Annotated in this window: 51 protein-coding genes and 1 pseudogene (1 of these 52 only partly in view); 19 read left to right on the top strand and 33 right to left on the bottom strand. The window is 64.6% G+C overall.

All coding sequences use genetic code 11. The annotated features are described in order from the left end of the window. A protein-coding gene (locus EJI01_RS15930; RefSeq protein WP_126838119.1) for a carboxyl transferase domain-containing protein crosses the window boundary here: on the bottom strand, positions 1 to 3,224 show its 5' portion. Its footprint begins 109 nt before the window's first position; only the first 3,224 of its 3,333 coding nucleotides appear in the window; its start codon is at positions 3,222 to 3,224; its stop codon lies beyond the left edge, outside the window. Between the two features lie 5 nt (positions 3,225 to 3,229). Then, entirely contained in the window at positions 3,230 to 4,849 is a 1,620-nt protein-coding gene (locus EJI01_RS15925) for an AMP-binding protein (RefSeq protein WP_126838118.1), read from the bottom strand. A gap of 75 nt (positions 4,850 to 4,924) precedes the next feature. On the opposite strand from EJI01_RS15925, the gene EJI01_RS15920 reads away from it, so the two are divergent. From EJI01_RS15920 to EJI01_RS15910, 3 genes are all read left to right on the top strand, one after another. Then, positions 4,925 to 5,581, top strand: a complete 657-nt coding sequence (locus EJI01_RS15920) for a TetR/AcrR family transcriptional regulator (protein ID WP_126838117.1) — start codon at positions 4,925 to 4,927, stop codon at positions 5,579 to 5,581. Between the two features lie 29 nt (positions 5,582 to 5,610). After that, entirely contained in the window at positions 5,611 to 6,861 is a 1,251-nt protein-coding gene (locus EJI01_RS15915) for a branched-chain amino acid ABC transporter substrate-binding protein (protein ID WP_126838116.1), read from the top strand. A 95-nt stretch (positions 6,862 to 6,956) separates the two neighbouring features. Continuing rightward, a complete protein-coding gene (locus EJI01_RS15910) occupies positions 6,957 to 10,175 on the top strand; it encodes a bifunctional cytochrome P450/NADPH--P450 reductase (RefSeq protein ID WP_126838115.1) in 3,219 nt (1,072 codons plus the stop codon). Between the two features lie 12 nt (positions 10,176 to 10,187). Here EJI01_RS15910 and EJI01_RS15905 read toward each other — a convergent pair whose 3' ends face one another. From EJI01_RS15905 to EJI01_RS15885, 5 genes are all read right to left on the bottom strand, one after another. Then, the gene (locus EJI01_RS15905) at positions 10,188 to 10,580 is read right to left on the bottom strand and encodes an iron chaperone (RefSeq protein ID WP_126838114.1); all 393 of its coding nucleotides are present in this window, start codon (positions 10,578 to 10,580) and stop codon (positions 10,188 to 10,190) included. Positions 10,581 to 10,596: 16 nt separating this feature from the next. Then, entirely contained in the window at positions 10,597 to 11,370 is a 774-nt protein-coding gene (locus EJI01_RS15900) for an esterase/lipase family protein (RefSeq protein ID WP_221885681.1), read from the bottom strand. Positions 11,371 to 11,442: 72 nt separating this feature from the next. Further along, on the bottom strand, positions 11,443 to 12,078 hold the full coding sequence (locus EJI01_RS15895; RefSeq protein ID WP_126838113.1) for a TetR/AcrR family transcriptional regulator: 636 nt from the start codon (positions 12,076 to 12,078) through the stop codon (positions 11,443 to 11,445). 27 nt (positions 12,079 to 12,105) lie between these two features. Continuing rightward, a complete protein-coding gene (locus EJI01_RS15890) occupies positions 12,106 to 12,567 on the bottom strand; it encodes a phasin family protein (RefSeq protein ID WP_126838112.1) in 462 nt (153 codons plus the stop codon). A 47-nt stretch (positions 12,568 to 12,614) separates the two neighbouring features. Beyond that, positions 12,615 to 13,163, bottom strand: a complete 549-nt coding sequence (locus EJI01_RS15885) for a hypothetical protein (RefSeq protein WP_126838111.1) — start codon at positions 13,161 to 13,163, stop codon at positions 12,615 to 12,617. Between the two features lie 205 nt (positions 13,164 to 13,368). On the opposite strand from EJI01_RS15885, the gene EJI01_RS15880 reads away from it, so the two are divergent. Further along, positions 13,369 to 14,943: a WS/DGAT/MGAT family O-acyltransferase gene (locus EJI01_RS15880; RefSeq protein ID WP_126838110.1), complete on the top strand. Its 1,575-nt coding sequence runs from the start codon at positions 13,369 to 13,371 to the stop codon at positions 14,941 to 14,943. Here EJI01_RS15880 and selD read toward each other — a convergent pair. Continuing rightward, positions 14,933 to 15,994, bottom strand: coding sequence for a selenide, water dikinase SelD (selD, locus tag EJI01_RS15875; protein ID WP_126838109.1), 1,062 nt, complete (start codon positions 15,992 to 15,994; stop codon positions 14,933 to 14,935). The two genes, EJI01_RS15880 and selD, sit on opposite strands and share 11 nt — an antisense overlap. A 24-nt stretch (positions 15,995 to 16,018) precedes the next feature. After that, positions 16,019 to 16,978, bottom strand: a complete 960-nt coding sequence (gene senB, locus EJI01_RS15870; protein WP_126838108.1) for a selenoneine biosynthesis selenosugar synthase SenB — start codon at positions 16,976 to 16,978, stop codon at positions 16,019 to 16,021. 37 nt (positions 16,979 to 17,015) lie between these two features. Here senB and senA point away from each other — a divergent pair, with 37 nt between their 5' ends. From senA to EJI01_RS15835, 7 genes are all read left to right on the top strand, one after another. Beyond that, entirely contained in the window at positions 17,016 to 18,194 is a 1,179-nt protein-coding gene (gene senA / locus EJI01_RS15865) for a selenoneine synthase SenA (protein ID WP_126838107.1), read from the top strand. A gap of 32 nt (positions 18,195 to 18,226) precedes the next feature. Further along, positions 18,227 to 19,093 (top strand): putative selenate ABC transporter substrate-binding protein, encoded by an 867-nt coding sequence (locus EJI01_RS15860; RefSeq protein ID WP_126838106.1) that lies wholly within the window; start codon positions 18,227 to 18,229, stop codon positions 19,091 to 19,093. An 18-nt stretch (positions 19,094 to 19,111) separates the two neighbouring features. Then, entirely contained in the window at positions 19,112 to 19,954 is an 843-nt protein-coding gene (locus tag EJI01_RS15855) for a phosphonate ABC transporter ATP-binding protein (protein WP_126838105.1), read from the top strand. A 20-nt stretch (positions 19,955 to 19,974) separates the two neighbouring features. Further along, positions 19,975 to 20,784 (top strand): PhnE/PtxC family ABC transporter permease, encoded by an 810-nt coding sequence (locus EJI01_RS15850; protein WP_409513958.1) that lies wholly within the window; start codon positions 19,975 to 19,977, stop codon positions 20,782 to 20,784. Between the two features lie 141 nt (positions 20,785 to 20,925). Beyond that, on the top strand, positions 20,926 to 21,735 hold the full coding sequence (phnE, locus tag EJI01_RS15845; protein WP_126838103.1) for a phosphonate ABC transporter, permease protein PhnE: 810 nt from the start codon (positions 20,926 to 20,928) through the stop codon (positions 21,733 to 21,735). Positions 21,736 to 21,755: 20 nt separating this feature from the next. Then, positions 21,756 to 22,670, top strand: a complete 915-nt coding sequence (gene rocF, locus EJI01_RS15840; RefSeq protein ID WP_126838102.1) for an arginase — start codon at positions 21,756 to 21,758, stop codon at positions 22,668 to 22,670. Between the two features lie 99 nt (positions 22,671 to 22,769). Continuing rightward, positions 22,770 to 22,997, top strand: a complete 228-nt coding sequence (locus EJI01_RS15835) for a hypothetical protein (protein ID WP_093105107.1) — start codon at positions 22,770 to 22,772, stop codon at positions 22,995 to 22,997. A gap of 85 nt (positions 22,998 to 23,082) precedes the next feature. Here the strand turns inward: EJI01_RS15835 and EJI01_RS15830 are convergent, their stop codons facing one another. The 3 genes from EJI01_RS15830 to EJI01_RS15820 form a co-directional block, all read right to left on the bottom strand. Next, positions 23,083 to 23,700: a nucleoside/nucleotide kinase family protein gene (locus EJI01_RS15830; protein WP_126838101.1), complete on the bottom strand. Its 618-nt coding sequence runs from the start codon at positions 23,698 to 23,700 to the stop codon at positions 23,083 to 23,085. Continuing rightward, positions 23,697 to 24,968, bottom strand: coding sequence for a Glu/Leu/Phe/Val family dehydrogenase (locus tag EJI01_RS15825; RefSeq protein ID WP_126838100.1), 1,272 nt, complete (start codon positions 24,966 to 24,968; stop codon positions 23,697 to 23,699). Before EJI01_RS15825 ends, EJI01_RS15830 begins: the two co-directional genes overlap by 4 nt. Before the next feature lie 85 nt (positions 24,969 to 25,053). Beyond that, the gene (locus EJI01_RS15820) at positions 25,054 to 28,098 is read right to left on the bottom strand and encodes an L-glutamate gamma-semialdehyde dehydrogenase (protein ID WP_126838099.1); all 3,045 of its coding nucleotides are present in this window, start codon (positions 28,096 to 28,098) and stop codon (positions 25,054 to 25,056) included. A 92-nt stretch (positions 28,099 to 28,190) separates the two neighbouring features. On the opposite strand from EJI01_RS15820, the gene EJI01_RS15815 reads away from it, so the two are divergent. Beyond that, on the top strand, positions 28,191 to 28,670 hold the full coding sequence (locus EJI01_RS15815; RefSeq protein WP_126838098.1) for an Lrp/AsnC ligand binding domain-containing protein: 480 nt from the start codon (positions 28,191 to 28,193) through the stop codon (positions 28,668 to 28,670). On the opposite strand, the gene EJI01_RS15810 is transcribed toward EJI01_RS15815, so the two are convergent. After that, positions 28,667 to 29,353: a YggS family pyridoxal phosphate-dependent enzyme gene (locus EJI01_RS15810; protein ID WP_126838097.1), complete on the bottom strand. Its 687-nt coding sequence runs from the start codon at positions 29,351 to 29,353 to the stop codon at positions 28,667 to 28,669. The genes EJI01_RS15815 and EJI01_RS15810 overlap by 4 nt on opposite strands. Before the next feature lie 39 nt (positions 29,354 to 29,392). On the opposite strand from EJI01_RS15810, the gene EJI01_RS15805 reads away from it, so the two are divergent. The 3 genes from EJI01_RS15805 to EJI01_RS15795 all read left to right on the top strand — a co-directional run bounded on the left by EJI01_RS15805 (position 29,393) and on the right by EJI01_RS15795 (position 32,802). After that, positions 29,393 to 30,436, top strand: coding sequence for a type IV pilus twitching motility protein PilT (locus tag EJI01_RS15805; RefSeq protein ID WP_126838096.1), 1,044 nt, complete (start codon positions 29,393 to 29,395; stop codon positions 30,434 to 30,436). Positions 30,437 to 30,608: 172 nt separating this feature from the next. Continuing rightward, the gene (locus tag EJI01_RS15800; protein WP_126838095.1) at positions 30,609 to 31,745 is read left to right on the top strand and encodes a PilT/PilU family type 4a pilus ATPase; all 1,137 of its coding nucleotides are present in this window, start codon (positions 30,609 to 30,611) and stop codon (positions 31,743 to 31,745) included. A gap of 136 nt (positions 31,746 to 31,881) precedes the next feature. Continuing rightward, positions 31,882 to 32,802: an NAD(P)-dependent oxidoreductase gene (locus EJI01_RS15795; protein WP_126838094.1), complete on the top strand. Its 921-nt coding sequence runs from the start codon at positions 31,882 to 31,884 to the stop codon at positions 32,800 to 32,802. A gap of 3 nt (positions 32,803 to 32,805) precedes the next feature. Here EJI01_RS15795 and EJI01_RS15790 read toward each other — a convergent pair whose 3' ends face one another. The 3 genes and pseudogenes from EJI01_RS15790 to EJI01_RS15780 all read right to left on the bottom strand — a co-directional run bounded on the left by EJI01_RS15790 (position 32,806) and on the right by EJI01_RS15780 (position 34,677). Then, positions 32,806 to 33,543, bottom strand: a complete 738-nt coding sequence (locus EJI01_RS15790) for a BON domain-containing protein (RefSeq protein WP_126838093.1) — start codon at positions 33,541 to 33,543, stop codon at positions 32,806 to 32,808. After that, a complete protein-coding gene (locus EJI01_RS15785; RefSeq protein WP_126838215.1) occupies positions 33,540 to 34,166 on the bottom strand; it encodes an SIS domain-containing protein in 627 nt (208 codons plus the stop codon). The genes EJI01_RS15790 and EJI01_RS15785 overlap by 4 nt, the downstream gene beginning before the upstream one ends. A gap of 113 nt (positions 34,167 to 34,279) precedes the next feature. After that, positions 34,280 to 34,677 (bottom strand): annotated as a pseudogene (locus tag EJI01_RS15780) (YraN family protein). Between EJI01_RS15780 and rsmI the strand changes: the two are divergent. Beyond that, entirely contained in the window at positions 34,677 to 35,615 is a 939-nt protein-coding gene (gene rsmI, locus EJI01_RS15775; protein ID WP_126838091.1) for a 16S rRNA (cytidine(1402)-2'-O)-methyltransferase, read from the top strand. The pseudogene EJI01_RS15780 and the gene rsmI overlap by 1 nt on opposite strands. On the opposite strand, the gene EJI01_RS15770 is transcribed toward rsmI, so the two are convergent. From EJI01_RS15770 to EJI01_RS15725, 10 genes are all read right to left on the bottom strand, one after another. Then, on the bottom strand, positions 35,612 to 36,340 hold the full coding sequence (locus tag EJI01_RS15770) for a glutathione S-transferase (protein ID WP_126838090.1): 729 nt from the start codon (positions 36,338 to 36,340) through the stop codon (positions 35,612 to 35,614). The genes rsmI and EJI01_RS15770 overlap by 4 nt on opposite strands. Before the next feature lie 281 nt (positions 36,341 to 36,621). Continuing rightward, entirely contained in the window at positions 36,622 to 37,128 is a 507-nt protein-coding gene (locus EJI01_RS29685) for a DUF72 domain-containing protein (protein WP_126838214.1), read from the bottom strand. Positions 37,129 to 37,531: 403 nt separating this feature from the next. Then, positions 37,532 to 38,131: a FimV family protein gene (locus EJI01_RS15760; RefSeq protein WP_126838089.1), complete on the bottom strand. Its 600-nt coding sequence runs from the start codon at positions 38,129 to 38,131 to the stop codon at positions 37,532 to 37,534. 19 nt (positions 38,132 to 38,150) lie between these two features. Beyond that, complete coding sequence (locus tag EJI01_RS15755) at positions 38,151 to 38,528, bottom strand: hypothetical protein (RefSeq protein ID WP_126838088.1); 378 nt, start codon at positions 38,526 to 38,528, stop codon at positions 38,151 to 38,153. Next, entirely contained in the window at positions 38,494 to 38,964 is a 471-nt protein-coding gene (locus EJI01_RS15750; RefSeq protein WP_126838087.1) for a MerR family transcriptional regulator, read from the bottom strand. The genes EJI01_RS15755 and EJI01_RS15750 overlap by 35 nt, the downstream gene beginning before the upstream one ends. Positions 38,965 to 39,751: 787 nt before the next feature. Beyond that, positions 39,752 to 40,891 (bottom strand): hypothetical protein, encoded by a 1,140-nt coding sequence (locus tag EJI01_RS15745; protein ID WP_185878935.1) that lies wholly within the window; start codon positions 40,889 to 40,891, stop codon positions 39,752 to 39,754. 8 nt (positions 40,892 to 40,899) lie between these two features. After that, positions 40,900 to 42,177 carry a YcaO-like family protein gene (locus tag EJI01_RS15740; protein ID WP_126838085.1) on the bottom strand — a complete coding sequence of 426 codons (1,278 nt, stop codon included), beginning with the start codon at positions 42,175 to 42,177 and terminating at the stop codon, positions 40,900 to 40,902. 965 nt (positions 42,178 to 43,142) lie between these two features. Further along, positions 43,143 to 44,480, bottom strand: a complete 1,338-nt coding sequence (gene hemW / locus EJI01_RS15735) for a radical SAM family heme chaperone HemW (RefSeq protein WP_126838084.1) — start codon at positions 44,478 to 44,480, stop codon at positions 43,143 to 43,145. Between the two features lie 15 nt (positions 44,481 to 44,495). Continuing rightward, positions 44,496 to 45,143, bottom strand: coding sequence for a SagB/ThcOx family dehydrogenase (locus tag EJI01_RS29680; protein ID WP_126838083.1), 648 nt, complete (start codon positions 45,141 to 45,143; stop codon positions 44,496 to 44,498). Between the two features lie 171 nt (positions 45,144 to 45,314). Then, positions 45,315 to 45,572 carry a hypothetical protein gene (locus EJI01_RS15725; RefSeq protein WP_126838082.1) on the bottom strand — a complete coding sequence of 86 codons (258 nt, stop codon included), beginning with the start codon at positions 45,570 to 45,572 and terminating at the stop codon, positions 45,315 to 45,317. Between the two features lie 867 nt (positions 45,573 to 46,439). Here EJI01_RS15725 and EJI01_RS15720 point away from each other — a divergent pair. Next, on the top strand, positions 46,440 to 47,555 hold the full coding sequence (locus tag EJI01_RS15720) for a beta-eliminating lyase-related protein (protein WP_126838081.1): 1,116 nt from the start codon (positions 46,440 to 46,442) through the stop codon (positions 47,553 to 47,555). Between the two features lie 934 nt (positions 47,556 to 48,489). Here EJI01_RS15720 and EJI01_RS15715 read toward each other — a convergent pair. From EJI01_RS15715 to EJI01_RS15685, 7 genes are all read right to left on the bottom strand, one after another. Further along, positions 48,490 to 49,806 carry a DNA-processing protein DprA gene (locus EJI01_RS15715; protein WP_221885680.1) on the bottom strand — a complete coding sequence of 439 codons (1,317 nt, stop codon included), beginning with the start codon at positions 49,804 to 49,806 and terminating at the stop codon, positions 48,490 to 48,492. A gap of 237 nt (positions 49,807 to 50,043) precedes the next feature. Next, entirely contained in the window at positions 50,044 to 50,241 is a 198-nt protein-coding gene (locus tag EJI01_RS15710) for a hypothetical protein (RefSeq protein ID WP_126838079.1), read from the bottom strand. Between the two features lie 108 nt (positions 50,242 to 50,349). Further along, positions 50,350 to 51,603 carry an HAD-IA family hydrolase gene (locus EJI01_RS15705; protein ID WP_126838078.1) on the bottom strand — a complete coding sequence of 418 codons (1,254 nt, stop codon included), beginning with the start codon at positions 51,601 to 51,603 and terminating at the stop codon, positions 50,350 to 50,352. A 157-nt stretch (positions 51,604 to 51,760) separates the two neighbouring features. Continuing rightward, positions 51,761 to 51,988, bottom strand: coding sequence for a hypothetical protein (locus tag EJI01_RS15700; RefSeq protein WP_260602477.1), 228 nt, complete (start codon positions 51,986 to 51,988; stop codon positions 51,761 to 51,763). 89 nt (positions 51,989 to 52,077) lie between these two features. Next, positions 52,078 to 52,218 (bottom strand): hypothetical protein, encoded by a 141-nt coding sequence (locus EJI01_RS28790; protein WP_221885679.1) that lies wholly within the window; start codon positions 52,216 to 52,218, stop codon positions 52,078 to 52,080. 242 nt (positions 52,219 to 52,460) lie between these two features. Further along, complete coding sequence (locus EJI01_RS15690) at positions 52,461 to 53,147, bottom strand: hypothetical protein (RefSeq protein WP_221885678.1); 687 nt, start codon at positions 53,145 to 53,147, stop codon at positions 52,461 to 52,463. Positions 53,148 to 53,151: 4 nt separating this feature from the next. Then, entirely contained in the window at positions 53,152 to 54,234 is a 1,083-nt protein-coding gene (locus EJI01_RS15685; RefSeq protein ID WP_126838076.1) for a hypothetical protein, read from the bottom strand. Between the two features lie 330 nt (positions 54,235 to 54,564). Here EJI01_RS15685 and EJI01_RS15680 point away from each other — a divergent pair. Together EJI01_RS15680 and EJI01_RS15675 are read left to right on the top strand one after the other, a co-directional pair. Further along, a protein-coding gene (locus EJI01_RS15680) for an IS3 family transposase (protein ID WP_409513957.1) occupies positions 54,565 to 55,700 on the top strand; the annotation gives its coding sequence in 2 pieces (ribosomal slippage) (positions 54,565 to 54,814 and positions 54,814 to 55,700; 1,137 coding nt in all). Between the two features lie 467 nt (positions 55,701 to 56,167). After that, positions 56,168 to 56,488, top strand: a complete 321-nt coding sequence (locus tag EJI01_RS15675) for a helix-turn-helix transcriptional regulator (protein WP_260602476.1) — start codon at positions 56,168 to 56,170, stop codon at positions 56,486 to 56,488. The last annotated feature ends 99 nt before the right edge of the window (positions 56,489 to 56,587 follow it).

Here is a 56,587-nt window from a genome sequence, read left to right as displayed (position 1 = left end):
TCCAGCGTCCGCGCCATGTGGATCGCCTCTCCGTTCGCATACTGCTGGGCCACCAGCTTCTTGAACAAGGCATCGCGTTCCTCGCCTTCGGCCGCGGCCTCTAGCTCCTTGCGGAAGCCGAGTCGCACCGCGCCTTCGAGTCCCATGGCGCCGAACTCCCCCGTGGGCCAGGCGACGGTGAAGACCGGCGCGTCGAAGCCGCCGGCCGTCATCGCTTGCGCGCCGAGGCCATAGCCTTTGCGCAGCACCACGGCGAAGTACGGCACGCGCAGGTGAGAGGCCACGACGAACATGCGGCACACGTGGCGCACCTGCGCCTGCGCTTCGATCTCGGGACCGACCATGAAGCCCGGCGTGTCGCACAGCGCGACCAGCGGCAGGCCATGCGCATTGCACAGCTGCATGAAGCGCGCGGCCTTGTCGGCAGCTTCGACGTCGATCGCGCCGCCCAGATGGTGCGGGTTGTTCGCGAGCAGGCCCACCGGCTTGCCCTCGATGCGCGCCAGCGCCGTGACGATGCCGGCGCCGAAGCCGGCGCGCAGCTCCAGCAGCGAGCCGGTGTCGGCCACGCCGCGCATCGCGGCGCGCACGTCGTACACGCGCAGCCGGTTCTCCGGCACCGCGTGGCGCAGCACGCGCGGATCGGCGCATTGCCAGTCGCTCGTGGCGCCCTGGAAGTAGGAGAGATATTGCTTCGCCGCGGCCACCGCATGCGCTTCGTCCTTCACCAGGATGTCGATCACGCCGTTGCGCGACTGCACGCCGCTCGGGCCGATCTGCTCCGGCGCAAAGGTGCCGAGGCCACCGCCTTCGATCATCGCGGGCCCGCTCATGCCGATGTTGCTGGCCTCGGTGGCGATGATCACGTCGGCGCAGCCGACCAGCGCCGCGTTGCCCGCGAAGCAGCGGCCATGCACGATGCCCACCACCGGCACCTTGCCCGACAGCGCCGCGAACCGGCTGAAGGTGTGGTTGTTGAGGCCGGCGACGATGGGCATGTCGGTATCGCCCGGCCGCCCGCCGCCGCCTTCGGCGAACAGCACCACCGGCAACTTCAGCTGGTGCGCGATGCCCAGCATGCGGTCGGTCTTGTGGTGGTTGCGCACGCCCTGCGTGCCGGCCAGCACCGTGTAGTCGTAAGCCAGCACCACGCAGCGCGACTTCTCGGGGCCGAACTGCTTTGCGTTGATGCTGCCGATGCCGGTCACCATGCCGTCGGCCGGGGTGTTGGCGATCAGGTCTTCGAGCGAGCGGCGGCGCGTCTGCGCGGCGATGGCCAGCGCGCCGTACTCGGTGAAGTTGCCGGGGTCCTCGGCCAGCTCGCACAGGTCCGCGATATTGGCGCGCGCGGTGCGGCCGCCTTGCGCATGGCGCTTTGCGACCGCGGCGGCGCGGTTGGCGTCGAGCGTCGGCGCATGGCGGTCGATCACCTTTTGCAGATCGGGCCGGATCGCGGCCAGATCGTGCTCGGCGCGCGCCTCGGCTTCCACGGCCTGCGCATCCACCGCTTCGAGCCGAACCAGCGACTGGCCCTCGACCAGGTAGTCGCCGGGCGCGGCCAGCAGCGCAAGCACGCGGCCGGCCGCAGGCGCGTGCAGCAGGTGCTCCATCTTCATGGCCTCCAGCACGCCGAGCTGTGCGCCGGCCGGCAGCACATCGCCGACCTCGACCTCGAACTGCACCAGCCGCGCAGGCATGGGCGCCTTGATCACGAGGCCGTTCTCTTCATCCAGCTGCGGCGCGGCGGCGGCGTTCGTGCCGCCGACGGGCCGTGTCGATTTCGCCGCCTTCGCGTCGATATGCGCGGCCGCGGCGAGCAGATCGGCCAGGTGTTCCTCCACGAAGCGCGTGTGCACCTTCTGCGTCGCGAACTCGGGCCGCCCGGCGATCGCGCGCAGCAGCGCCAGGTTGGTCGCGATGCCGTCGATGCGGAATTCCTCGAGCGCACGCAGGGATCGCCGCAGCGCATCGTCGAAACGCGGCGATGACGAATGCACGATCAGCTTGGCGAGCAGCGTGTCGTAGTGGGGCGAAGGCGCGAGGCCGGCGTAGCCGTGCGTGTCGACGCGCACGCCGGGTCCTGCGGGCAGCTCGAAGCGCGCGAGCGTGCCGCCCGAAGGCCGCGCATGGCCATGTGCATCGAGCGCCTCCGCATTGATGCGCCACTGAACCGCGAAGCCTCGCTGCAGCACCGTCCGCTCGGCATCGATGCCGAGCTGAGCCAGCGCTTGCCCGGACGCGACCGCGAGCTGCAACTGGACCAGGTCGAGCCCGGTGACGGCCTCGGTCACCGTGTGCTCGACCTGCAGCCGCGGATTGGCCTCGATGAAGACGAAGGGCAGCTGGGTCGAGCGCTCGGCGACCAGGAATTCGAAGGTGCCCAGCCCCTCGTAGCCCACAGCCTGCGCCATGCGCAGCGCCGCCTGCGTGATGCGCTCGCGCAGCGCCGCCGAAAGCGAAGGGCTCGGCGCGATCTCGACCAGCTTCTGGAAGCGCCGCTGCAGGGTGCACTCGCGTTCGCCCAGGCTGGCGACCGCTTTTCCATCGCCCAGCACCTGCACCTCGATATGGCGCGCATTGCGCATCAGCCGCTCGACATAGACGCCCTCGACACCGAAGGCTGCCTTGGCCTCGGACATGCAGCGTGCATGCGCGCCGGGCAGATCCGCCGCGTCCAGCACGGCGCGCATGCCACGGCCGCCACCGCCGCCGATGGCCTTCACCATGACGCCGGGTCCGGCCTCATTCCTGTTTTCGCCGGCGCCTTCCTCGGCCTGCTGCGCGGCAAAGAAGGCCTGCGCCTCGGACAGCGTCGCTGCGCCGGCGCTGCCCGGCATCACCGGCACGCCGCACTGCTGCGCCAACGCGCGCGCACGCGCCTTGTCGCCGAAGAGCGCAAGCTGTTCGGGCGTCGGGCCGATGAAGCGCAGCCCGGCATCCGCACAGGCCTGCGCGAAGTCCGCGCGCTCGCTGAGAAAGCCGTAGCCGGGATGCACCGCATCGCAGCCCTGCACGCGTGCGATTGCGATCAGCGCAGCGATGTCGAGATAGGCCGAGGGGCCCGCGGCATCGAGCGCGATGGCCGTGTCGGCCAGCTGCACGTGCAGCGCATTCGCATCGTCCTTCGCATGGACGGCGACGCTGGCGACGCCCAGGTCGCGCAGCGCGCGCACCAGCCGCACCGCGATCTCGCCACGATTGGCAATCAGGATTCTCTGGAACATCCGGGTCAGTCTTTCAGCAAGCGGCGCAGCACCTTGCCGGCACCCGTGGTGGGCAAGGCATCGATGAAGCGCACCGCGCGCGGCGCCTTGTAGCTGGCCATGTTCTCGCGCGACCAGGCGATCAGCGCATCGGCGTCGACGGCTGCGCCCGGCTTCTTCACGACGAAGGCCTTGACCACCTCGCCCTTCTCCGCATCGGGTTGCGCGACGACCGCGGCCTGCGCCACGCCGGGGTGCTTGATGAGAATGGTCTCGACCTCTTCCGGAAACACGCTGTAGCCCGAGACCTTGATCATCTCCTTGAAGCGGCCGATGAAGGTGAGGTAGCCGTCGGCATCGAGCTTGCCCATGTCGCCGGTGTGCACCCAGCCCTTGCGCAGGGTCGCGGCCGTTGCCTCGGGCTTGTTCCAGTAGCCCTTGAAGGTGCCGGGGCTCGTGAGCACGATCTCGCCGACCTCGCCCACCGGCTTGTCTTCGCCGGTGTCGGCATCGGCGATGCGGATCGCGACGCCCGGCACCGCGACGCCCTGCGTGCCCCAGCGAGGCGCATGGTGTGGTGTGTAGGTGTCACAGGTATGGGTTTCGGAGAGGCCGTAGGCCGCTTCGAAGGAGGTGCAGTTGTTCGCGAAGCCGCGCCACTGCGCAGCCAGCGGCTCGGTGAAGGTGATGCCGAAGCTCGTCACCGGGTTCATGCGCAGGCTCGACAGGTCGAAGCGCGCGATGTCTTCCAGCTGCATGCAGGCCACGTTCATCGGCGCGATGCTGTACCACCAGCTGACGCGATAGCGCTCGATCGCCTGCAGCACCGCGCGCGGCTCGAAGCGGTGCAGCAGCACCGATGTGGCGCCGGTCAGCACCGGCACATTGACGCCCATCAGCATGCCGGCGATGTGATAGAGCGGCGCGATCGACAGCAGCACGTCGCTCGCGGCCACGCCATTGCAGTCGGCCGCGGCGCGCGTCTTGAAGAGCGCATTGCCGTAGCTCAGCATCGCGCCCTTGGGCAGGCCGGTAGTGCCGGAGGTGTAGGTCATGAGCGCGACGTCGTCCATGGACAGCGCGACCGTCGAAGGGCGCGCGCCGCTTTGCATCACGGCGAGGAAGTCTTCGCAGCCGGCCGGTATGCTGCGCGGCTCGCGCTGTGCCGCGGCAAGATCGGCCGGAAGGTCGAGCGTCACCTTGTCCTTGTCCGGCAGCAGGTCGGCGTAGTGCACCACGAACACGTGTTCCAGCGCGCTCGCCGGCTTCACCTTGTCGACCACCGGCAAGAGCGACGAGGCAGCGACGATCACGCGCGCCTTCAGGTCTCCGACCTGGTAGGCCAGCTCGTGCTCCTTGTTGAGCGGCCCGCTAGGGCACACGATGGCGCCGATCTTCTGGATGCCGAAGTGAGCCACCAGGTACTGCGGGCAGTTGTTGAGGAAGAGCACCACCGGATCGCCCTTCTTCACGCCGATGGCCTGCAGCCGCGCGGCGAAGGCATCGCTCGCCGCATCGAGCTCGGCATAGCTCATCGTGTGGCCGTACCAGATGCATGCGGCGTGGTCGCCTCGCTCGCGCGCATGCGTTCGCAGATATTCGTGCAGGGGTTGCTGCGGGCGGTCGGGGAGCTGGGTTGTCTCCATGGCGTCAATCTCACAGGGTTATCGATAGGCCGGCTCGCTTGCCAAGCGCCGCATGGTGCTCCAACAATCCTACCCATGGGTATAACTTCGGCGACACCGCACAAACCCCACCTGCCGCAGGGCACCGGCCGCCAGCGCGCCGCGACGCAATCGACCGACGCGCAGCGCGAGCGCATCCTCCAGGCTGCGACCGGTCTCTTCGCCCGGCAGGGCTACGCGAACACCACGATGGCGCAGATCGTGCGCGCGCTCGGCGTGACCAAGCCCTTCGTCTACTACTACTTCCGCGACAAGCAGGAGATCTTCGAAACGCTCTCGTGGCGGCCGACGGTCGACTGCTTCACCTCGCTGGACTTCGTCGACACCGACGAGCGCCCTGCGGTCGAAAAGGTCAAGGAAGGCATCGAGCGGCTGATCCGCGCCACCGTCGCGCACCATCCCTGCGCCTTCTTTCCGTATCGCGAGCCGCAGGTCTACCGTCCCGAGTACATCGCTGCGCAGAAGAAGCTCGCACACCATTTCTACGACCGGCTCTTCCCGCTGCTCGAGGAAGCGCGCAGCGACGGCGACCTGGATTTCCAGGACACCCGCATCACGGCCTTTGCGGCGCTGAGCCTGCCGGGCTTTCTCTACAGCTGGTACCGGCCCGACGGCCGCCTCTCGCCCGACGAGGTCATTGCCGAGCTGTCGAAGCTCGCATGGCGCGTGCTGGGCCTGCGCAACGCCCGCTGATCCTCACCGAAAACCCAAGGAGACAACGCATGAATTCCCTTCGCCTTGCGCACGTCGCGCTGGCAGCGCTGGCCGCATCGGGCCTCGCATCGGCCCAGCAGACCTACAAGATCGCCTACATCGATCCGCTCTCGGGCCCGTTCGCGAACGTGGGCGAGCTGATGCTCACGCACATCCAGTATGCGGTGGAGGACATCAATGCCAAGGGCGGCGTGCTCGGCGGCACGAAGCTGCAGCTGCTGCAGTTCGACAGCAAGCTCTCGGCGCAGGAAAGCCAGAGCGCGCTGCAGGCCGCCATCGACCAGGGCGCGCAGGCCATCGTCACCGGCGGCTCGGGCTCGTCGGTGGTGACGGCGCTGGTGCAGTCGGTCAACCGCTGGAACCAGCGCAACCCGGGCAAGGAGCTGCTGGTGCTCAACCACTCCTCGATCGATCCCGAGATGACCGGCAAGGCCTGTAGCTTCTGGCACTTCCAGACCGAGGCCAACACCGCGATGAAGATGAAGGCGCTGGCCAACTACATCAAGAAGACGCCGGATATCAAGAAGGTCTACCTGCTCAACCAGGACTACGCGCACGGCAAGCAGTGGGCGAGCTACGGCCGCCAGCTGGTCGGCCTGGCGCGGCCCGACATCCAGTTCGTCGGCGAGGCGCTGCATCCCATCGGGCGCGTGAAGGACTTCTCGCCCTACCTCGCGAACGTGCGGCAGGCCGGCGCCGACACGGTGATCAGCGGCAACTGGGGCCAGGACATGACGCTTCTGCTCAAGGCCGCGGGCGACGCCGGCTACAACCTGCGCTACTTCAACCACAGCGCAGGCTCGGTGCCGGGCACCGTGCTCGCGGTATCGCAGGCCAAGCTGGGCCAGCTGACCTGGGTGGCCGAATGGCATCCGGGCCAGGCCGACACGCCCAAGGCCGATGCGCTGGCCAGGGCCTACAAGGCCAAGACCGGCAAGGACTTCCTCGCGCCGCGCATCGAGTTCACGCCGCGCCTGTTGGCCGCCGCGATCGACAAGGCCGGCGGCACCGACACCGTGAAGGTCGCGCGCGCGCTCGAACACCTCCGCTTCGACTCGGTGGTCGGCCCGGTGCGCATGCGCGCCGAGGACCATCAGCTGCTGCTGCCGCAGGTGGTCAACACCATCGCGCCGGTGGACGGCAAGACGGTCAAGGCCGGCTGGGAAGGCACGAACTATGGTTTTCGCACCGATGCCGCCTATACCGGCAACGAGCTGGCGCAAGGCACGGAATGCAGGATGGCGCGGCCCGGCGCTTGATGCCTTTGCGCTAAGGGATAGCCCTGCCTGCCGGCTGTTGCGGCATCGAGATACTGCGATGTCGCCCGCGAGGGGCTGACCGGAGACTGAAGAACATGGCAGGCAAGAACGCGCTCTATCCGATCCCGCATCCGGCGAAGAAGCCCTTCGTCGGCAACATCCTGTCGATCGGCTCCGACTCGCCGGTGCTCGACATGTGGAAGATCGCGCAGGAGCTGGGCGCCATCTACTGGCTCGACATGCCGGGCATGCCGGTGATCGTGGTGTCCTCGGCCGCGCTGGTCGACGAGCTGTGCGACGAGCAGCGCTTCGACAAGAGCACCAAGGGCACGCTGCGCCGCCTGCGCGCGCTCTCGCACGGCCTCTTCACCTCCGACACGCACGAGGCGACCTGGTCGAAGCCGCACAACATCCTCTTGGCCAACTTCAGCCAGCGCGCGATGCAGGCCTACCACCCGATGATGCTGGACATCGCCGAGCAGCTCGTCACCAAGTGGGAGCGCCTCAACTTCGACGAGGAAGTGGACGTGGTGCGCGACATGACCGCGCTCACGCTCGACACCATCGGCCTGTGCGGCTTCGGCTACCGCTTCAACTCCTTCTATCGCGAGGGCTTCCACCCTTTCGTCGACGCGATGGTGCGCACGCTCGAGACGGTGCAGAACCGGCGCGGCATCCCGCTCGAGGAGCTGATGCTGAAGAAGGAGCTGGCGCAGCAGCGCAAGGACATCCGCTTCATGCACAAGATGGTGGAAGACATCATCGCCGAGCGGCGCGAGAGCGGCGCCGACATCGCGACCAAGCCCGATCTCCTGAGCTACATGATCGCCGGCGTCGACAAGAAGACCGGGGAGCGGCTGGACGACCGGCAGATCCGCGACGAGTGCATCGAGTTCCTGATCGCCGGCCACGAGACCACCAGCGGCCTGCTGTCCTTCGCGATCTATTTCCTTCTGAACAACCCCGAGGCGATGGCCAAGGCCCAGGCCGAGGTCGACAGCGTGTTCGGCCCCGACCTCTCGGTGAAGCCCAGCTATGCGCAGGTGAACCGGCTGGTCTACGTGCTGCAGGTGCTCAAGGAATCGCTGCGCATGTTCCCGACCGCGCCGGCGATCGCGATGGCGGCGAAGGAAGACACCACCATCGGCGGCCAATACACGATCAAGAAGCGCAACATGGTGATCCTGCACGCGCTCGCGCTGCACCGCGACAAGACGGTGTGGGGCGAGGATGCCGACCGGTTCAACCCCGACCACTTCAGCCGCGAGGCCGAGCGCGAGCGGCCGGTCAATGCCTTCAAGCCATTCGGCAACGGGCAGCGCGCCTGCATCGGGCGGCAGTTCGCGCTGCAGGAGGCGGTGCTCACGCTGGGCATGATCCTGCAGCGCTTCACGCTGGTCGATCACACGGGCTACAAGCTCAAGGTCAAGGAGGCGCTCACGATCAAGCCCGAGGGCTTCAGGATCAAGGCGCTGCTGCGCGACCCGGCGACCCGGCCGCGCGGCGAGATCTCCGCCCAGCCGGTGCCGGCCGCCGTCGAGCGCCCTGCCGCCGCGAAGCCGCAGGCCGAGCGCCACGGCACCTCGCTGCTGGTGCTGCAGGGCTCCAACCTCGGCACCGCCGAGGACCTGGCGCGCCAGCTGGCCGAGGCGGGCGAGATGCGCGGCTTCTCGACCCAGCTCGCTTCGCTCGACGACTATGCGCAGCGCCTGCCCGCGAACGGCGCCGTCGCGATCGTCTGCGCCTCCTACAACGGCGTGGCGCCCGACAACGCGGCCGAGTTCCATCGCTGGCTCGACAAGGCGGACGATTCGCTCAACGGCGTGCGCTTCAGCGTCTTCGGCTGCGGCAACACCGACTGGGCATCGACCTACCAGGCCGTGCCGCGGCGCCTCGACGAGCGGCTGGCCGCGCTCGGCGCGACGCGCATCCACGAACGCGGCGAAGGCGACGCGCGCGAGGACATGGATGGAAGTTTCCAGGACTGGAGCGATGCGCTGTGGCCGAAGCTCGTCGCCGCTTTCGATCTCAAGCAGGGCGCGGACACGCCGGCCCAGAGCGAGCCGCTCTACATGCTGGAGGAACTGCCGCCGCCGCAGAAGAACACGCTGGTCGATGCGCTGGGCGCGGTCGGCATGCGCGTGCTCGAGAACCGCGAGCTCCAGAGCGCCGCCAGCAGCGATGTCGAAGGCCGCTCGACGCGGCATGTCGAACTGCAGCTGCCCGAGGGCGTGAGCTACCGTCCCGGCGACCACCTGAGCGTGGTGCCGCGCAACGGCCCGGCGCAGGTGGAGCGCGCGATGGCGCGTTTCGGCTTCGAGCGCAAGGCGCATGTGCGGCTGCAAGCCCAACCGGGGCGCAAGGCCGCGCTGCCGGTGGACGAAGTGATCGCGGTCGACCGCCTGCTGGGCGACTATGTCGAGCTGCAGGACGTGGCCACGCGCAAGCAGATCGCGCAACTCGCGGCGCACACCGAATGCCCCTTCACGAAGCCGAAGCTGGCGGCGCTGTCGGGCGCCGACGAGGCCTCGGCGGCGCTCTACAAGAACGAGGTGCTGCAGAAGCGCAAGTCGGTGCTCGACCTGCTGGAGGAGTTTCCGGCCTGCCAAGTCCCTTTCGCGGTCTTCCTCGAGATGCTGTCGCCGCTGTCGCTGCGCTACTACTCGATCTCCTCCTCGCCATCGGTCGACGGCGGGCGCTGCAGCGTCACGGTCGGCGTGGTGAACGGGGCTGCGCGTTCAGGGTTGGGCCAGTTCGAAGGCGTGTGCTCCAGCTACCTCTCGCGCGCCGAGGCCGGCGACCTGGTGCATGGCGTGGTGCGCGAGACGACGGCCGAGGGCTTCCGCCTGCCCGACGATCCGCAGCGGCCCCTCATCATGGTCGGGCCGGGCACCGGCCTCGCGCCCTTCCGCGGCTTCCTGCAGGAGCGCGAGATGCAGATGGCCAAGGGCGCGGCGCCGGGCAAGGCGATGCTCTTCTTCGGCTGCCGCCATCCCGAGCAGGACTTCATCTATGCCGACGAGCTCAAGGCTTGGGCAGAGCGCGGCGTGGTGCAACTGCACACCGCCTTCTCGCGCGCCGGCGACCGCAAGGTGTATGTGCAGGACCGCATCCGCGAGCAGGCGCACGAGGTCTGGCGCCTGCTGGAGCAGGGCGCGATCGTCTACGTGTGCGGCGACGGCTCGCGCATGGAGCCCGACGTGCGGCGCGCGTTGTCTGACATCGCCCGCGAGCATGGCCAGGACGGCAGCGCCTGGCTCGACCGGATGATTGCCGAGAAGCGCTATGTGCTGGATGTGTGGGCGGGGAACTGAGGTCGCGACGCTTCAGCTTCGCCGCTTCCCCGCCTTCGCGCTCGCCTGGGCCAGGTTCTGCTTGACCCTGAGCTTCACGATCCGCTCGATCAGCCCATGGGGCATCGGCTGGTCGAGCGGGAATCGCAGGTTGCCCTTCTCCCCCGCGTAGGCAGACACCGCCTTCTCCAGCCGCGCGTCGCCCCGCACCGGCGGGTAGAAGCCGATGTGCTTCTTGAAGGCGGCGAAGTACACCAGCACACCGCCCAGAGTGAACGCGGGGATCTGGTAGCTGATCGACTCCTCCGCGTCGGGCGCAGCCTTCCTGATCGTCGATCGGATCTCTTCGAGAATCGCCTGCACCTCTGGCGAGAATGCCGCGATGTAGGCGTCGATGTTCTCCGGCGTCGTCCGGGTCGTCGCCATGCGAGATCTAGCCGGCCTATTCCGGTCGCGCCGGATCCGGAAACACCAATGGCCCGAGCGCACCGCGATTGAAAGGCTTCCACGCGCCTTCGGGCTGCGCCAGCCGGTCCGCCAGCGCATACAGCACCGCCGGATGCGCGCCCAGCCCGAGGTGGCTGGCGACCACCTCGATGTTCTCCGAGCTCGGCCCGGTTTCTTCCACGCTGCACTGCCATGCGACCACGCCGTCGCTGCGGCTGAAGATCGATGTGGTGGGCACCTTGGGCGTCGGCCGCACGTGCTTCATGCGCCGCGGATCTTCCGAGCTCTGGCCGCTCACGCCTTCGTAGACGCGCCATGCGTTGGTCGCGCGTGCGCTGCCGGTGAAGGGGCTGCCCAGCGTGACCACGCTGCGCACGAGGTCCGGCCGGGTCGACGCGAGCAGACGCGCATAGACGCCGCCGAGGCTCCATCCGATCAGGCTGACCTTGCGGCCGCTGTCGGCGTGCAGCGATTCGAGCTTGGCGATCATGCCGTCCTCGATGCCTGCGCGCGGACCGAGGTTGCGCCCCAGGCCCCAGCCGTGGGTGTCGTACCCGCGGCTTTGCAGGTAGTGGCGCAGCAGCTTGGTGGACATGTCGCTCGCCACCAGGCCGGGCAGCACCAGCACCGGATGCCCGTCGCCACGCGGCGTCAACTGAAGCAGCGGCCACAGCGCCACGGCAGCGCCGGCCTCCCAGACAGCGCGCGCCTCGGCAAGAAGCAGCAGGCGCGAGGGCGGCGGGATTGGGTTATGGGCGGCTGCCATCATGAAGTTCTCCTTTGTTCGTTCTCGGGGAATGTGCGGTCGCGCGGGCTGAACACCCGTCGGACGGCAGCCCATTTATCCGAGGTATTTGCCCCGCAGGTAATCAAGGTAAGCCCTCGATTCGCGGGAAACGTAGGGGGAAACCAACGTCAGCGTGTAGAAGGCGGCCAGGCCCGGATCGGCCTGCTGCAGGGCGTCGCGGCCCGGCACCAGCCGCTCGAAGGAGAGCCAGCAAGTGGTGGTGAACACCATCTGCAGCGCGAGCATCTGCGCCTCTTCGGCTGTCGCATCGATGACACCGGCGGCCACCAGCGTCTCGCACAAGGCTTGCGCCGCCAGCAGGTTCTGCGCCGTCAGCGCCTGCGCCCGCAGCCCGAGCTCGGGGTACTCGCCGGAGAGGTAGGCCATGTCGCGGTAGACGAAGCGGTAGGCGTCGATGGCTTCGAAGCGCAGGTGGAGCGCGAGCCAGAGGTCGTCGATCGCGCGCACGGTGTCCGACGAGCCGTTGAGCAGCTCGAGCCGATCCTCGAAGCGCCGGAACAGCCGATCGACGATCAGCTGCTTGGCCTTGAAGTGGTAGTGGAGGTTGCCGGGACTGATCTCGAGCTCGGCCGCGATCCGGTGGGTGGATACCGCCGCGAGCCCCTGCGCATTGAACAGCGCCAGGCTGGTCTGCAGGATGCGTTCGCGCGTCGTGTTGGAGCTGGCCACGGGCTGAAGGGCTCGAAGCGTTGAGCCTCAGCGCTTGCGCCGGCCGGATTCGATGCGCTCCAGATGCTCGAGCAAGAGCCGCATCTGCTCGCGCAGCTCCTGGATCTCCTGCGCGCTGGGCATGCCCAGGCGTTGCATCGCCGTGGCGACGCGCTGGTCGAACACGTCCTCGAACTTGCGAATGCCGAAGCTGTCGAGCCCCGGGAAGCCGCGCGCCTGCGCATCGGGCTTGGGCTGAGCGATGCCGAGCAGGCTTTCGATCACGTTGGTCTGGCGCTTGACGACGTCGTTGCCCACGTTGCCCAAGGCCTTCAGGCCCGCGCGCAGCAGGCCTTGCGCGCCGGCCTTCTTTTCGGGCGGCGCGGCGGCTTTTGTTTTCCTGGCTGGAGCCGCTTTGCGCGGTGCCGATTTCTTGGCCGGCGCTGCCTTCTTGGCAGCAGCAGCCGCCTTCTTCTTCACGCTGACAGTTTCATCGCGGCGAGTCGCCATCGTTGCTCCGGAAGACGTTGAAAGAAAGCGGCCGGCCGCCACGGCCATCAGGCCTTGCGCGTGGTGCTGCGCACTGCGCGGCGCACCGGCTTGGCCTTCGCCTTCACGGTCTTGACGACCTTGGCGGCGGTCGTGTCGCCGGCCACGCGGCTTTCGATCTGCTTGGCACCGGCGGCGATCTTGTCGGCGATCTGCACCGAAACGTTGGCGATCGGCCGGTGGACGCTGCCCAGCGTGTTCAGCACCGAGCTGCCCAGCGGCGACTCGACGCGCGCTGCGGCCCTGGCGACCGACTCGATGCCGCTCGCCGTGCCGGCGGCGACGCGATCCATCACCGAGACCACGCGACCGGTGTCGATGTCGAGGCGGTTGGCCAGGAAGCCGTTGATCTTCTCTTGCGCGCCGATCAGGCGGGCCTTGATGTCCTCGTTCAGGAGCGGCAGCTGGCGCTTGCCGAGGAAGTCGCCGTAGCGCGAAGCGGCGCCGCTCAGCAGCCGATGCGCGCCGGCGCGGTAGGCGCTCACCAGCGTCTTGCCGGCTTCGTTGTACTGGCCGACGACGTGGATGGCGGCGGTGGAGATGTTCTGCGTGGACATGGTGGATTCCTGGTGAAGTTGATGAGGCTCATCTTCTTCGCAAAGGCCTAGGCCTGAAAAACTAGATCGGTTCGATAGTTAGTCCAACTGCCCCAATTTCCTTCGGCCCCGCGATGCTACGACGAGACGACCCTCGGGGCTTACCCGCTATCCGGCGCCTGCCACATTGCCGATCATTTTGACGCGCAAGACACAGGACACCCGAATGAAACACCTGAGCGGCCTCGATGCAACCTTCCTCCATACCGAGACGCCGGAGACGCCCATGCACGTCGGCGGCCTGCATCTGCTGGAGCTGCCGGCCGGCTACAAGGGCGATTTCTACGAGGATGTGAAAGCGCACATCGCGAGCCGCATGCACCTCTCGGAGATCTTCACGCGCAAGCTCGCGCTGATGCCCTTCGAGCTCTCCAACCCGGTCTGGGTCGAAGACGACGATGTCGACCTCGACTACCACGTGCGGCGCGTCACGCTGCCGCGGCCGGGCACCATGCGGCAGCTGGAGCAGTACGTGGGCCGCCTGCATTCGACGCTGATGGACCGCAGCCGGCCGCTGTGGGAGTTCTTCGTGATCGACGGCCTGCAAGGCGGCGGCATGGCGATGTATTCGAAGGTGCACCACGCCGGCATCGACGGCCAGGCCGGCGCCGCCTTCGCGCAGGCCATCATGGACCTGACGCCGCATCCCGACCCCATCAAGACGCCGCGCCAGATCGCGCGGCGCAGGAACTACCAGCTCGGCGTGGCCGAGCTCGCGGGCGCCGCCTTCACCAACACGCTGCAGCAGTACGTGAAGCTGGTGAAGACGCTGCCCGACATGGCGCGCGCGGTGCGCAGCCTCATCGTCCCGCAGCCGACCAGCGAGGGCAGCAAGGCCTGGTCGCTGCCGAAGAACCTCAACGTGCTCGGCCCGCGCACGCCGCTCAACGTGGCGATCACCAACCAGCGCGCCTATGCGGTGCGCTCGATCCCGCTGGCCGAAGTCAAGCAGGCCGGAAAGAAGCTCGGCGCCAGCCTCAACGACGTAGTGATGGCCATCTGCGCGGGTGCGCTGCGGCGCTACCTGTCGGACCACGGCAAGCTGCCGAAGAAGCCGATGAGCGCGGCCATCCCGGTCACGCTGCGCGCGCCGGGCGACACCTCTTCGAACAACCAGGTCTCGATGACGGTGATGACGCTGGCGACCGACGTGGCCGATCCGATCGAGCGCATCAAGGTCATCTCCGAATCCTCGGCCGCGGCGAAGAGCCTGATGGGCAGCATCAAGGCCGCGATCCCGACCGACTTCCCTTCCTTCGGTGCACCCTGGCTGATGTCGGGCCTGGCTTCGATGTACGGGCGCTCCCGGCTGGCGGACCGGCTGCCGCCGGTGGCCAACGTGGTGATCTCCAACGTGCCGGGCGCGCAGACCGCGCTCTACTTCGCGGGCGCCAAGCTCTTGACCTACTACCCGGTGTCGATCCCGAGCCATGGCATGGCGCTCAACATGACGGTGCAGAGCTACAACGGCATGCTGGACTTCGGCCTGATCGCCTGCCGCCGCGCGGTGCCGGACGTGGAGGACATCGCGGACTACCTGCTGGAAGAGCATCACGCGATCCTGGCGCGCGTCCGGTCGCTCGAGGCCGCCGAGGCGACGCCGCATCTGGCGGCCGCGACGGCGGCCAATGCGGCGAAGCCGAAGGCGCCCGCGCGCAAGAAGGTCGCGCCCGCCAAGGCCGCGGCGCGCAAAGCCCCGCCGCGCAAGCGCGCGGCCACAGCCGCCGTGGCTACGCGCTGACGCGCAGGCCGGCCGGCCCGGCTTCCATGCGGCCGATCACGCGTGCGGCCTCGAAGCCCTGCGCATGAAACAGGGCCAGCACCTCATCGACGGTGTCGGGCGCGCAGCTCACGAGCAGGCCGCCCGAGGTCTGCGGATCGCTCAGCAGGTCCTGCGCCACCGGCGGCAGCGCGGCATCGAGCTGCACCTCGGCGCCATAGCCGGCCCAATTGCGCCCCGAGGCGCCGGTCACGAAGCCCTGCGCCGCCATCTCGGCCACGCGCGGCAGGAGCGGCACCTGCGGCCAGTCGATCACTGCCTTCAGGCCGGCGCCGCGCGCCATCTCGAGCGCGTGGCCCGCCAGCCCGAAGCCGGTCACGTCGGTCAGCCCATGCACGCCCTCGAGCGCGGCCAGCGCGATGCCGGGCTTGTTGAGCCGCGTGGTGTTGTCGATCAGTTGGCGGTAGCCCTCGGCATCGAGCTTCTCCCTCTTCAACGCGGCCGAGAGCACGCCCACGCCCAGCGGCTTGCCGAGCACGATCAGATCCCCGGCCTTGGCATCGGCATTGCGCCTGACCTTGCCCGGATGCACCAGCCCCATCACGACCAGGCCGTAGATCGGCTCGACCGAATCGATGGTGTGGCCGCCCGCGATCGGGATGCCGGCCTCGCGGCAGACCGCCTGGCCGCCGCGCACGATCTCGCCGATCACTTCCACCGGCAACTGGTTGACCGGCATCGCGACCAGCGCCAGCGCCATGATCGGCGTGCCGCCCATCGCGTAGACGTCGCTGATGGCATTGGTCGCCGCGATGCGGCCGAAGTCGAAGGGGTCGTCGACGATCGGCATGAAGAAGTCGGTGGTGGCGATCAGCGCCTGCTCGTCGTTGAGCCGGTAGACCGCCGCATCGTCGGCGGTCTCGATGCCGACCATCAGTTCGGGCGGGATCAGGCCGCCGCCGCTGTTGCGCAGGATTTCCGACAACACGCCCGGCGCGATCTTGCAGCCGCAGCCGCCGCCGTGGGAGAAGCTGGTGAGCCGGATGCCCGGAGAGAGGATGCGATCGTTCATGGAGTGCTTTCGTGGTCGCGAAGATTATGGTGGCGCGAGCAGATCGCGCAGCAGGCGCCGCACGCTTTGGCGCTCGGCCTGTGGGGTGAAATCGGGTTCGCGCAGCGCGCACTGTGCCGCCAGGCGCGCCGCGAAGGCGGGCTCCGACACGAAGCGCTGCATCAACGCGGCGAGGGCGGCGTCGTCGCCGGCGGCGAAGTAGCCCTCGTAGTCGTCGCCCAGCAATCCCAGATTGCCGCCGATGCGGCTCGCCAGCACCGGCACGTCCGAGCGCACGGCCTCGATCACCACCTGCGCCCCGCCTTCCATGCGGCTCATGTGCACCAGCGCGCCGGCGCGCGCGATCCGGCGCCGCGCGGCATCGCGCGGCAGCCCGCCGAGCCAGCTGTAGTGCGGGCACTCGGCCATGGTGCGGCGCGCCGCTTCGCCCAGCTCGGGCGCCAGCGCATCGCCGATGTGCACGATACGGATCGGCGTCCCCGGAGGCAGCCGGCGTGCCGCAGCCATCAAGGCGAGCGGATCTTTCTCTTCGCGCAAATGGCCGACCGCCACCAGTTCGAGGCTGCGGCCGGCGTCGCGGCGGCGCATGCGGCGGGCCGATTGCAGGATCACGCGGGCCTTGGCAACTTCGTCGGCACCAAGGCGATCGAGCGCATCGGGCTGCAGCACCACGAGTTGGCTGGCACACTGCAGCGAATGCTGCGCAGCCTTGCTCTCGTCGATGTCGCGGTACACGTCGGTGCCGGTCAGGACCAGCGCGATCGGGCAATCCGGTCGCGCGGCAGAGAGGCGCGCGATCGAATCGGCGGAGCGGCGCGCATGCAGCGCGATCATCGCGTCGCAATGCCCGCCGTCCCAACTGCGGGCGATCTCGATCTCGGCGACGCCCGACAGAAACTGCGCCCAGCGCGAGGCGGTGCGCCAGTTGCCGTTGTTGGCATCCGCCAGCGCCGGCGAAACAATCAGGATCTCGGGTTTGGACACCCGGCCATTCTGGCAGGACCGCGCGTCCTGCATGACCATGGCTGAAGCGCGAACGCTCGCCGGCGAAGCGCTCGCGGCCGCGCTGCGCGAGAGCCGCGAGCGCACGCGCGCCTGGACCTTCGACCTGAGCGATGCGCAATGGCGCGTGCCCCAGCAACCCGGCGTGAACCTCGTCGCCTGGGAACTGGCGCACATTGCATGGTTCGCCGAATTCTGGGTGCTGCGCGGGCCGCACACGGTCGACAGCGACGGCTGGGTGCAGGCGAACGCGCCCGCGCGCCTCGCCGGCCCGGATGCGCTGTTCGACTCGGCACGCCTCTCCCACATCGCACGCTGGGCGGCGCCGCTGCCCACGCGCGCCGAGCTCGGCGCGCGGCTCGATGCGCAGCTCGATGCCTGCCTTGCCGCGCTCGCGCAGTGCGACGACAGCGACGAGGCCCTGTACTTCCACCGCCTCGCGCTGTTCCACGAAGACATGCACGGCGAAGCCTTTGCCTGGCTGCGCGCGACGCAGGGCTGTGGCACACCCGCCGGCCTGGCCCTGCCGCGCCTCGCCGCGGCGCCGGCGATCGCGGTGCCCGCCGCGCAGGCTCGCATCGGCTGGCCGGCGGCCCGCGGCGGCTTCGCCTTCGACAACGAGCAGGCGGAGCACCTCGTCCCGCTGGCCGGCTTCGAGATCGACGCCACGCCGGTCACGGCCGGCCGGTACCTGCGCTTCGTCGAGGCCGGCGGCTACGACGACCCGGCCTTCTGGCCCGGCGATGCAGGCGTTTGGCGCGCGGCGCAGGCGCGCAGCCATCCGGCGCGCTGGCGCCGGCAACCGCAGCAGTGGCAGACGCGATGGTTCGACCGCTGGCTGCCGCTCGAACCCGACCAGCCGGTGATCCACGTGAGCGCCTGGGAGGCCGAAGCCTATGCACGCTGGGCCGGTCGTCGCCTGCCCACGGCCGCCGAGTGGGAACACGCGGCCGCCTCGCAGCCGGCCTTCGCCTGGGGCCGCGGCGTGTGGGAATGGACGGCCAGCACCTTCGCGCCCTACCCGGGTTTCGCGGCCGGCCCCTATCGCGACTACTCGGCCCCCTGGTTCGGCGACCACCGCGAGCTGCGCGGCGGCGCCTTCGCCACCCACGCGCGGCTGCACGAGCTGCGCTATCGCAATTTCTTCCAGCCCCAGCGCAACGACGTCTTCGCGGGCTTCCGGACCGCCGCTCCTTAAACTGCGGCTCTTCCTCACACCTGCAGCGCCGTATGAAACGACAACTCCTCCAGCTCGCCCTCTTCTCCCTGCTCGGTTTTGCCGCCGGCATGCCGGTCCATGCGCAGCAGAGCGGCGTGTTGCGCGTGTCGGCCATTCCCGACGAGGCGCCCACCGAGCTGCAGCGCAAGTTCAAGCCGCTCGGCGACTACCTGAAGAAGGAAACCGGCCTCGACATCCAGTTCACGCCCGTCACCGATTACGCCGCCGTGGTCGAGGGCCTGGCCACCAACAAGATCGACCTGGCCTGGCTCGGCGGCTTCACTTTCGTGCAGGCCAAGCTGCGCACCAACGGCGCCGCCGTGCCGATCGTGCAGCGCGCCGAGGACGAGAAGTTCACCAGCAAGTTCATCGTGCCGATCGACAGCAAGGCCAAGACGCTCGCCGATCTCAAGGGCGCCACCTTCGCCTTCGGATCGCCCTCCTCGACCTCGGGCCATCTGATGCCGCGCTATTTCCTGCTGCACGCCGGCATCGATCCCGAGAAGGACTTCAAGACCGTCGCCTTCTCGGGCGCGCACGATGCCACCGTGGCCTTCGTGGCCGCGGGCCGGGCCGGAGCCGGCGTGCTGAACGCCTCCGTGATGGACAAGCTGATCGAATCGGCCAACCCGAACGCCGCCAAGGTGCGCGTGCTGGCGACCACGGCGCCGTACTACGACTACAACTGGACCGTGCGGCCCGGCCTCGATGCGGCGACGACGAAGAAGCTCGCCGATGCCTTCCTCAAGCTCGACGCGGCGAATCCGGAGCACAAGGAAATCCTGGCGCTGCAGCGCGCCTCGAAGTTCATCCCGACCAAGGCCTCGAACTACAACGACATCGAAGCAGCCGCCAGGTCTGCCGGTCTCCTCAAGTAGTAGAACTTGAGGCAGCCGTTGACCGCCCAAGCCGCGCTGGCGCTCGAGGATGTCGGCCTGGTTCATTCCAACGGCCAGCGCGCGCTGCAGGGCGTGACGCTGGCCGTCGAACGCGGCGCACGCGTGGCCGTCATCGGCCCGTCGGGAGCGGGCAAGACCAGCCTGCTGCGCATCGCGGCGACCGCGCTGCGCGCGAGCGAGGGCCGCGTCGAGCTACTGGGCGTGCGGCCGTGGCAGCTCGGCGCCCGGCCGCTGAAAGCGCTGCGCGCGCGCATCGGCGTCGTCCACCAGGCGCCGCCGATCCCGCCGCGGCTGCGCGTGATCACCGCGGTGCTCGCGGGCCGGCTCGGCGCCTGGTCGAGCGGGCGGGCCCTGGTCTCGCTGCTGGTGCCGGGCGATATCGCCGGCGCGCAGGCTGCGCTCGCGCGGCTGGACCTGGCCGATCGGCTGTTCGACCGCTGCGACCGGCTTTCGGGCGGTCAGCTGCAGCGCGTCGGCATGGCGCGCGTGCTCTACCAGGCGCCCGAGCTGATGCTCGCCGACGAGCCGGTCTCCGCGCTCGACCCGGCGCTGGCCGACATGGCGGTCGGCGAACTGATCGCGCAGAGCGAAGCCACCGGCGCGACGCTGGTGGCCTCGCTGCATGCGGTGGACTTGGCCTTGAAATGGTTCGACCGCATCGTCGGCCTGCGCGCGGGCGTGGTGGTGTTCGACGCGCCTGCTGCAGCGGTCAGCCGCGCGATGCTGCAGGAGCTCTACGCGACCGAAGGCGGCGTGCTGCCGACCCAGGCACAGGGTGGCTTCAACGTCCTCGAACGCAGCAGCCGCAGCGATCCCGTGCTTCCCGTCGCCTGCCGATGAGTGCCCTGAATCCACCCGCCATGCGCGATCCGTTGGCACGCCGGCGCCTCGGCGTCCTGCTGCTCGCGCTCGTGGTGCTGTGGCCGATGCTGGTGATCGCCGAGTTCAAGCCGCAAGCCCTGCTGGCGCCTGACAGCCTGCGCGTGATGGGCGGCTTCCTGGCCGGCTTCCTGCCGCCGGCGTTGTCGGCCGAATTCCTCGGCCTGCTGGCGCGCGCGACGCTGGAAACCCTCGCCATGGCCACGGCCGGCGTCGCGCTCGCCTTCGTGCTCGCGGTGCCGCTGGCCTTCGCGGTGACGCAGGCGCTGTCGATCTCGCGTATCGGCCCCGGGCCCGGACGCTGGCGCGGCCAGGCGGTGCGCACGGCGGCGCGCGGCGTGCTCACGCTGCTGCGCGCCATCCCCGAAGTGGTGTGGGCGCTGGTGCTGGTGCGCGCCCTCGGCCTCGGCCCTGCGGCCGGCGTGCTCGCGCTCGCGATCACTTATGGCGGCATGCTCGGCAAGGTCTATGCGGAGATCCTCGAGTCGGGCGACACGCGACCGGCGCGGGCGCTGCTCGAAGCCGGCAGCGGGCGTGTCGCCGCGCTGTTCTACGGCCTGCTGCCGGGCGCCGCGCAGGAGCTTGTTTCCTATACCGTCTACCGCTGGGAATGCGCGGTGCGCGCCTCGGTCGTGATGGGCTTCGTCGGCGCAGGCGGGCTCGGCCAGCTGATGGACCAGTCGATGAAGATGCTCAACGGCGGCGAGGCCAGCAGCATCCTGATCGTGTTCCTGCTGCTCGTGCTGATGGCCGATGCGCTCAGTGCGGCGCTTAGAAGGTGGCTGGCATGAGCTCTTCCCCAAGCTCCCCACTTCGTGTGGTCCGCCAACCCCCTCACCTGGGGCAACACCAGCGGCCCGGCAAAGCCGGTTCCGCGGTGTTTCCCGAACGGGGCAGGCTTTGCCGGCCATGGTTTTGAGGAGCTGAGTCGCATGAAATCGTCCATCTCGGAGCGCGCGCGGGCCGCCGGGCCCTGCCTCGGCTGCATGGTGGCCGCGTCCGCGGTGGCGATCGCGGTGGTCGCGAGCTTCGTCTACCTCCGCATCGACTTTCGCTCCCTGTTCGCGCGCGAATCGATGGCTGCGATGGCGAAGTTCATCGCCGAGTTCTTCCCGCCCGACCTCTCGTCCGCTTTCCTGGCCAAAACGGCCTGGGGCGCGCTGCAGACGCTTGCGATGTCGGCGCTCGGCACGCTGCTCGCCATGCTGGCCGGCGCCGCCCTGGCGCTGCCCGCCTCGGGGCGCTTCGGACTGGCGCTGCGGCAGGCCTCGCGCTTCGTGCTGAACTTCCTGCGCAGCGTGCCCGAGCTGGTGTGGGCCGCGCTGATGGTGCTGGCCGCCGGGCTCGGCCCCTTCGCCGGCGTGCTGGCGCTCGCGCTGCACACCACCGGCGTGTTCGGCCGGCTCTTCGGCGAAACGCTGGAGAACGTGCCCGAAGCGCCGGAGCGCGCGCTGCTCGATGCCGGCGGCGGAGCGGTCGCGGCCTTCGCCTACGGGAGCCTGCCGCTGGTCTGGCCCCAATGGCTGGCCTATACGTTGTACCGTTGGGAGATGAACATCCGCATGGCGGCGGTGCTCGGCTTCGTCGGCGCCGGCGGGCTCGGGCAGATGCTGTACTTCCATCTTTCGCTGTTCCAGCAGGCCCAGGCGTCGACCGTGATCGGCGCCATGTTCGTGCTGGTCTTCGTCGTCGACGGCGCGAGCAGCCGCTTGCGGCGCGGACTGGCTCCGGCCTACGCCTGATCCCATCGGAGAGCTTTCCAATGAACAGTCCCACCATCCAGCTGATCGGCGCGCCCACCGACATCGGCGCCAGCGTGCGCGGCGCCGGCATGGGGCCCGATGCGCTGCGCGTCGCCGACATCGCCGGCACCCTCGCGCGACTCGGCTTCGCGATCGTCGACCGCGGCAACCTCGCCGGGCCGGCCACGCCGTGGACCGATCCGGCGGGCGGGTTGCGCCACCTCGACGAGGTGGTCGCATGGAATCGCACGGTCTACGGCGCCGTCGACGAAGCGCTCGGCGCCGGCCACCTGCCGCTGCTGATGGGCGGCGACCATTGCCTCGCGATCGGCTCCATCAGCGCCATCGCCTGGCATGCGCGCCAGCGCCGCAAGAAGCTGCGGGTGCTGTGGCTCGATGCGCACTCCGATGTCAACACCGAGCGCACCAGCCCCAGCGGCAACATCCACGGCATGCCGGTCGCCTGCCTGCTCGGCCACGGGCCGGCGGCGCTGACCGGCTGGAGCGGCGAGGCCGCGGCCCTCGAGCACGACGCGATCCGCTTCCTCGGCATCCGCAGCGTCGATGCCGACGAGAAGGCCTCGATCCGCGCGCTCGGCCTGCACGTGTTCGACATGCGCCACATCGACGAGCACGGCATGCGCACGACCATGACCGAGGCGCTGCAGGACATCGACGAAGACACGCACCTGCACGTGAGCTTCGACCTCGACTGCCTGGACCCCGACTACGCGCCGGGCGTCGGCACCGGCGTGCGCGGCGGGCCGACCTGGCGCGAGATGCAGCTGTGCATGGAGATGATCGCCGACACCGGCCGGCTCGGCTCGCTCGACGTGGTCGAACTCAATCCGGCGCTCGACGTGCGCAACCGGACGGCGGAAGTGGCGGTGGAACTGATCGAAAGCCTGTTCGGCAAGTCGACGCTGGTGCGCTGAGGGAGCGCAAAAGCCACCGGAGCGTGACTTTTTCACCTGGGCCGAATAGTCACATAGTCTTACATTCTTTAGTACTCATTTTGAACATGGAGTACTGAGATGGACGTGCGAAAGATCGGCTTGCTGGTGGAACAACCCTTCGATGGTTCCTACTACTGGGTGATTCACGAGGACGTGCGCCACGACGGGCACTTCGAGCCGCTGCACCGGGCTGATCGTGCCTTCGCCACCTATTCCGCGGCGCTGGCGCAGGGTTACGGCGTGCTGCAGCGCCTTTGCGGCCTGACCGGCCTGCCCGCGTACGCGGCCCGCTCGGTCGCGCTTTGAGTTCGAGTCAGCCCCGCGAGCGCGCGAGCGGCACCGGCCGCAGCGGCGCGTCGATGCTCGGCTGCGGCGGCTCGGGCGGCACGCCTCAGGCGTCGCGATGAATCACGCGATGCGCCCGGCCGCGCGTGGCAGCGATGCGGCGCGCGTTAGGCTCATCGGTTTGCACCGCCCAGGCCAGCGCGGCTTCGCGGCTACGGCCGAACTGCTGGTGCCGCTGCACCAGGCGCTCCACGCGCACGGCGTCGTCGACCTCGACGTACCAGACCTCGTCGAGCAGCGGCGCGACCTCGGCCCAGGCGCCTTCCTGCAGCAGCAGGTAGTTGCCTTCGGTGATGAGCAGCTGCGTCTGCGGCAGCACCGCGATCGCGCCGGCGACCGGCTCCTCGATCTCGCGCCGGAACTCAGGCGCATAGACGATCTCATCCGCGCGCTGTTCGCGCAGGCGACGCAGCAGCGCGACATAGCCGGCGGCGTCGAAGGTGTCGGGCGCGCCCTTGCGATCGGCGCGGCCGAGCCGCTGCAACTCCGCGTTGGCGAGATGGAAGCCGTCCATCGGCACCACCTGCGCGCGCCCTGGCAGGGCCTGCTGGAGCGCCAGCGCGAGCGTCGACTTGCCCGAGCCGGGCGCCCCGACCAGGCCGAGCAGCTTGCGCCGGCCGTCGGCCAGCAGGGCCTCGATGCGCGCGCTGTCGGCTGGCGTCATGGATAGAGGCCGCGTTCCTGCCGTGCCATCAGGATGCGCTCGCAAGCCACCGCGAAGGTCGCCGTGCGCAGCGAGATCCTGTGCTTGTCGGCCGTGTCCCAGATGTTGTTGAGTGCGTTCATCATGATGCGGTCGAGCCGCACGTTGATCTCGTCCTCGTCCCAGAAGAAGGACGAGAAGTCCTGCACCCACTCGAAGTAGCTCACCGTCACGCCGCCGGCGTTGCAGATCACGTCGGGCACCACGAGCACGCCGCGTTCGGCCAGGATGTCGTCGGCGCTCGGCACGGTCGGGCCATTGGCGCCTTCGAGCACCAGCTTCGCCGTGGTCTTCTGCGCGCGCTCGGCAGTGACCTGGCCTTCCAGCGCGGCCGGGATCAGGATGTCGCAGGGAATCTCCCAGAAGGCCTCGTTGCCGACCACGTCGCCGCCCTTGAAGCCGATCACGCCGTCGGTGCGCGAGAGCGGAACGAGCTCTTTCAGGTCGAGGCCCTGGCTGTTGACGATGGTCCCGGTGTGATCCTGCACCGCGACGATCTTGGCGCCGGCCTCGGCGAACAGCTCGGCCGCGACCGAGCCCACGTTGCCGAAGCCCTGCACCGCGATGCGCGCGCCGCGCAGCTCGAGCCCGAGGCGCCGCGCGGCCTCGCGGCCGGTGACGAAGACGCCGCGGCCTGTGGCCTTGACGCGGCCCAGCGAGCCGCCCAGGTGCAGCGGCTTGCCCGTGACCACGCCAGTCGCGGTGCCGCCGACGTTCATCGAGTAGGTGTCCATCATCCAGGCCATGATCTGGGCGTTGGTGTTGACGTCGGGCGCGGGAATGTCCTGCTGCGGGCCGATGATGATGCCGATCTCGCTGGTGTAGCGGCGCGTGACCTTCTCGAGCTCCTGCATCGACAGCTTCTTCGGGTCGACGCGGATGCCGCCCTTGGCGCCGCCGTAGGGCAGGTTCACCGCGGCGGTCTTGACCGTCATCCAGGCCGACAGGGCCATCACTTCTTCCAGCGTCACGTCGGGGTGGAAGCGCACGCCCCCCTTGCCCGGGCCGCGCGACATGTTGTGCTGCACGCGGTAGCCCTCGAAGTGGGCGATGCTGCCGTCGTCCATCTCGATCGGCACGTCGACGATCAGCGCGCGCTTGGGGCGCTTGAGCGTCTCGACCCAGCGGGCCAGGCCGCCCAGGTAGGGAACGACGCGGTCGACCTGCGAGAGGTAGGTGCCCCACGGGCTGTTGGCGGTCGGTTGAACGTAGGACAGATCGGCGCTCATGGCACTCCTGGTGGCTGTTGGGATGCGGCGGACGATAGCCGCGCGGCGCCCCCTGCGCCATGGCCTATGCGCGTTGCGTTGCCCCTTATGCGCTTGCGGCAAGCAGCGCGGCATTGCCGCCGGCCGCGGTGGTGTTGATGGTGAGCGTCTGCTCCGCGCAGAAGCGCAGCAGGTAGTGCGGCCCGCCGGCCTTGGGCCCGGTGCCGCTCAGCCCCTCGCCGCCGAAAGGCTGCACGCCGACCACCGCGCCGATGATGTTGCGGTTGACGTAGATGTTGCCGACGTGAGCGCGCACGGCCATGGCCAGGGCGCGGCTGTCGATGCGCGTCTGGATGCCGAGCGTGAGGCCGAAGCCGAGCGCGTTGATCTGGTCGATCACGGCCTGCGGCTCGCCCGACCAGCGCACGATGTGCAGCACCGGGCCGAAGATCTCGCACTTCACGCTGTCGATGGAGGGCAGTTCGTAGGCATGCGGCGCGATCAGGTTGGGCAGCGACGGCGCGGAGGATACCGGCGCCACCAGCACGCGGGCTTCCGCGTCGAGGCGCTGCAGGTGGCGCTGGATGCCTTCGAAGGCTTCGCGGTCGATCACCGGGCCGACGTCGGTCGCGAGCTCGGACGGGTCGCCCGCGGCGAGCTCCATCGCCGCGCCTTTGATCATCTCGATCACCCCGTCGGCGATGCTCTCGTGCAAGAGCAGCAGGCGCAGCGCCGAGCAGCGCTGGCCGGCCGAGCGGAAGGCGCTCTGCACCACCGCATCGACCACCTGCTCGGGCAGCGCGCTGGAGTCGACCACCATCGCGTTGATGCCACCGGTCTCGGCGATCAGCGGCACGATCGGCCCGTCCTTCGCGGCCAGCGCGCGGTGGATGAGCTTCGCCACCTGGGTCGAGCCGGTGAACACCACGCCGGCCACGCCGGGCGCTGCCACCAGGGCGGCGCCGACGGTGTCGCCGGGGCCATGCAGCAGCTGCGCCGCGTCTGCCGGCACGCCCGCCGCATGCAGCAGCCGGATGGCTTCGGACGCGACGGCCGGCGTCTGCTCGGCCGGCTTGGCCAGCACCGTGTTGCCGGTCGCGAGCGCGGCCGCCACCTGGCCTACGAAGATCGCGAGCGGGAAATTCCAGGGGCTGATGCAGATCCACGGGCCGCGCCCGGCGAGCCGCAGTTCGTTGCTCTCGCCGGTCGGGCCGGGCAGCACGACCGGCCGCATGACGCGTTCGGCCTCGTCGGCGTAGTAGCGCAGAAAGTCGACCGCTTCGCGCACCTCGGCCGCCGCATCGCCCCAGGTCTTGAAGGCTTCCTTGACCAGCAAGGCGCAGAAGCGCGGCAGCTCGGCATCGAGTGCGTCGGCCGCGCGGCGCAGCACGGCGGCGCGCTGTGCGACCGGGGTCTTGTTCCACCTGCGATAGCTGGCGGCGGAAACGGCGACGGCATCGGCGGCTCGCTTCGGATCGAACTCCGCCACCGTGGGAACGGTGCATGCATCGTAGGCGGCGAGAAGCGGCGCGCGCATGGATTCGACCGCCAGATCCACGCCGCCGCTGTTGCGGCGCGCCGGCGGCGGACCGTAGAGCGCGGGGGGCAGCGGCAGCGAGGCATCGCGCTCGAGCCAGAGCGGCGACACCAGCAGTTCGTCGACGGCGATCGCTTCGTCGCCCAACTGGTTGACGAAGGAGGAATTGGCGCCGTTCTCCAGCAGCCGTCGCACCAGGTAGGCCAGCAGGTCCTTGTGCTGGCCCACCGGCGCATAGATGCGCACCGGCGCGTTGGTGCTCTTCATCACCTCGCGGTAAATACCTTCGCCCATGCCGTGCAAGCGCTGCAATTCGAATGGCGCCCCCACGCTCGCCACTGCGTGTGCTTCGCTGCCCCCCGGGGGGGCAGCTTTTCCTTGGGGCGGCCCGGCGGAAAAGCGGCGATCCCCAGCCATCCGCAGGATGGCCGCAATGGTCCCCGCGTTGTGTGTCGCGAACTGCGGATAGATCGCGTCCGGCGCGGCCAGCAGCGCGCGGGCGCACGCCAGGTAGCTGATGTCGCTGTGGTGCTTGTGCGTGAACACCGGGTAGTGCGGCAGACCCAGCTCCTGGGCGCGCTTGATCTCGGCATCCCAGTAGGCGCCCTTGACCAGGCGGCACATCAGCCGCAGGCGGTACTTGCGCGCGATCGCGGTGACATGCTCGACCAGCTCCAGCGCGCGCGTCTGGTAGGCCTGCATCGCCAGGCCGAAACCGCGCCATTGCGGGCGCTCGGCCGCCACCTTCGCAGCGAGCGCCTCGAACACCTCGAGCGAGAGCTCGAGCCGGTCGACCTCTTCGGCATCGATGGTGAGGTTGAGATTCGCGTCGGCCGCGAGCTCGCACAGCCGCCATACGCGCGGCACCAGCTCGCGCATCACGCGTTCGCGCTGCGCGTCTTCGTAGCGCGGATGCAGCGCGCTGAGCTTGATCGAGATGCCGTCGTTGTGTTCAGGCATGCCCTCGCTGTCGGCGCCGGCCGCGATGGACTGGATGGCGTCGACATAGCTGTCGAGGTAGCGAAGCGCATCGGCATCGGTGCGCGCGCCCTCGCCCAGCATGTCGTAGCTGAAGCGCAGGGCTTCGTGCTTCCGGTGCGCCGATCGGGCCTCGGCCATCGCCTCGCCGATGGTCTGGCCCAGCACGAACTGGCGACCCAGCAGTTGCACGGCGCGCAGCGTGGCGGCGACCACCGATCGCGCGCCGAGTCGGGCCATCAGGCCGGGTTCGGATCCGGGGTGCCCGGGGTCGGGCAGGAAGCGCTTCGAGAGCGCGATGGCCGACGAAGACAGGCGCGACAGCGTCGAGTCGGCGGCGCCATCGAAGTCCGCGCGGCCCAGCTGGTCGGCGGTGAGCGCGATGGCGGTCTCGGCATCGGGCACGCGCAGCAGCGCTTCGGCCAGGCGCATCAGCGCCAGGCCCTCGGCGCTCGAGATCGGGTATTCGCGCAGCAGGCTTTCCATGGCCCAGAACGGCGGCGGCCGGTCGCGCACGGCGCGCACCCAGGGCGTGGCGACGGCGGCCGCCGCGGTCCAGTCGAGCGCGCCCTTCAGGGCGGCCAGGCGGTGCGAAACGATGTCGGCTTCCGGCCGATAGGGGGTGGGCAGGCGCATGGGATAACTCCGGTGTCGATGCAGCGATGGTCCGCCTTTCGCCGCTGAGTTATTCACCAAATATCGGGCTCTCGCTGGATAATTCTCCAGCCATGAACAGCGAAGCAGCCAATCTCGATCGGATCGACATGAAACTCCTGAAGATTCTTCAGGACGATGGCCGAATATCCAATCTCAAGCTGGCCGAGACCGTCTCGCTGTCCCCGACCGCCGTGCTGGCGCGCGTGCAGCGACTCACGCGCGAGGGCTTCATCCAGGGCTACGAGGCGCGGCTGGACCCGCACAAGCTCGGCCGCGGCTTCACCGTCTTCGTCGAGGTGCTGCTCGACCGCACCACCGCCAACGTGTTCGACCAGTTCAAGGCCGCGGTGCAAGTGCGCGACGAGATCATGGAATGCCACATGGTCGCGGGCGGCTTCGACTACCTGCTCAAGACCCGCATGGCCGACATGGCGGCGTATCGCGAGTTCGCGGGCACGGTGCTGTGGCAGTTGCCCGGCGTGCGCGAGACGCGGACCTATGCGGTGATGGAAGAAGTGAAAAGCAGCGCGCGGATTCCGCTGGGCTTCTAGCGGGTGCCGAAGATCGCCGTCCCGACGCGGACCATCGTGCTGCCCGCCGCAACCGCGGCTTCGAGATCGGCCGACATGCCCAGCGAGAGCGTGTCGAGCTCGAGCCCCGCCGTGCGCAGCGTTTCGAAAAGAACGGCCGCATGCAGGAACACCGCGCGCTGCGCCTCGAAATCCGGCGCAGGTTCGGGGATCGCCATCAGCCCACGCAGCCGCAAACGTGGCAAGAGCGCCACAGCGCGCGCCAGTTGCAAGGCCTCCTCGACAGGCACGCCGGACTTGTTGGTGCCGCCGTCCACGTTGACCTGCAGGCACACCTGAAGCGGCGGCAGATGCGCCGGCCGCTGCTCGGACAGGCGCTCGGCGATCTTCAGCCGGTCGATGCTGTGCACCCAGTCGAAATGCTCGGCCACCGGCCGCGTCTTGTTGCTCTGCAGAGGGCCGATGCAGTGCCATTCGAGCTCGCCGCGCAGATCGGCCAGGGCCTCGATCTTGGCCACGCCCTCTTGCACGTAGTTCTCGCCGAAGGCAATCTGTCCGGCGGCGCGTGCCTCGCGCACGGCCTCGGCCGGGAAGGTCTTGGACACTGCAAGCAAGCGCACGCTCGCCGGATCGCGGCCGGTGGCCGTACATGCCGTCACGAGCCGGGCCCGAACTTGCTGGAGCTTGTCACCAATCATCGTCATAATCGTCAAAAGCGTATCAAAACGTCACCGAGGAGCTTCGTGGACATCACCCAACTGCTGGCCTTCAGCGTCAAGAACAAGGCTTCGGACCTGCATCTCTCGTCCGGCCTGCCGCCCATGATCCGGGTCCATGGCGACGTGCGGCGCATCAACGTCGACGCGCTCGATCACAAGGCGGTGCACGCCATGGTGTACGACATCATGAGCGACATGCACCGCAAGCACTACGAAGAGTTCCTCGAGGTCGACTTCTCGTTCGAGATCGACGGCCTGGCGCGCTTCCGCGTGAACGCCTTCAACCAGGCGCGCGGCGCGGCGGCCGTGTTCCGGACCATTCCCTCGAAGATCCTCACGCTGGAGCAGCTCAACGCGCCGAAGATTTTCGGCGACCTCGCGCTCAAGCCGCGCGGGCTGGTGCTGGTGACCGGGCCCACCGGCTCGGGCAAGTCGACCACGCTGGCGGCGATGGTCAACTACCTGAACGAAACCGAGTACGGCCACATCCTGACGGTGGAAGACCCGATCGAGTTCGTGCACGAGTCGAAGAAGTGCCTGATCAACCAGCGCGAGGTCGGGCCGATGACGCTCTCCTTCGCCAACGCGCTGCGCTCGGCGCTGCGCGAAGACCCGGACGCGATCCTGGTCGGCGAAATGCGCGACCTCGAAACCATCCGCCTGGCGATGACCGCGGCGGAAACCGGCCACCTGGTGTTCGGCACGCTGCACACCTCCTCGGCCGCCAAGACCATCGACCGGATCATCGACGTGTTCCCCGGCGAGGAAAAGGACATGATCCGCGCCATGCTGTCGGAGTCGCTCCAGGCCGTGATTTCGCAGACACTGTGCAAGACCAAGGACGGCCAGGGCCGGGTGGCGGCGCACGAGATCATGCTCGGCACCTCCGCGATCCGGAACCTGATCCGCGAAGGCAAGGTGGCGCAGATGTACTCGACGATCCAGACCAGCAGCGGCCAGGGCATGCAGACCCTCGACCAGAACCTGACCGACCTGGTGCGGCGCAGTGTCATTTCCGCCGCCGAAGCGCGCGGCAAGGCCAAGATCCCAGAAAACTTCCCGGGGTGAATGTGGCTCTCCCCCAGGCTTCGCGCACTTCGTGTCGCTACGCCAACCCCCTCTCCGGGGGCAACACCAGCGGCCCGGCGAAGCCGGTTGCGCGGTGTTTCCCGAATGGGACTAATCTTCGACGTCGCGCTTTCCTCGGCGATGCCCGTCATCTGAACTAGGAGTTATCAGCATGGAACGCGATCAGGCCAGCCAGTTCATCAACGAACTTCTCAAGCTCATGGTGAGCCGCAACGGCAGCGACCTTTTCATCACGGCCGAGTTTCCGCCCGCGATAAAGGTCGACGGCAAGGTCACCAAGGTGTCGCAGCAGGCGCTCGGCGCGCAGCACACGCTGGCCCTGACGCGCTCGATCATGAACGACCGCCAGACGGCCGAGTTCGAGCGCACCAAGGAGTGCAACTTCGCGATTTCGCCCACCGGCATCGGCCGCTTCCGCGTCAACGCTTTCGTGCAGCAGGGCAAGGTCGGCATGGTGATGCGGACCATCCCGGCCAAGCTGCCCACCATCGACGCGCTCGGCATGCCGCAGGTGCTCAAGGACGTGGCGATGACCAAGCGCGGCCTGTGCATCCTGGTGGGCGCCACCGGCTCGGGCAAGTCGACCACGCTGGCCGCCATGATCGACTGGCGCAACGAGAACTCCTACGGCCACATCGTGACGGTGGAAGACCCGGTGGAGTTCGTGCACCCGCACAAGAACTGCGTGGTGACGCAGCGTGAGGTCGGCATCGACACCGACAGCTGGGAAGCCGCGCTCAAGAACACGCTGCGCCAGGCGCCCGACGTGATCCTGATGGGCGAAATCCGCGACCGCGAGACCATGGAGCACGCGGTGGCCTTCGCAGAGACCGGCCACCTGTGCATGGCCACGCTGCACGCCAACAGCGCCAACCAGGCGCTGGACCGGATCATCAACTTCTTCCCCGAAGAGCGGCGCGCGCAACTCCTGATGGACTTGTCGCTGAACCTGCGTTCGCTGATCTCGCAGCGCCTGATCCCGACCGAGGACGGCCATGGCCGCATCGCCGCGGTCGAGATCCTGCTCAACACGCCGCTGATCTCCGACATGATCTTCAAGGGCGAAGTGGGCGAGATCAAGGAGATCATGAAGAAGAGCCGCAACCTCGGCATGCAGACCTTCGACCAGGCGCTGTTCGACCTCTTCGAAGCCAATGCGATCTCCTTCGAGGATGCGATCCGCAACGCCGACTCGGCCAACGACCTGCGCCTGCAGATCAAGCTCAACAGCCAGCGAGCGCGCACCACCGACCTCTCGGCCGGCACCGAGCACTTCGCGATTGTCTAGCGCTCCCCCAGGCTTCGCGCACTTCGTGTCGCTGCGCCAACCCCCTCACCGGGGCAACACCAGCGGCCGCCCGGCAAAGCCGGTTCCACGGTGCTCCTGGAATAAGCCCAGCAGCGGCGGCGCTAAGCTTGCGCCCATGAGCAGCCTCAATCCCAAAACCTACGACTCCGTCCCCGCGCAGAAAGTCGCCTTCCTCGGCCTCGGCGTGATGGGCTTCCCGATGGCCGGCCATCTCGCGCTCGCGGGCCACGATGTCGCGGTCTACAACCGCACGGCCGCCAAATCCGCCGACTGGAAAAACGAATTCGCGTCCCAGTCCAAGGGCGCGCTGCGCCCTGCGGCCACGCCGCGCGAAGCCGCCTCGGGCGCAACCATCGTCTTCTGCTGCGTCGGCAACGACGACGATCTGCGCTCGGTCGTGCTCGGCGACGACGGCGCCTTCGCGGGCATGGCCCCGGGCTCGGTCTTCGTCGACCACACCACGGCCTCGGCCGACGTCGCGCGCGAACTCGCGAAGGCGGCGCTGGAACGCGGCCTCCAGTTCATCGACGCGCCCGTCTCCGGCGGCCAGGCCGGCGCCCAGAACGGCGCGCTGACGGTGATGTGCGGCGGCGACGCGGCGGCCTTCGAACGCGTCGAGCCGGTCATTGCGACCTTCGCGCGCGCCGTCACCCTGCTCGGCGGCAGCGGTGCGGGTCAGCTTGCGAAGATGGTCAACCAGATCGCGATCGCCGGCCTGGTGCAAGGCCTGTCGGAGGCGATCGCCTTCGGCCAGCGCGCCGGCCTGGACATGAACGACGTGCTGGCCGTGATCGGCAAGGGCGCGGCGCAGAGCTGGCAGATGGACAACCGCGGCAAGACCATGATCGAAGGCAAGTTCGACTACGGCTTCGCGGTCGACTGGATGCGCAAGGACCTCGGCCTGGTGCTCGACGAAGCCAAGCGCAACGGCGCGCGGCTGCCGGTGACCGCGCTGGTGGACCAGTTCTATGCCGACGTGCAGCAGGCCGGCGGGCGGCGCTGGGACACCTCGAGCCTGATCACTCGCCTCAAGTAGGAATCAACGAACCGGCGTGGCGGTCGCGCCGCCGGGCGGCGGTGATCCCGCCGGCGGCAGCGGTTCCATCGGCGGCAGCGGCACGTTGGAACGCGAGGCCGGCGCCGGACCGGTTCCGCCCTGCTGCGCCTGGTTCGCGAGCTCCGCTTCGCTGACGATCTCGACCACGCGCACCACCTTTTCCACGCCCGACACGCCGCGCGCGATGTCGGTCGCGCGATCGGTTTCGCGCCGCGTGGCCAGGCCCATCAGGTAGACCGTGCCGCGCTCGGCGACGACCTTGAAGGAGTTGGCGAACACGTCCTTGGCATCGAGCAGCGAAGCCTTGACCTTGCCGACGATGAATGCGTCGTTGGAACGCTGCTGGAAGGTGCTTGGCGGTCCCACCGTCAGCTCGTTGACCACCGAGCGCACGTTGTCGACGCGGCGCACCACCTCCTCGACGCGCCGCCGGTCGGCATCGCTGCCCACCGCGCCGGTCAGGAGCACCTGGCGATTGAAGCTCGTGATGCTGACATACATCTGGTCGTTGGCGATCTCGCGCACCCGCGCGCCGCCGCGCAGCTCGATGCCCTGGTCGTCGAGCTGCGCACCCGAGCTGCGGCGGTCGGTCGCCACCATGCCCGCGCCGACGACCGCAGCGCCTCCGACCACCAGCGGCACGCAGGCGGAGAGGCAGGCAGCCAGCGCGGCGCCCGCGGTCAGGGTCAACGCGAGGCGTCGGATGGATGTCTTCGTCATATGGAACCTTCCTGTTCTCCGAGTAACTGGGCGTCCACGCCGTCGCACAGGCAGTGCAGCGCGAGCAGGTGGACTTCGTGGATTCGTGCCGCGCGTTCGTGCGGCACGCAGATCTGGACATCCGTTTCGCGCAGCGCGCGCCCCACGGCACCGCCGGGGCTGCTGCTGGCACCGCCGCCCGCGGCATTGCCCAGCAGGGCGACCACCGTCATGTCGCGTGCGTGCGCCGCCTCGACCGCAGCGAGCACCGCGGCCGACTGGCCGCTGGCGCTCAGCGCCAGCAGCACGTCGCCGGCCTGGCCGAGGGCCCGCACCTGGCGCGCGAAGCGGTCCGCGTCGTTCGCGTCTGCGGTGTCCGCGGCGGGGTCGGTGGTGTCGCCGGGCAGTGCGATCGCGCCCAGTTCGGGGCGCTCGCGCTCGAAACGGCCGACGAACTGGGCGGCGAACTGCGCAGCGAGAAGCCCCGAGACGCCGGAACCGCAGGCCAGGACCTTGCCGCCGCTGGTCACGCAGGCAAGCAACGCCTGCATCGCTTGTGCAATCGGTTTGCTGAGTAGCGGACCTGCCTGGTATTTGAGGTCCGCGCTGTCGATGAAATGCTGCTGGATCCGTTGCTCGAGCATGGGCCGGGATGATAACTGCGGGTTCTGAAACAAGACGTAGGTGTTGCGCTTGATGCGCTTGATGCGCTTGATGCGCTTGAGTATGGGGCAGCGCATCGGTTCCCTCGGCGTGCTCAATCCGCGTCGAAGGCGGCCTGGATCCACGCGATGCGCTCTTCCACCAGCACGACGTCGAAACGGCAAGGCGGCAGCGTGCGCAGCCGGCTCAGATAGTGACGCGCAGCGAACACGATGCGCCGCCTCTTCATGCTGGTGATGCTGCCCGCCGCGCCGCCATGCGTGGCGCTGGCGCGCTGGCGCACCTCGACGAACACCAGCGTGCCGTCGCGCGGATCGCGCACGATCAGGTCGATCTCGCCGCCGCCGCGGCCCGGGGTTCGATAATTGCGCGCAACCAGCACCAGCCCGGCCGCCTGCAGATGAGCGAGCGCAGCGTCTTCCGCCGCATCGCCGCGCTGTTTGGTCGTCACTCGAAATGCCTCCCTGCCGTCTTGTTCTGGAGAAAACCCATTGAACTCTCTCGCTCCCGCCTCGTTCGGCGCCGCCCTGCAGGCCGCGCGCGATGCTGCGGGTGCGCAGCATTATCCGGAAGGCGCGCTCTACGTGGTCGCCACGCCGATCGGCAACCTGGCGGACATCACGCTGCGCGCACTGCAGGTGCTGCAGCTGGTCGATGCCGTCGCCTGCGAGGACACGCGCCACACGCAGAGCCTGCTGCGCGCCTACGGCATCGACCGCCCCTCGGCCCAGCTGCTCGCCCTGCACCAGCACAACGAAGCCGAGGCGGCGCAGGCCGTGATCGCGCGGCTCAAGCTCGGTGAACGCATCGCCTACGTCAGCGATGCCGGCACGCCCGGCGTGAGCGACCCGGGCGCGCGCCTGGTCGCGGCCGTGCGCGAGGCAGGCTATCGCGTGCTGCCGCTGCCCGGTGCCAGCAGCGTGACGACGCTGATCGGCGCGGCCGGGCTGGTCGCCGCAGGCGACGCGGGCGGCGCCTTCGTGTTCGCCGGCTTCCTGCCCAGCAAGTCCGGCGAGCGCGATGCCGCCGTGCAGGCGCTGGCCGCCGAGCCGCGCAGCGTGGTGCTGCTCGAGGCGCCGCACCGCATCGAAGCGCTGGCGCGCGCGCTGGCCGTTTTGGGCGAGCGGCGCGTGACGGTCGGCCGCGAACTCACCAAGCAATTCGAGGAGATCGCCACCGTGGCCGCCGCCGCGCTGCCCGACTGGTTCGCGGCCAGCCGCGACCGCACGCGCGGCGAGTTCGCGCTGGTGCTGCATCCGAAGCCGCTGGCAGCGGACGACGGCAATGCAGAAGCCGAGCGCGTGCTGCGGCTGCTGCTCGCGGAGCTGCCGCTCAAGAGCGCGGTGCGGCTGGCGGCCGAGATCAGCGGCGCCCCGCGCAACGCGCTCTACGACAGCGCGCTGCGGCTGCGCGACGAGCCCAGCGATTAGCCGTCGAGTTCCGGATAGCGCCGGAAGATGCCGTCTTCGTTGAAGTCGATGCGGCGCGGGCTCTGCAGGTAGTCGTGCACGCGCTGGCGACGGCCGACGTTGGCGTGCAGCTTGGCGACCGCTGGCGTGTCGGCCAGAACGCGTGCCGTGGCCTTCGGAAAGGCATAGCGCAGACCCGCCACCAGCTGGAACAGCGACAGGTCGGCGTAGGTCAGCGCATCGCCGACCAGGTGCAGGTCGCCCGCCGGATTGCGCTCCAGCACGCGCTCGAACCAGCCGAGGAATTTCGGAATCCGCTCTTCGCGAAAGCACTTGGCGCGCTCCAGTGCAGCTTCGCGCTGGTCTTCGTAGTAGCGGCCGCTCGAGATCGGATGGTGCGTGTCGTGCGCCTCGGCCACCATGTCGGCGATGGTGAGCTGCAGCTGGTGCGTCCAGAGCCCGTCGGCCTCGCCGCTGCCGGCGAGCCCGAGCCGCGGGCCGAGATAGAGCAGGATCGCGGCGGTCTGGCCGACCACGATGTCGCCGTCGACGAGGAAGGGCGGCGCGAAGGCCGGGCGCGGATTGTCCGCGTCGTCAAGCCGCCGCGCCAGCGCGGCTTCGCCGCCGCCCTTGCCCGGCGGCTCGCGCGCCACATCGACATACGCGGCACCGGCCGCCTCGAGCGCGAGGCGTACGAATTCGCCGCGGCCCTGGATGGTGGGCCAGTAGTGGAGTTGGTAGGTCAAGAGGCCCTCCGCGTGGAGATGGGAAGGCGCCGCCAGGAATCACAAACCCCTTGGCAACCCGCATGAATGCTGGACCTAAACGACTTCGGCTTCCCGGATACCGACAAAAATACCGACAAACTTCGAATTGTCGTGCGGACGCAACGTGTTATGAGGGCCGCCGCTGTTCCACAGCATAGCAACTCCGACAACAGGTGTGGCCGCGGCGCCGTTCCGCGAGCTGGGAGCCGGTCGCGTGGTGTGCCCCGCGCCGGCGGCAGGGCTCTATTGATCGGGAGCACTCATCGGCTCGGCCGTGCGCCAAGAGCATCTTCATGAGCGTGATCCCGTTGCGCTGACCTTTGTCTTCGTTGCAGTCGTTGAGGATGATGTGCGTGTGCTTGACCTTGCGTGCGGGGCGGACCACCTTGACCATAATCTCGCGCAGGTCGTGGGCCGGTTAGTTTTAGTCGAAGCGCTCGGCCGCTGAAGCCGCGCCCGATGTTGGAGGCGCCCACGTTGCGACGGTGCAGGTGCACGAGGGCGTAGTCTGGGTTCGTCGTCTCTGCCAATAGCGGCACGCTGTTCGCGAAGCCCTGCGGGCCGCCGAAGATGGTGCGCACTGCGCCGAGGCCGCGCTGGAACTCGATCGTGCCGGCGCGATGCGCCTCATCGAGCCACGACCGGTGCCAAAACTCGATGCTCGCGGTGCGGCCCGCCATTCGCTCGACGCAGTGCGTAACATGACGTTTTTGTATTTTTGTGTTTGCACACCGCCAGGGCGGGACCTGGAAATGGACTAAGCCCAGCTTGCCGGCCTACCTAAGCGGTGTGAGGGCCTCGCGGAAGCGCCGCCACGGCTCGACGCTCAGCTAGCATGTCGCGGTAGTAGAGCGAGAGGGTCTTGGTCGTGCCCGGCGCCTGCTAATGTCCCTGTGCTGCAACCTTCCGGGTCGGTCTGGTGGCCGGTGAGCAGCCGGAATGCCCTGGCGTTGACGGTGAACGCCTCGGGCGTGCGCTCGACCGAAAGCTCTCATTGGTCGGCATCGGGATGCCGTAGTAGCTCGAATCACCTCGACCAGCGGAAGATCGACGCGTAGTAGCGTAAGCGCGCCCCCGGCGGTCTTCGCCTCCTGCGGTCACATCAAGGCATCGCCAGTGTCCCGTTCCAAGCGCAGCCCGACTTCGCTGGGGCGAAGGACACGTTTTAGCCTATCGACTGCCTCCTGGAACACCCTTCTTCATTTCTTCCGTAGGCAGCGAAATCTTTGCACCCACGCGGAGCTTATTAATATCACCATTCATGAACGCTTGGGGGTAATGTTTTAGCACAGCATACATCACTTGCTTTGACTGAGCACGAGGCACTTGCCACTTGTCTAATACTATTTTTGAAAGTGAATCGCCTTCGACTACAACGTAGAGTCTTGTAGACAATTGATTCGTTTGAAGAAAAGCTTTGCAGGCAATTTCGTCGTCGCGGACGTAGCATTTAAACCCATTACTTGCGTCGGAGATGAGCGCTGGGACAGATTCTCTAAAATCCTTGTACTTCGATATATAATCAAAGGCAGTCCCGGCAGCAACTACTGCCGCCGTCAAATAGACCATAAATTTAAGTTTGATGCACCCTCGCCTCGACGACACCAATTCAAAATCAAAGCCAAAAGGATAGACTTGTGAAGCGAGCACCTGTTGGAAGCGTTCAATAAACGCGGCAGCAACCTCTGCCTCCTCATCTTTTGTGAGCGGCGGATGGGAATGCGGAATATCGACAACTGCAGTTATGGTTCCGACATAGAGCTTGTCCAAAGGCTCCTCACATAATTATCTAAAATTGTGTGTTATCACTTGTGGAGAACCATCGCTTGGCAGACGGGGCCCGTAAAGCGAGATACAAGACGATTGCCAGCGCAGTTTCGGCTATCAATATTAAGTTTGATGGAGAGGCGGAAACGCTGGACGTAAATAGAAGCTGCAGCGCCACGAATGTAATCCCAAGCATTGCTGCAACTAAACAGTAGGTCTGCAACGCCACATCCGAAAAGCGTAAGCGTTGCCAGAAGGCAATACAAAGAAAAACAGGCACTAGGCTCAAAATTGGTACGATCGTTTTCCAGATGCCCGATTCAAAAAGAGGCAACACCGCCGCGGCGCAAACAAAAAACACAAGCTCAATGCTCAGCAGACTTCGCAGAAATTTTGGCATATACGTCCTTCCATTGATTAGCGGAGGCGATACCGAATATGAATTGAAGTTGGGGGTCAAACGCAGGTGGCGCAAGCAGTCCCGACAACTTGTCCAAGTCGATCATGATGCAACCCCTAGAAATGGGTGCGCGGTCAGACAGGAACTCGACTGTGTGCGGGGTGAGGGCAACACTAAGTTGACGCCATTCGATTGTCGAACGTGTTCGCAAACCCGCGTGGAGCTCAGCAAACGCCGGCGCATAACGCAACACTGATGAGTGCAGGTCTTGAAGGACCTTGGCGACCATCACCGCGATAACGTTGGCGTCGTCGTACTCCGCATGATTGCCAGGCCCGCGTCTGCTGGATACGGGAATTACCACGCCCCGCCGAACCCACTCCTTCAAAGCTGAGGCGGACGTGTCGGTACGCTTCATAAGTTCAGAGGCTTGCATGGTGTGCTGCTCCACTTAAAGGCGGAGGCTACCTCCTTTCGCCCCGCTGTCAAGCGTGTTGCAGATATAGGTCAAAAGTACTGGGCATCTGGTCATGGCTCTGCTGGCCCGCCGCCGCCACGGCATGCGAGGCCTTCGATCCGCCGGCAACCGGCTGCACGCGCGCCCAGTTTCGTCGCCGGCGGTTTCGAGCGCCGTGCTGCCGACCGGAAGATGCTTCCGCACCACGTCGAGCGGGTGGACGGAGCCGTAGATCTCGGCGCCCAGCACCAGTGCCGCCTCCTGCGCGGGATGGCGCTGAGCCAAGGGCTGCGGCAGTGGGACCGCTTTCTTGGTTGCAGCATCTCGCGAGCTAGCTGTTGATCGAGCCGTTAAACCGTGACCGCTACCGCGTGCATCGTACTGCGCCGTGGTCGCCTGCCGAGGCGATCCGCCCTTCAAAGCCCAGTTCACCGGGCGCAGCGACGATATCGTCGTACTCGCACAGTCACTGTCACCTGGCCTGACTTACCGGATGGAACTGGCTACGAGCGCCGAGGTATCTGATTGGTGATGAGCTGTGATCTGTGTGGAAGCGAGCCCGCACTATCCATTCCCGCCCCTAGCATCAATGAAGTTCTCACGCAATATCGGCCAAGCGTTGCGCATGCCTGTTGAGCAATTCGCTGGTCGACCAGCCTTGGGCCTTGAATGCAATGCCTCCACAAGGCCTGAGGAGGCGTTGTCTCGCAGTTCCTCAAATTCTGAAGAGTCCAAGGGAACCGGTCGGATCCGTCGTCTACCACACTCAACTCTGACGCCGAGAGTAATAGTGCAATTCTGGCAATGGGGCCCGAGTCAAGGCATGGGTATCCGCAAATTGAGGTCCAGCAAATTTTCCAAGCGCATCGATATTAGGCAGTGTACTCTGAAACCTTCCAACATATAATACATTCCTTTGATCGCAATTTACTAGTAGGGACGCTAAAATTTCATATGGCAAGGCTTTCTCCGCTTGACCATTTGCAAGAACCAACGGAAACTCGCCTGCAAAGCCGCTCTGATCAGCGACGCTTGTTGCCGAACAATCCAATAATGCGGGCCGCACTGGTTCAAAGCTAGAGCTACCAGAATGTTTCAGCCAAACACGAAGCCCGCCGGACTCAAATGTCCCTGCCCGTGCAGAGCCAAAGGTTGATGGACATTCATATCTGATCGGAACAACAGGGAAGTTGCTTGGTGCCAAGATGGTTCCTTCATAATTTGCCCATAAGCGAAGGGTCTGCAGTTCACCAATCATGCCTTCAGGGTCTATTGGCGAGTTTGGTCGGCTGCCGAAGGGTTGGCCTCCAGGCACAACGAACTCGCGTTCGGTCTCTAAAGCAAACTCAACGTCGAGCGGATGAAATATTGGTTCTCCCGGCAGCAGGCCTGCGAGGACCAGCGACATAGTGGGAGTCATAATGTATTTATCTACAGGTCTTTGCTCGTCAATAGGGTGCAATAGGTTCAAGCAGTGCCCAATTTCGTGCGCCAAGGTTCTAAGCTGCAGAGCTGCTGATTCCTTCGAGATTGGTTTACTGGCTATCGCCAGCCCCATTCTTGGCCGTCGATCCGTGTCGCTCGCGCCAAAATCGAACATCAAACCTAGCGGATGCAACTCCTTGTTGTCGGACCGATAGGCAATTTCTTTCACGACAAACAAGAAAATGGTTGGAGTACCATCCGAATATTCTGGACGACGAACCTCTGCATCCAGAACACTACAGAGGTCATCTGGCCACGCTACTTCAACATTAACCGGCGACTGTTGTATGCTTATATTGACGTGAAACCCGAGTTGTCGAATCAAGTCCGCCAGCGAAACCCAAGCACCACCCCATAGCGCCTCAAATACAAGAGGCGAAATGCCTTCTGAGCATAGCTGAACAATGCGGAGCTGCTCCATCATCGTCTCTAAGGAAATGGATGTGGCTCTAGATATAACGAGGAGCGACAAAAACCGCTGAGGCGTGATGCACCTAAGTGGGGATACCGCGCGTCATTGTCCAATGGGCATAGCCCACTCACAACAATCCGAATCACGGAAAGCCCGGCCAAGCGCAATTCTCTTGTGGCAATATCCACGGCATACACGCGGTGCCCCATTTCCTCGAGGGCTCGCACAGTCGGCTCTAAAGCCACGTCCTTGTCATCCAATGCTTCTCGCGTAGGCGCCCGCCATAGGGGTGAGTCAAGGAAATCCTCCGACAATGCGTGCCACATCATTTGCTCTCGCAAAGAGGCCGGGCGTTCCGCTCTGGGAGTACAAGTTAGGTACTCTACGGAGTGCCGAACCATTACGCGTGTTAAAAGCGCTTCCTCGAATGCACCTTGGATACGGTCATTTTTGGACGCCGCGGCACAAACGCCAACCGCCAACCCAGAAGGCTTCTTTTCATCCCACAGAGCCACAACCACTACGGGAACTCCAGCGAGCCCGTCCAACTGCCATACTCGCACTTGATCAGCAGAGGCTTGTGCCACCATCACCAATTCCGCAATAGCGCCCCTACATTGATCAATAGAGGACCGAGGCACGACGTACGCAAACTGACCCGTTCGCCATGAAATCATGAACGCGTCTCTCTCTATGACCTCGAGCAGGCCGGACAAGGTCGCCGAACTCAAATTGTCAGCGGCTGCACATCCGGTCGAGATGGGCATGTGTGTCATGCGTTCTTGAGAATCAACAAAATCATACGGAACAAATGTGCAACTCATAGGAACATAGGCTGGCTCGCCGGTCATGAGGCGCACACCGACTACCCAGTTTTGTGCCTGATTTGCTGCAAACGAAAAAGGAAAATCTTTGGTTTGCTTTTGATCCTCAGCGAAGCGGTAGACTTCGCTGGCGCACACGAAGTCACTTCCGGCTGCGAGCAGATCGGCCGGTGAGGACCGAAAAGCTGCGGGGCCAGCGAGCCTCCAGGCCGCCGCGGCGTACCTTTCAAGGCTTTCCCCAACCGCCCTCACAGCAGCCCTCGCCGGGTTGAGCGACGCCGCGGCACCGATGTTCAGCGCAGCGTTCCCAAGTAATGGACCGCATCTGGCAGGCTGCGAAGTTGCAACAAAGATCCGCGGATCGTCATAATTCAGTTGCAAAAAACCGGCTGCCCGAACTATCCCCGTTTTATTGCCAATGAATGGCCTCAATCTACCAAATGCAGCGCTCCAGCGTTCAGGATCAGACATTCGTAGATCGTTCTAGTCTATGCGCCCGGACTTGACAATTGGAGCCACCGTAGCGGTTCCCCATGAAAATAATGGGGGAGTTGCGGGAAAACATGTCTGGCAGGCTGGAACCGGGAGAATAGTATATTCAACAACAGAACCGCCAAATGTATATTCACTCACTCTCCCTACATGGCCGTGGCCAGCACCCGTAACAAAGGCCAAACATTCAATGAGAAACCAAGAGAAGCCCATTTGAACAAATGACGTAAGCGGTGCCCATGCGGCATCAGGTGTGTCTAGTCCTTGAGTTCTGAGACCCCAGGCATCCTCTTCCACGGAATCGGCGTTCGACACGTACCGTCTTGAAACGCATTCAAGGCACGGCGACTCTCCGTAAAAAACAAGTGGCCCCAAGCGGACGATATGCCCTTCAGCGCAACCGAATAAGACAGGAATTCCTCGTTTGCGCAGAGCGATGCTAAGCGAGTGAGCCCGTTTCGAGCGATAGGGCAGGCCCCAGATTGCGATAAGTTTCGGCTTCACTCCTAGATCTAAATACTCATTCAACTCCAGCTCGGTTCCTGTCTGATGCACGACTGACCCGATTTGGGTGGCCGAATTAGTGAATGTGCGCTGATCAACCAGTAAGCAAATATCTCTTTCCCTTGGCCTGTCAAGACGCCGCCCAGGCGCTAGCTGCAACGCCAGAAATTCGTCAAGAGGGTCTGTCTCGCCGTTCTGCTCAACGAGGAATCCCGAACTTAGGAGATATCGCGCTGTTGCCCGCACAAGCGGCGTCGGTTCCAGCTCGGCGGTTTCGCCCAGCTGCTCGAGTCCTTCGACAATGATGTTCGCCGCGTTGCAAACCTCTGTCCCCCTTAGTTCAAGGCTGTAATGCGGCAAAACGAACAACATCCGGTCGGCAGACGGCCTAACAACCTTGCAGCCTGGGGCGAGCACTACACCTTTATCATGGGCCATGATTACACGTGCTCGCCCGAACGCTTGACAAAGTACATTACGTCGCGCACATCAATCGTCGGCTCAAACTGTCGAACTTGCCTATGGCCTTGGCTTCTTTCACCATAGAACAGTTTGCACATGTTATTGATTCTTGAAAGCCCTTTCGCGTTCACAATATACACATCTGCATGTATGTCAAGACTCATGTATCCTTCATCGCACAGCATTCCCAGCTGTGACGAAAAAACCTTTTCCGGCTCTAATCCAAACTGAGCAATAAACGGTGCGCGTGGCACCGAGCGCATCTTTATGCCGAGTATCCAATAGCGCTCCATTTGCTCTCGAACTGAAAGCTTCGACGCATACCTAGTACCTCTCGAATAGACTGAGACACGCTCAATATAGGCGTCTACTTGAGCTTCATTGCAGTAGGTGTATCCATCGGCGAACGAGTACGCGCCGTTGCCGAAACCTACATATTGGCGCTGCGGTGCGCAAAAGGCAATCGCATTGTGAAGACTTTCGAATCCTGTCCGAGCGAAACTAAAAGCCCCATATTGCGTGTAGCCTGCTGCGCCCAACATTGTGGAGCACACATCATCCATTTCGTCGAGAGTCCTGTCAGACAGAGCAGGTGGAAGGAGGCCCGCACCTCGCCGAAGCGCAAGACGAGTAAAGGGAATAACCTCAAGTCTGAACGCACTTATGTGCGTTGCACCACTTTCAATGGCATGGCGAAATTCGTTTTTTAGCCCTTCTGTTGTTTGACCAGGAACACCGTAAATGAGGTCAATCGAGAAGGAGTCAAAACCAATTTTCGGCATGAATTTGAGCGCTGCGTCGACATCCTTCCGTCGATGGGGGCGGCCGATGGTCTTAAGGGTTTCATCCGAGAAAGACTGAATTCCGAGACTAAGCCGATTTACGCCCGCCTCACGATACGAGTGGGCCTTGTCTTCGGTTAAGCTAAGAGGGTTTGCTTCCAACGTTAGCTCGGCAACTGCCATTGTTAGACTGTGGCGGAGAACGCCCAGCACGCGGCGCAGTTGATCAGCCTCCAATATAGAGGGCGTTCCGCCGCCGAAGTGGCCGCAAATAAATTTCTTCGCCCTTGCACTGTCCGATTTGCCGTATGTTGATATCTCCAAAAGCAGTGCTTCAAGATATCGATCGACACTACCTCCCTTCTTTCTGGCGACAGGAAAACCACAGTAGTCGCAGATCGCGTCGCAGAATGGTATGTGGACGTAGAAGGCAGCCTCCTCGACCTCATAGAGACAGGACCCTGGTGCGCGTTCTTCGAGATTGACGGGGTAGTAGGCTACGAACTCATTGTCCTTGACTTCAAAAGAGTTCATGAACACCCCTCTCAACTATGCTGCATTTCCGAAATGGACCACGTAGCACGGGATCTCAGTCAATCCATCCACACAAAGAAGCGCGCTCATGTCTCGATCATGAAAAGCGCACGACGTGAAGCTTGACAAGCCTGTCGCTGTGCAATGGAGAACTACGTTTTGTGCCGCATGACCAGCTTCGAGATGTGCGAGCCGATACGATCGAATACCGTACTTGTGCGTCAATCGCCGGAGGACGGCAACGAACACCAACGTAGTCGCGGAGCGGTCGACCGTACTGTCGTCGAGCAGCGCCTTCGCCGCAACGGAGGTATTCAACTCCGATACTCGCTCGAGGCAACACGTATCTGGCAGGAAGCGATATATCCCTGGCGCCAGAGCAGCCACGTGTCGCACGATCAGGTAGACATCCAAGGCCCCCAACGCACCCGCAGATGGGTATGGAAAGAGCGGGTAACCAGGCACACCCTCTTCACTCTTTCCCAATCGACCGGTGACCCCCAGCGTCTCCTGCAGGAGGTTGCTTAATAGCTCAATGCTCAGAGCGTTTGCCGAAAATTTTCTAGCAGACCGGCGGCGAGCCGCTAACTCGCCGAAGGAGCTCGATGTACATTTAGGCAGCGCGACGACGTCAGCGCTTTGCCGAGAGCGGATTGGCTGCATGAGCACCAAGTCATCCGAAGGTGCTCCGCCCTTCGCAGGGGCCGACGTTCTCGAAACGCGGCAGTTTTGCGATGCTAGGTGATAGGAAACCAGCGGTCGCAAGTCCGCGGAGGGGGCGTCGATACTATCGACCCAACTTGAGGGCCGCCCGCTAAGAACCGGCACTTGGCACTAGACGCGCAACGCGATGCCGCTCTCGCCGCAGCAGCAGCAGCAGCAGCAAGACGTATCGGCAGCAGCTGTGGCGGTTGCAAGATTCTTGTCCAGCGCGTTCATGTCCACACCCGAAAGTCTTGCGGCCTGAGTCAAGGCTCCATACTCCTCGACTGACAGATCGAAATCCTTGTCGATCAGACCCGGGTCTGCAATCGCCTGAGACCGATAACCTGAATCATTCACGAGCTTCGCGAGTGCGTCCTTGAATGGCATGGCAACCTCCTCGAGTGAGGGCGCGAATTTACTCCTGCTATTCGCTGCGTGCAAGCTCGCGGCGCGTGGCCCTCATCAATATTGATGAAGACCCAGTGTGCTGGATGACACCCGGATCATTGAGGCAGAGTGCAGGATCCAAGCGAAGGTAGCGCCCCTCGTGACCAAAGGACGAACCGCCACCGCCTTCTCCTGCGTCCACTGCCCGTGCAACCTCCGGAGCAGAACGCGGCATCCAGATCAATTGCGGGGTACAGCGATCAAGGTGAGCCGCCCCCAGTGCCGCCTCGGACTGCGCGACTTCGCTTCGCGAGCTGCTTCTGCAATCCGCGTAGAGGTATGGTGTGGCTATCGATGCGTCCGATGGAGATGCATCGGTGCTGACACCCCTTGCCCACATGGTCGCCGTGTCTCGTGCGGCACACCCGCACAATGCCTACGTATTCACGGGCGAGCACTTCAGCGCCGAACGACGCAATCTGCTCAAAGGACTAGCGGGAAGCTGACTCGAGGCATGCAGCCGAGATGCAGCAGCCCAATCCTGGTCGCCTGCGCGCGAAAGCAAATGCTCCGACGCCAAGCGCTGCCCGCGCAAGGCCGTGGCTGCGCGCCAGCGCGGTCAAGCCTTGGAGACTCGATGTAAGAACACAGGACAAGCAAGGTTCCTGCGGCGCTGACGGGCTGCAATGATTACAGCGGCGTCCGCGGGGGGCCTGAATGTGCGTTGACCAGATCCGCCTTTAGGCGTGAAATGCTACGCGCACCACGCAAGTCGAGCATTGCCTGTTAAATGACCCGGAATTCGGAGCATCGATATAGGCAATTATTAAAATTGCCGGTTAAACCCAGGTGCCGAGGAATTTCGCCATGACCATTTTCAGATATTCTGCAGAAGATGCACAGCTTCACGAACAATGCAGCTTTCGTGTCGGCATTATTCCTAACACCCTTAACCTCGGCTCACGACTTCATGAAATCCAGCAATGGATCGATGCCAACGATATCAAATTTGCAGATCTCGAAAGTGGAGCAACTCAAAAATCATTCGAAGCTCGGATAGCGGCATTGCTGGGCGTGGAAGATTGCTTGTTTGTGATTAGTGGCGCGGCCGCGTGTCAAATTGCGGTTCGAATTTGGGCAGCTCAATCAGGCAAGCGTGAATTTGGCATGCACGCAACTTCTCATATGGAGTTTCACGAGGACAAGAGCTATTCAATGCTTCATGCGCTACGGGCCGTATGGGTTGGCAGCTACGATAGGCCACTCAGCAGTTCAGATCTGGAGGTACTCGCCGACGAAATTTCATGCCTAGTTGTAGAGTTGCCGTGCAGACATGTAGGTGGGAACGTTTTGCCAACCATGGAGGAAATACGGGCGCTCCGACAAATAGCGCTGACACGGCAGATAAAGCTACATCTCGATGGCGCTCGCCTGTGGGTCTGTAGGCCACAATTGCAAACTAATTTCGCCGATGTCGTGAACTGCTTCGATTCTTCATATGTCTCCTTCAGCAAGGAGGTCGGCGCAATGGGCGGCGGCATGCTTGCTGGGTCAAGGAAGTTTGTCACGTCCGGACGGGTATGGGCAAACCGACAGGGGATTGCTGGCGATAGGCATCCAGCTGTACTTCTTGATGCGATGAGGTGTTTTGAAGGCACCTTCATGAATTTTGATAATTTCGTAATGCACGCTCGTGAAGTTGCGCGTCTGCTAAAGGCGTCCACTTTCTGCCTCGTGGTGCCTGAGATTCCAAACACAAACATGTTCCGTGCGTACTTCCCCGTTAGCGTAGGTCGCATGATGGCGGCGCGAGCACGGCTTGCCTTGCAAGCGAAACAATGGGTGGGCACGTGGTTCGCAGCAGCTGATATGCCTGAATATTGCTACACAGAAATAGTAATTTCTTTAGATGCATTGCGCCTAGAGCCGCAGGCTATCGCAGATGCCTTCAGAAGGCTGTCCCAAATCGCGGACGAAGCTTAGCACCTCCTTGGAGGTCAGACAGTGCACTTGCGGGACCTGCGTTAATCGTCAGACATGACAATGCAAATCAACGGACAACACTCCCATCATTACGCTGCGGCATTTTTCGAGCAGTAGGGCGCGCTGTTATTCGAAACAGAGCAGCAAAAATCGAGGATATAAGGCGGCCGGTGTTTCAAGCAAACCCGCAAGCTATTATTTTCCAGCCCAAGGGTTGACACAGATATACCGCCAGGCTACAAGCGACACTACGATCTTTCATCTCGGGAGCCACCTTGATCCGATCGCTAACTATCAACTGTGTCTTCTTTGTGCTTGTAGCCGCACCTAGTATTGGTATGGCGGCAAATGACTGCAACGCTTCAGTAATGCACAAGAGCCAGAGCAAGAGCGGAGGGGGATGGGTACTCGAGTTCAACGTCAGAACGAGTTGCGAAAGCAGCACTGGTCGTTTCGTGTACACCTACGTTGACGACAACGACAAGACCATCGAGCGTAGAAGCCCGTCTTGGGCTCCGTCCGACGGCAGGGACTTTATTCTCAAGGACGAAATCGCCGAGCCAGGAGGACTTAAGTCACTAGCTATCGACAAGAGCAGTGTGGAATCGGCGAAGAATCCTTAGCACCCCCTGATTTCGATTGCGTTCGCTGGCTCTCTGAGCTGAGATGGCCGCAACCCACGGGCAATTTGCACCATTGCTGTCTCGGTCTTGCCCGGCGTCATGCTCCACCCAGCGCGATCTGACGCGACACGCCACGTGTATCTTCGGGGCGATTTGCGGCGCGAGCCCGTAAGCAATGGGTGGACGTCGGGACTTACTCACTTACTCAGTCGAGGTCTTGCGCGCGACTGCGGGCGAAGTCGCGCAACGCGCGGTGGACACAGCAGCCTCACGCCAGTTTTGAGAAGCGCCCCGACGCTGACGGGGGAAGGCTATTGCGTGGAGGTGCCGGTGAGGTCAGTCGACGGGACTTTGTGAGTGTCGGCCAGTGCGGGCTGGTGGAATGCGGCCTCAGCCAGCGTCCTAAAGAGCACGAAGACTGCAGAGAGCGTTGGCTGCGGCACCTGACTGTGAATCAGGGGATTCAAAGCCTCGACCAGAGTCGCGACTTCCTTGCGAAGCCTAGCTGAAGCCTCGATCACTGGTCCCTTGGCAACTTGGTTTTCGATAAGCACCGCAAAGCGGTCAAGGTGCAAAAGAAGCGTCTCCAGCTCATGATCCAAATCATGAGTCGTCAGCGAAGTCGTCGGATCGGAGAGGCATTGCTGCAACGTTTGTACTTCGGCAATTTTCGAGCGGACGTATCGGTACCGCGCCAGGAGAGCTTGGACAACGAGCTCCCCATCATCGGGCTTGCTAGGCTCCGGATAGCCGATTGATGGGTGCACCACTTCAGGCCCGAGCTTTGGGAAAACGCTTGTCGCCGTGGGCTCACCCGTCAGTAGCTGCGCGTAATCTTCCTTGCTGCGAAGAATGAAGACCTTCCGCAGCGCGTTGGGCGGACACCTCAGCAGATCGGCACGTGCTCTGTCTTGGTCACTTGCCAACAACAAGTTGGCTTGCACTTTCGGTTCGCCGTTCTCCTGGTCACGATCCGTGGCGACGGGAACCGCCAGCCACCGTCCGTACTCGATCGACGCGCGGGAAGCGTAGAGGCTGCCACCCACGAGATCCGACTGAACCATGACAACCCCCTGTGCCATGGCGGCCTGGATGCGATCGCGCTTGACGTACTGCTGTTTCTGGATTCCCTGGCCGTAGCGGTACTCCGTGATAAGTGCACCGCCGGCGTCGATGATCTCCTGGGCCAAAGCCTTGTGTCGCGTCGGCGCGATGGTGTGCAGACCATGTGCGAGCACGGCGACCGTGTGTGCGTTCTGTTCTAGCGCTGTCTTGTGAGCGATGGCGTCACAACCAATGGCCAGACCGCTGACGATGCTCCATCCATGACCTGCGAAGAAGCCAGCGATGCGCTTGGCGATCAATTCACCGTGCGTCGTCGGCTCGCGCGTTCCGATCACGGCAACCGACTTCTCGGGATCTGGGGCGAGCTTACCCTTCACAAAAAGCAAGAAGGGATCGTCGTAAGTTTCAAGAAGCAGGCGGGGATAGTCCGGATCGACCCCTGAGATGATGCGAGCTCCGTCTGCTTCCGCTTCTCTCAGCTGTTTCTGCGCGATCTTGTGGGCGCCTTCCCATGCCTCTGCAGCCGCGAGAGCCTTTTGTAAGGCAGGAACGTGCTCGGCCAAGTCTAAGGGGTCAGCACTCGCGAACTGTGGAATCGATGCAATCTTCTTGAGCGCAGCCGGTCCAATGCCCCGCAAAGTGGAGAGCGTGAGCAGGCGTAGAGTGGACTCGGAGGCGACTGGCACTGGGCAATATCGGTCTGATCGAACGGATTGAGTGCACAGTCTAAAGCTCTTCGCAAAGAGGAGCATTTCGCATGGCGCGAGCTGCTAACTGCGCACACCGCCACGCCGAATCCGTTAACCCCTGCTCTGGTTCATCCCAGGGCGGTCCGACAAGGCGAGCCCCTGCACGCCATCGAGAGAACCGAAGTCAGTGGCGCCATCTGCCGACTCCGGTCTGCATGCCCTTTCAGCTTGCTCGTGCCACGACTGGTACTGCGCCTCCAGCTCGCGCCGCAATTCCTGAGCAGTCGCCTTATGCTTCATCCACAGCATGGTCATCTCCTTCGTCCATGGGCATAGTTTATAGGGGCATTCCGCACGATCGCTGACCTCGCTTGAATATTCGGCAGAGAGAGGGCGGTTTTCCAGCTATCTTCTCTGTCATTTCTCGCTCCAAAAAAGCTCCCCTACGTTCTTCGCGATCGACAGGCAAGCCACGTTTCGGGCGCCGGCAGCACGAAGATACTCGTCGGCATAAATGAGCGATGCCCCGGTTGTGGTGACGTCATCAATGACCAGGTAGTGAGCCTTGTTGTCTATCAGATCCGGCCGGCTCACATGCAGGTGGTCCCTGACGTTCCTGAAGCGCTCGGTTTGCCCCAGTTTGTCGCCGTGCTGCGAACGAACACCGTCCTTGAATGCAAGGAGTTTGGGTTCAACAGTGACGCTGCGCGCGAAACGGCGGGAGCGTGACACTGCTTCAGCCAACTGCCCGAGGAAGTTCTCCAATCTGGGCTCGCGCCCCGGGCGGTGCGGGATGACGGTCACAACCAGCTTTCCAGCCCATAGCAGCATGGGATAGCGCTTCTGGAAGAAGGCCAGCACAGCATCAACCCATTCTTCAGGAAATTGGCTCGATTCCTTGTTGTCCTCGATCGACGCACTCAATGCATGCCCCGCGCGGCGTCGGCTCACCGATGCATGGTTCGAGAACGACCGGCCGCCAACCGCTATGCGCACCGGCCCTCTTGGCTCTTCGAATTCCCACGGTTTGAAGTGACCGATTTCGTCGAACCGAACAGTAGGGCCGGCGGGCGCCCCGGCAAGGAGGCGCTCAAGTTCCGGGAGGTGGCGCTCGGGGGAAGCCAGTACGTCCAACAGGTCTCGCGGCCTGGTTATAAATGCGTCGGGCACATGACCCAATGCGGCCCAGTGATCACGCGTGTTGGATCCGGGCCAAGCGGACTTGTCCACCACGATCGGGCTGCCAGCGTGGTACGCCGCGCAGACATCGGCGTCGTTGTCACCAACCAGCAAGACTCTCGCAGGGTCTCCAATTTTCAACTGCTTCATCGCAGCGTGAACTCCGTGTCCGCGCGGTTTGGTCCATTCGACGTCTTCGTAAGCAACGAGGACGTCCCACTGGGTGTTGGGGTACGCCTGTCTAAGCACCAGGCTCGCGTAGCTGCGAGGCGAACGCGTAAAAACGCCGAGCCGCATTCCCGGATTGGCGGCCCTGATCTCGTCCAGAAGGCTTTCGGAATAAATCAGCCGGGGCGAAACCTTGCCAAGCGCTGCGGTAAGCCGTGCCAAGTATTCCGCAGAATTATCGTTTTTTCCGGCGCGGCGGACCTCGTCAAGGTCAGAGGTCTTGACGAGCGTGTCGTCTAAATCAAACAAGCAAAGCTCGAACATCTATGGGCCTCCTCCCGAATTGGATGATATGTCACAAATTGTTCGCGCTGTCCGCCTTCGCTTTTAGGAGGGGTTTGCACTGTCCGGTGTCTGTTTCCTGTTCACCCAAAAAAAGCACCGGGTCGCGCCCGGTGCAACTACCTTGGAGACAAGTCGTTCAGAACGCGTGGCGCACGCCCAAGTCGAAGCCAGAAGACGATCGATATGCACCGGTGATCGCGCCGTTCAGCGCGGCCATGGCGCCACCGCTATTGCGCACGCGCGCGGAGGTGGCGTACAGCGCCGTACGCTTGGACATGTTGTGAACGTGCCCGAGCGAAACCTTCTTGGTCTCGGAGATCGTTTTGTCCCTGAGGATGGCTGTGTCGTTGCGTCGAAGAAGCATGGGCCAAAACTTGCCCTCCTCCTCGTCCGAAGGAATCCACTCGACTTTGTCACCCTCCTCGGTGTAGCCAATCCGATGGCCATTTGGTCCTACTTCACCGGGCTTAACAGGGTCCAAGCGATCTCGCGCGCCTGCGTCTGAACATGCTGCTGCAACCGCGTGATCAGCGCGGCCGCCTGCGGCGGCAGCTGTGCCATGTCGATATGGAAGGCCGCGGTGTCGCCGAGCATGTTCGGCATGTTGCACGAGTCGGCAGGCGATGCGCATCGGCAGATGCGATGTCAACGGCAGCGCTGGGCTGTCAGCGCGCCCTCATGATCGGCTGATGACACTGAGTTCGCCCAGGCGCTGCCACGGCAGCCTGTGTTCTAGCAGGTCGATCAGTCAATCTTGCTGCTGGCAACCTTCATTGCAGGCTCAAGCTTCGCGTAGAAGTCGCTGAGCGCGGGTCCAGCCCGCGGCGCCGTTTGGGCTACGCCAGATCGCCGGGTTTGGCGCCGGGAGGCGCCGCCGGTTCCTGGGCCGGTTTCGGATGCTCCCATTCCCAGCGCACCACGGTCGTGGTGACTTGGTAGACGTTGTAGACGAACGACTTCAGTAGCAGCACGAGGTAGATCGTCCAACTACCAAACGCCACGACCAAGGCCGCCGCGCCGAACCTGTGGACTTGTCCCACCACCGGGCGAAGGACCTCGAACTCATGGGCCTTCGCGAGGGCCAGCGACGCCGCTCCGCCGCTTGGAAGGAACAGCTCGCACAAAAGGCAGACGAAGAGATAGCAGATGTAGTGCACGAACGTCACGATAAACGCCGAAAGGTTGTATTTCAGCGTGCTCTCGCCGGTTCCCTTTTTCACGGTCTGCGCCATCTTGACGAAGATCTCGACGCGGATGACCGTCACGAAGATCGTGAACCCGGCAACCAGGAAGCCTAGGATCGAGGTCGCGAATCCGAATCCGGTCGCCTCCAGCTTGCGGAAGGCCGCCATGAGGGCGTCCGGCCTGTCCCAGGCCAGGACACAATAGCCCATCAAGCCGGCGCACACGGCCAGTGAAACCCAAAGATTGAAGTTCTTCTTCGGAAATTTGAAGGACGTGCGCCAAAGCTGGTAAAGCGTCTTTTCGCGCGTTAGGTCCCGCGCGCGGGGGGGCAGGTCCACGGCGTCAGGTTTCGTCGTCATTGCTCTGCGCCCTGATTCTCGCAATGGACCCAGCCAAACGTTCGTCGAGGCCTGGATTGGGTTGGCGGGGCGCGAGCTTTATGGCGCCGTTCGCGACCTGCTGTTTGAAGAGATGGCCCAGATGGGTGATCGTCGCAGGCAAAGGCCGGTCCACAGGATCCACGAGGGACACGATCTTGAACTCGTCGTTCGAGCCTCGCAGCTTTTGGTCGTTGGCGTCGATCCCTTCGAGCCGGATCTGCGAGTTGCCGTCGCCGGCCACCGACTCCAGTTGGGTCGCCACCTTGGCCTTCGCGAGCCCTTCCTTATTTCGATAAATGATGGTCGATTGCGTTGCTTTCACATCTTCCGACCTGTCGCGAAAGGCTTCAAAAAAATCGTCGTTGTCGAGTTCCGAGTTTGGTTTCAGCAGTTGCACGGTGGCGGAGCGCAGGACTTTGAACCTCTTGATGAACTCCCGGAGGCTGTCATCGTTGGCCAAGGGCACGACTTCGAGTTCGGGAGCTTCCACGATCTCCTGCAGCCTCTTCTTAGTCACCTTGACAGGCTCGTCATCCTCGCCCTTCGCCGCTTCGACGACCTCCTCGGGGAGATCATCCTCATTCTCTTGTGCGATCCTGTAGAGCCGATTTATGAAGTCGAGCCGCGCCTTGGCGATGAAGTGCAACGCCGTCGAGCGAAAGCTCTCGATGGCCGGCGCGCCACCTGTCTTAAGCATGTAGATTAGCTTGTGGCTGCGCAGCAGCAGCACGAAGACGGCTGAGGGCGCTGTCTCCATGCTCTCGTTCGCCGGCCGCAGCGTATTGGTTTGTTGGTCGTAGCGTTGCTCGCTGCGCACGATCATCGACTTGACGAAGTTGCCGCCAATCGCCCATTCCGGCTGATCTCGCGACCCAAGATTGATCAACTGGACGTCGTGAAAGAAGTAGGCCTTGTCCTTGTATGTCCGGCTGTTGTCGGTGAGGAAGGCGGGAGCCACGATTTGCTCGAAGTAATGCAAGAGCTCTCGAGCGCCGAAGTGGCAGATGAAGTTCGCGTAAAAGACGGGACGTTTTTTCTCTGCCATGTCGATCTCCTCGAAATTTTTATCGGCCGCCAGCGCTCGCCTGTGCCCTCGCGCATGCGGTAAATCTCCGGCGCCTTTCTTTCGCATGCGGCACGAACAGAACTGCGGCGGACAGTTTGAACCGGCATTTGATCACAGCGCTTCTCACTGGTGCTACGCCCCGCCTCCGTCGCGGCTTCGCCAACGGGCACTGAGCTCGCGCAATCCAGCGGCGGCAGCAAAACTCCCCGTGGAAGTTGCATACTCTCCACGCCTGCGGTCTTGACCTGCCCCCTCCCAGCCGTACCAGCGTAAACGCAGTGGAGTCCGTCAACTTGGAGAATGACGGACATGAGAAAGAGCAGATTCACCGAAGAGCAGATCATCGGTTTCATCCGGCAGGCGGAGGCCGGTTTGCCGATCAAGGAGCTGTGCCGCAAAGGCGGCTTCAGCGACGCCACCTTCTACAAGTGGCGTGCAAAGTACGGCGGCATGGATGTGCCCGATGCCAAGCGACTGCGTGAGCTCGAGAGCGAGAACACCAAGCTCAAGAAGCTGCTGGCCGAGGCCCACTTGGACATCCACGCGCTGAACACCGCCTTCGGGGTAAAGCGCTAGCCCCGCAGGCCAAGCGCGCAGCAATCACCGTGATGATCGACCAATGCGATCTGTCCGAGCGACGTGCGTGCAGGCTTGTGGGGCTCTCCCGCGACAGCTATCGCAACCCACCTGAGAGCGATCAGGTGACCCAGAATCTGCAGGCCAGCATTGTGGAGATCGCGTACGCGCGTCGGCGCTTCGGCTATCGGCGCATCCACGACCTGCTGCGCCCGCAGTACCCCGGCGTGAACCACAAGAAGATCTATCGGCTGTACAGCAAGGCCAACCTGGCCGTGCGCAAGCGCAAGAAGGTCAAGCGTCCTGCGTCCGAGCGCGTGCCGCTGCAGCTGGCACGCTCGGTCAATGAGGTGTGGAGTATGGATTTCGTCAGCGACAGCCTGAGTACTGGCCGGCGCATCAAGTGCCTGACGGTGGCCGACGACTTCAGTCATGAATGCGTGAACATCTCGGTGGACTGGGGCATCTCGGGCCAGTACGTCACGCGGCTGCTCGACCAGGCAGCCATCTTCCGTGGCTACCCGCTGGCGGTGCGTACCGACAATGGTCCGGAGTTCACCAGCCGGGCCTTCATGAGCTGGGCGCAGACGCATGGCATCCGGCACATCCTGATCGAGCCGGGCCGGCCCATGCAGAACGGCTACATCGAGAGCTTCAACGGCAAGTTCCGGGACGAGTGCCTAAACGAGCAGTGGTTCGAAACGCTGCAGCAGGCCAGAGCGGCCATCGCAACATGGAGGCAGGACTACAACGAGGTCAGGCCGCACAGCAGTTGCGGCCGCATGCCGCCGGCAAAGTTCGCCGAGCTGCATCGCCAGCGCGCTGGCGATGCAGCTCAAGCCACTTCAACCACCACAGAGATCAATTAATCTTGCACCCCCGGACTTCCTCGTTATGAATGGCACGGCGGAAAGGGGCAGGTCAGTCTGATCAATTCGCGCCGGTTCCTTCGGGGGCGCTATGAAATGCGCGCAGCCGTTCCAGCCAGTCTTTCAAGGCTCGCCGGTCGTTGAGTGGTGGTTTCGCCGGCCCAGCTCGGGATCCTCCGATGCGAACAAAGGCGCCATCGGCGCGGATCTTCGGAGAGACAGCGATGCTCAGTTCTGGCCAGCTCACCCGTTCTCACATGCTTTGCATGAACCTACCATAACTGATAGTTGAATTTAGCTGCCTTTCATCGCACGCTCGCAAGAATCCACCCAGCCGCTGGGTGAGAGAGTCAAGCCAGGGCCTTCTGACGGGATGTTAATTGTTGACTGTGTCGTACGGCGGAGTTGCAACCTGCAGCATCTTGGATGCTGTATTTTTGGGACTCTTTGAAGCTAGGAACTCCGCCATGGAAACGCGCATCCGCTCGCGGAAGACACGGTTGCTTCGAGGAGTTGTCATGTATTTCGAACACCACGCCAACGGCCGCTTCATTGATCCACAGCCTGTGGCAGATCCTGCGTTCTTTCGCATGGCGGATGTGATCCGCATCACGGCATTGAGTCGTGCTACCTTGTATCGAAGAATTGCTGGAGGAAAATTCCCGCCCTCTGTGCACCTAGGAGGGCGCGCCTGTGGATGGCCGCGTGCAGCGCTTCAAGATTGGATCGACGACCCCGAGGGATACGTCGCACGACATGCGGCACCAGTTGAAAGAAGGGTACGGTGAATTGGGTAGGACAGGAGATTGCCAAGCGCAGATGCGAGCATTCAGCCCACGCTGACCATCTGCCAGGCACGCCCCATAGATGTTGATCATTGACCCTTG

The organism is Variovorax sp. MHTC-1, assembly GCF_003984645.1.
Taxonomy (GTDB): domain Bacteria; phylum Pseudomonadota; class Gammaproteobacteria; order Burkholderiales; family Burkholderiaceae_C; genus Variovorax.
This window is presented reverse-complemented; position numbering and strand designations above follow the sequence as displayed.

Excerpts from the sequence above, each read along its gene's own strand:
- EJI01_RS15720 (WP_126838081.1), top strand. The coding sequence starts at position 46,440 with ATGACCATTTTCAGATATTCTGCAGAAGATGCACAGCTTCACGAACAA.
- EJI01_RS15675 (WP_260602476.1), top strand. The coding sequence starts at position 56,168 with ATGGAAACGCGCATCCGCTCGCGGAAGACACGGTTGCTTCGAGGAGTT.
- phnE (WP_126838103.1), top strand. The coding sequence starts at position 20,926 with ATGAAATCGTCCATCTCGGAGCGCGCGCGGGCCGCCGGGCCCTGCCTC.
- EJI01_RS15705 (WP_126838078.1), bottom strand. The coding sequence starts at position 51,603 with ATGTTCGAGCTTTGCTTGTTTGATTTAGACGACACGCTCGTCAAGACC.
- EJI01_RS15790 (WP_126838093.1), bottom strand. The coding sequence starts at position 33,543 with ATGACGAAGACATCCATCCGACGCCTCGCGTTGACCCTGACCGCGGGC.
- EJI01_RS15820 (WP_126838099.1), bottom strand. The coding sequence starts at position 28,098 with ATGCGCCTGCCCACCCCCTATCGGCCGGAAGCCGACATCGTTTCGCAC.
- EJI01_RS15915 (WP_126838116.1), top strand. The coding sequence starts at position 5,611 with ATGAATTCCCTTCGCCTTGCGCACGTCGCGCTGGCAGCGCTGGCCGCA.
- EJI01_RS15700 (WP_260602477.1), bottom strand. The coding sequence starts at position 51,988 with ATGCTTCTTCGACGCAACGACACAGCCATCCTCAGGGACAAAACGATC.
- EJI01_RS15795 (WP_126838094.1), top strand. The coding sequence starts at position 31,882 with ATGAGCAGCCTCAATCCCAAAACCTACGACTCCGTCCCCGCGCAGAAA.
- EJI01_RS15880 (WP_126838110.1), top strand. The coding sequence starts at position 13,369 with ATGAAACACCTGAGCGGCCTCGATGCAACCTTCCTCCATACCGAGACG.
- EJI01_RS15890 (WP_126838112.1), bottom strand. The coding sequence starts at position 12,567 with ATGGCGACTCGCCGCGATGAAACTGTCAGCGTGAAGAAGAAGGCGGCT.
- EJI01_RS28790 (WP_221885679.1), bottom strand. The coding sequence starts at position 52,218 with ATGCTCGGCGACACCGCGGCCTTCCATATCGACATGGCACAGCTGCCG.
- EJI01_RS15710 (WP_126838079.1), bottom strand. The coding sequence starts at position 50,241 with ATGCTGTGGATGAAGCATAAGGCGACTGCTCAGGAATTGCGGCGCGAG.
- EJI01_RS15830 (WP_126838101.1), bottom strand. The coding sequence starts at position 23,700 with ATGACGCCAGCCGACAGCGCGCGCATCGAGGCCCTGCTGGCCGACGGC.
- EJI01_RS15685 (WP_126838076.1), bottom strand. The coding sequence starts at position 54,234 with ATGGCAGAGAAAAAACGTCCCGTCTTTTACGCGAACTTCATCTGCCAC.
- EJI01_RS15745 (WP_185878935.1), bottom strand. The coding sequence starts at position 40,891 with ATGGAGCAGCTCCGCATTGTTCAGCTATGCTCAGAAGGCATTTCGCCT.
- EJI01_RS15815 (WP_126838098.1), top strand. The coding sequence starts at position 28,191 with ATGAACAGCGAAGCAGCCAATCTCGATCGGATCGACATGAAACTCCTG.
- EJI01_RS15920 (WP_126838117.1), top strand. The coding sequence starts at position 4,925 with ATGGGTATAACTTCGGCGACACCGCACAAACCCCACCTGCCGCAGGGC.
- EJI01_RS15740 (WP_126838085.1), bottom strand. The coding sequence starts at position 42,177 with ATGTCTGATCCTGAACGCTGGAGCGCTGCATTTGGTAGATTGAGGCCA.
- EJI01_RS15750 (WP_126838087.1), bottom strand. The coding sequence starts at position 38,964 with ATGCAAGCCTCTGAACTTATGAAGCGTACCGACACGTCCGCCTCAGCT.
- EJI01_RS15785 (WP_126838215.1), bottom strand. The coding sequence starts at position 34,166 with ATGCTCGAGCAACGGATCCAGCAGCATTTCATCGACAGCGCGGACCTC.
- EJI01_RS15755 (WP_126838088.1), bottom strand. The coding sequence starts at position 38,528 with ATGCCAAAATTTCTGCGAAGTCTGCTGAGCATTGAGCTTGTGTTTTTT.
- EJI01_RS15860 (WP_126838106.1), top strand. The coding sequence starts at position 18,227 with ATGAAACGACAACTCCTCCAGCTCGCCCTCTTCTCCCTGCTCGGTTTT.
- rocF (WP_126838102.1), top strand. The coding sequence starts at position 21,756 with ATGAACAGTCCCACCATCCAGCTGATCGGCGCGCCCACCGACATCGGC.
- selD (WP_126838109.1), bottom strand. The coding sequence starts at position 15,994 with ATGAACGATCGCATCCTCTCTCCGGGCATCCGGCTCACCAGCTTCTCC.
- EJI01_RS15925 (WP_126838118.1), bottom strand. The coding sequence starts at position 4,849 with ATGGAGACAACCCAGCTCCCCGACCGCCCGCAGCAACCCCTGCACGAA.
- EJI01_RS15885 (WP_126838111.1), bottom strand. The coding sequence starts at position 13,163 with ATGTCCACGCAGAACATCTCCACCGCCGCCATCCACGTCGTCGGCCAG.
- EJI01_RS15835 (WP_093105107.1), top strand. The coding sequence starts at position 22,770 with ATGGACGTGCGAAAGATCGGCTTGCTGGTGGAACAACCCTTCGATGGT.
- senA (WP_126838107.1), top strand. The coding sequence starts at position 17,016 with ATGGCTGAAGCGCGAACGCTCGCCGGCGAAGCGCTCGCGGCCGCGCTG.
- EJI01_RS15825 (WP_126838100.1), bottom strand. The coding sequence starts at position 24,968 with ATGAGCGCCGATCTGTCCTACGTTCAACCGACCGCCAACAGCCCGTGG.
- EJI01_RS15800 (WP_126838095.1), top strand. The coding sequence starts at position 30,609 with ATGGAACGCGATCAGGCCAGCCAGTTCATCAACGAACTTCTCAAGCTC.
- EJI01_RS29680 (WP_126838083.1), bottom strand. The coding sequence starts at position 45,143 with ATGCAGCCAATCCGCTCTCGGCAAAGCGCTGACGTCGTCGCGCTGCCT.
- EJI01_RS15810 (WP_126838097.1), bottom strand. The coding sequence starts at position 29,353 with ATGACGATGATTGGTGACAAGCTCCAGCAAGTTCGGGCCCGGCTCGTG.
- hemW (WP_126838084.1), bottom strand. The coding sequence starts at position 44,480 with ATGAACTCTTTTGAAGTCAAGGACAATGAGTTCGTAGCCTACTACCCC.
- EJI01_RS15900 (WP_221885681.1), bottom strand. The coding sequence starts at position 11,370 with ATGATGGCAGCCGCCCATAACCCAATCCCGCCGCCCTCGCGCCTGCTG.
- EJI01_RS15850 (WP_409513958.1), top strand. The coding sequence starts at position 19,975 with ATGCGCGATCCGTTGGCACGCCGGCGCCTCGGCGTCCTGCTGCTCGCG.
- EJI01_RS15725 (WP_126838082.1), bottom strand. The coding sequence starts at position 45,572 with ATGCCATTCAAGGACGCACTCGCGAAGCTCGTGAATGATTCAGGTTAT.
- EJI01_RS15905 (WP_126838114.1), bottom strand. The coding sequence starts at position 10,580 with ATGGCGACGACCCGGACGACGCCGGAGAACATCGACGCCTACATCGCG.
- EJI01_RS15910 (WP_126838115.1), top strand. The coding sequence starts at position 6,957 with ATGGCAGGCAAGAACGCGCTCTATCCGATCCCGCATCCGGCGAAGAAG.